The sequence below is a fragment of the Halopseudomonas phragmitis genome (assembly GCF_002056295.1).
In the GTDB taxonomy this organism is placed as follows: domain Bacteria; phylum Pseudomonadota; class Gammaproteobacteria; order Pseudomonadales; family Pseudomonadaceae; genus Halopseudomonas; species Halopseudomonas phragmitis.
Genome location: NZ_CP020100.1, coordinates 2640972 through 2698642 on the forward strand (window position 1 = coordinate 2640972; position 57671 = coordinate 2698642).

Sequence of the window (57671 nt, forward strand, 5' to 3'; positions counted from 1 at the left end):
TCGGCTCGATCAAGAACGTCAGCCGTGACGATCAGCTCGCCGCGCTGCGGGTACCGCCTCAACTGCTCGGCATCGTGCCGGTGAACGCCGGTGGGTTCGGGTCACCCAAGGATGCATCAGAGACCTGGATTCAAAACGAACTGCTGCCGCTGCAAGCGCGCTTCACCGCGCTGAATGACTGGCTCGGCGAAGAGGTGATCCGCTTCGAGTCAGTGGCCCCACCAACCGCGCCGGCCAAGCTGAACAGCTGACCACCACCAACCAAACCAGCCGCCCATCGAGGCGGCTTTTTTGTGCCTGCTGCTGACTGAAATTCGACTCAGGGGAGGGGGCAAATAACTGGCTTGGCGCAGGAAAAAAAAGCCTCTCGCAAGCAAAGAGAACCCCATTGAATCCTATCACTTTGCAGGCCTTGAGGCCAGTCATTGCGCGGCTTTCGGCTGTTTTTGGTCGGCATGAGCTCCGAGGTTTTCAGCGGCCCAGTCACTCTCGGCGGCCCGGCCCGGCCACCCCTGCCAGCACCTGGCGCGGGCAGTCTTCCCCCCACCTCACCTGCGGGCTAAACGTGTCACTTTTTCTTCACTTCGGCGCTCGACTGTAGGTCGCGCAGGTGCTGGGCGGTCTGAGGGGGTGCGGGGGGGCGCTGGTTCTGCGGAATTCTGCGAAGGTGCAGGCTTTGTAAGGCGGGTCATAAGGGCTGATCTGGGGTTTGAAATCGCAAAAGGGTAATTTCGGTTACTTGCCCCGAGTTCTGCTCTGTAGGCCCCGTGGTTGCTGGGCTGGAGTGGTTACTCTACAAGGTAATTTGAGGTAACCGGAAAGGTAATTTTTTTGCAAGTCATTGATTATTAAGATGTTTTATTTTCACAAAAATGACCATTGCAAGGGGTAATGTGGTTACCAGTTGATTACCATATTATTACCTTTAAGTAATCCTAATAACTAATTGTTTATTAATGATTTTTCATGGAATTTAAAACCTAATTACCTTTGTTACCGTTTTTCGCTCTCAAAACCTAAAATCTCAGGACCGCCCCAGGGTCGGCGCTTTCAGGGTCAGGCTTGCGCTCTTTCACACTCACTCTGGGAACACTCTGGGAACACACGCGGCCGATCTTGTCATTAGTGCGCCAGATAGAATGCGGGCTCCAGGCAGGCGGGCGGTGAGTTGGTGGGTTCGAGTCTCTCCGTCCGCACCATCTTTCTCTGGTTTTTCATTCCAGGCCTGCATATTGCCAGGCTTGCGCTGTCTGTCAGGTCTTCAGTTGTTTTTGTTATTCGGCCAATGATGACTTCTCGGTATCAAGCGTCTAGAATGTTGACCCTTTAGAATTTGTCCAAACCACAATCTGTCTGTTCACGAGGACTCTCCATGCAAGTTTCGGTTGAAACCATCTCCGGCCTTGAGCGCCGCATGACTGTAGGCATTCCGGCCGAGCGGATCGAAAACGAGGTCAACAAGCGCCTGCAGCAGACCGCTGGTCGTGCCCGTGTTGATGGTTTCCGTCCTGGCAAGGTGCCGATGAGCGTGATTCGCAAGCGTTTTGGCGCTTCGGCTCGTCAGGAGGTGATCGGCGATGTGATCCAGTCTTCTTTCTACGAAGCCATCATGCAAGAGAAGTTGAACCCGGCTGGCGCTCCGAGCGTTGAGCCCAAGCAGCTTGAAGAAGGCAAGGACTTCGAATACATCGCCACCTTTGAAGTTTATCCGGAAGTTGCTCTGGCCGACTTCGCCGGCATCAGTGTTGAGCGCATCGAGTCCGAAGTGACTGACGCCGATCTGGACAACATGCTGGATATCCTGCGCAAGCAGAACACCCGTTTCGAGGCTGCCGAGCGTGCCGCCGAGAATGGCGATCAGGTCACCATCGACTTCGTTGGCAAGGTCGACGGCGAAGTTTTCGCTGGCGGCAGCGCTACCGACACCAATCTGGTGCTGGGTTCGGGTCGCATGATCCCCGGTTTTGAAGAAGGGCTGGTTGGCGCCGCCGCCGGTGAAACCCGTACCCTGAACGTGACCTTCCCTGAGGACTACCAGAACCTGGATCTGGCCGGCAAGGCCGCTGAGTTCGAAGTCACTGTCAAGGCTGTGGCTGCTGCCGTGCTGCCGGAGCTGGATGATGAGTTCTTCGCCCGTTTCGGGGTCGAAGCTGGTGGTCTCGAGGCGTTCCGTGCCGAGGTTCGCAAGAACATGGAGCGTGAGCTGCGTCAGGCCATCAAGACCAAGGTCAAGAGCCAGGTGATGGATGGTCTGCTCAAGATCAACAGCGTCGAAGTGCCCAAGGCTCTGATCAGCAGCGAAATCGATCGTTTGCGCGTCCAGGCGGTTCAGCAGTTCGGTGGTGGTGCCAGCTTCAAGCCGGAAAACCTGCCGGCCGAGCTGTTCGAAGAGCAGGCCAAGCGTCGTGTCAGCCTGGGTCTGATCGTTGCCGAGATCGTCAAACAGAACGAAATCAAGCCGGACAACGACCGTGTACGTGCAATGATCGAGGACCTGGCTTCGGCATATCAAGAGCCTGAGCAGGTCGTCAACTGGTACTACCAGAATGAGCAACAACTTGGCGAAATTCAGTCGGTTGTGCTGGAAGAACAAGTGGTGGATACTGTGTTGCAGAAGGCTCAGGTGACCGACAAGCAGGTCTCCTACGAAGACGCCGTCAAGCCCGCTCAGCCAGCAGCGGTCGAGGAAGGCGAGGCGGACAGCGACGCTTAATAGGATGCGCCGCTAATCAACGCACCACGAGAGCCAGCCTTCGGGCTGGCTCTCGTGTTTTTGCGACAGGCAAACTGGAGTGACATCGATCCATGATCCATAACAGCAACTTCAATCAACTCCCACCTGAAGTTCAGGCCGCTGGCGGGCTGGTGCCCATCGTTGTTGAGCAGTCGGCGCGCGGCGAGCGCTCCTACGATATCTATTCGCGCCTGCTCAAGGAGCGGGTGATCTTCCTGGTAGGCCAGGTTGAAGACTACATGGCCAACCTGGTTGTGGCTCAGTTGCTGTTCCTTGAGTCGGAAAACCCCGACAAGGACATTCACCTGTACATCAACTCTCCGGGTGGCTCGGTGACCGCTGGTATGGCGATCTACGACACCATGCAGTTCATCAAGCCGAATGTCAGCACTCTGTGCATCGGCCAGGCCTGCAGCATGGGTGCCTTGCTGCTGGCCGGTGGTGCGCCGGGCAAGCGCTTCTGCCTGCCGCATGCACGGATGATGATCCATCAGCCGCTGGGTGGCTTCCAGGGTCAGGCTTCGGATATCGAAATCCATGCCCGTGAGATTCTGTTCATCAAGGAACGGCTGAACAAGGTGCTGGCGCATCACACGGGCCAGTCGCTTGATGTGATCGCCCGTGACACCGACCGTGATCGGTTCATGAGTGGTTCAGAAGCCGTCGAATACGGCCTGATTGATCAGATGCTGGAACGCCGCGACGGCGTGTAATTGGCGCTTTTGCGTCAATGAAATACCGGGGCTCGCCGCCAGGACGGGCCTCAAACACAGGTTTTGCTGGCCGCAGCATGGCTGGCATTGGCCGGGTCGTACTTGCAAAGTGGCGTTGTTGCCTTCATCTTTGTGACATGAGCGATTCGTAAGTAGGGGTTTTAGATGACCGATATGAGTGGGAAGGGTGAAGACAACGGCAAGCTGTTGTACTGCTCCTTCTGTGGCAAGAGCCAGCATGAAGTGCGCAAGCTGATTGCCGGCCCTTCGGTATTCATCTGCGATGAATGCGTTGATCTGTGCAACGACATCATTCGTGAGGAAGTACAGGAAAGCCAGGCTGAGAGCAGTGCTCAGAAATTGCCTGCGCCCAAGGATATCTGTGCGATTCTGGACCAGTATGTGATTGGTCAGCAGCGCGCTAAAAAAGTATTGTCGGTAGCGGTCTACAACCACTACAAGCGGCTCAATCAGCGTGACAGCAAGGATGACGTCGAGTTGGGCAAGAGCAACATTCTGCTCATCGGTCCGACAGGCTCGGGCAAGACCTTGCTGGCCGAGACCTTGGCGCGTCTGCTCAATGTGCCGTTCACTATTGCTGACGCCACCACTCTGACCGAGGCCGGTTACGTGGGTGAGGATGTCGAGAACATCATTCAGAAGCTGCTGCAAAAGTGCGACTACGATGTCGAGAAGGCGCAGATGGGGATCGTCTATATCGACGAGATCGACAAGATTTCGCGTAAATCGGACAACCCCTCGATCACCCGCGATGTCTCTGGTGAGGGTGTGCAGCAGGCACTGCTCAAACTGATCGAAGGCACTGTGGCTTCAGTGCCGCCACAGGGTGGTCGCAAGCATCCGCAGCAGGAGTTTCTGCAGGTTGATACTCGCAATATCCTGTTCATTTGTGGTGGTGCCTTCGCCGGTCTGGAGAAGGTCATTCGTGATCGCTCCGAGAAAAGCGGTATTGGCTTCAACGCCACCGTGCGCAGTCAGGACAATGGCAAGAAAGTTGGCGAGACGCTCAAGGATGTCGAACCGGAAGATCTGGTACGTTTTGGCCTGATTCCCGAGTTCGTTGGCCGTCTGCCGGTTATCGCTACCCTCGACGAACTGGACGAGGATGCGCTGATCCAGATCCTGACCGAGCCGAAGAATGCGCTGACCAAGCAGTATGCGCGCCTGTTCGATATGGAAGGGGTTGAGCTGGAGTTCCGTAGTGATGCGCTCAAGGCCATTGCCAGTCGGGCGCTGGAGCGCAAGACCGGGGCCCGAGGTCTGCGCTCTATCCTCGAGAATGTACTGCTTGAGACCATGTATGAAATCCCCTCCGCCGAGCATGTCAGCAAGGTGGTTATCGATGAAAACGTGATCGGTGGCGACGCCAAGCCGTTGCTGATCTACGAGTCAGTCGAGCAGCCACCCAAGGCAATGCCGGAAGACTGAGTAGCAAAGCAAAAGCACTCGTCCGTTTGCGGACGAGTGCTTTTTTGTTTTTTGTGCGCCTTGCCCGCCAGTCGGCGGATTGTGGGGTGTTGCATCCCTCCCGTGGTTCAGATGTTGTGTTGCAGTATGTGATGCTGCTTGTTTTTTTCTGCGCGAGCCCCCATCTTGGATTCATGAACTATTCATACTCCGGGTCCGTCTCCGAGGCGGTCCCCCTTGCGAGCGAGCTTCAGCCATGACGACTTTCAGCGAATTCCCGCTTCTGCCGCTACGTGACGTGGTGGTCTATCCCCATATGGTCATTCCTCTGTTCGTGGGGCGCGACAAATCGATTCGGGCCCTGGAAGCTGCCATGTCCAGCGACAAGCAGATCCTGCTGGTAGCCCAGCGTGATCCTGGCGAGGACGATCCGGCACAGCAGGGGCTGTATCGCATGGGTACCCTGGCCACCATCCTGCAACTGCTGAAACTGCCTGATGGCACCGTCAAGGTGCTGGTCGAAGGCGAGCAGCGGGTGCGCATCGATCAGATCGACGAGATCGATGGCTATCAACTGGCGTTGGGCGAGCCGCTGGATGAAGTGGCTCTGGATGAGCGCGAATCGGAAATTCTGGTTCGCAGTCTGATGAGCCAGTTCGAACAGTATGTCCAGCTTGGCAAGAAAGTGCCTTCGGAGGTGGTTTCGTCCTTGAGCGGGATTGATGATCCCAGTCGTCTGGTCGATACCATGGCGGCTCATCTGGCCCTGAAGCTGTCGCAGAAGCAGGACATTCTTGAAATCCTGCCCCTGCGCGAGCGGGTGGAGCATGTGCTCGGTGTGCTCGATGCCGAGATCGATCTGCTGCAGGTGGAAAAGCGCATTCGTGGCCGGGTCAAGAAGCAGATGGAGCGCAGCCAGCGCGAGTACTATCTGAACGAACAGATGAAGGCGATCCAGAAAGAAATGGGTGGTCTGGATGAAGGTCATAGTGAGCTGGAAGACCTGAAGAAGAAGATCGATGATGCTGGCATGAGCAAAGAGGCACATGCCAAGGCAACTGCTGAGCTGAACAAGTTGAAGATGATGTCACCGATGTCGGCCGAAGCCACGGTGGTGCGTTCCTATATCGACTGGCTGACTGGTGTGCCGTGGCAAAAGGCGAGCAAGGTCCGGCATGACCTCAAACGTGCCGAAGAGGTGCTGGAGGCAGATCACTACGGCCTGGAAGAGGTCAAGGAGCGGATTCTCGAGTATCTGGCAGTACAGAAGCGGGTGCGTAAGCTCAAAGGCCCTGTGCTGTGTCTGGTGGGGCCTCCGGGGGTGGGTAAGACTTCGTTGGGTGAGTCGCTGGCGCGCGCCACCAATCGCCAGTTCGTGCGCATGGCTCTGGGTGGTGTGCGTGATGAAGCCGAGATCCGCGGCCATCGACGCACCTACATCGGTTCGATGCCGGGCAAGCTGATCCAGAAAATGACCAAGGCCGGGGTCAAGAACCCGCTGTTCCTGCTCGACGAGATCGACAAGATGGGTTCGGACATGCGTGGTGATCCGTCATCGGCCCTGCTCGAGGTGCTCGATCCGGAACAGAATCATGCGTTCAACGATCACTATCTGGAGGTCGATTACGATCTGTCCGATGTGATGTTCATCTGTACCTCCAACTCGATGAATATCCCGGCTCCGCTGCTTGATCGCATGGAAGTGATCCGCATCCCCGGTTATACCGAGGATGAGAAGGTCAATATTGCCCGTCGCTACCTGCTGCCCAAGCAGATCAAGAACAACGGGCTCAAGAAAGACGAGCTGCAGGTCCCGGACCAGACGCTGCGCGACATCATTCGCTACTACACTCGTGAAGCCGGTGTGCGGGGTCTGGAGCGGCAGATTGCCAAGCTCTGCCGCAAGGTGGTCAAGGAACAGGTCGGTGGCAAGGCCAAGCATTCGATCGTGGTCGAAGGTGAGTTGCTGGAAGAGTATCTGGGGGTGCGCCGGTTCAAGTACGGGCTGGCCGAAGAGAAGGACCAGGTCGGTCAGGTGACTGGGCTGGCCTGGACCCAGGTTGGCGGCGAACTGCTGAGTCTGGAGGCCGTGGTGGTGCCGGGCAAGGGCCGGCTGACCAATACCGGCTCACTTGGCGATGTGATGAAAGAGTCGATCAGTGCGGCCCTGACTGTGGTGCGTAGTCGCAGCCACAGCCTGGGACTGGCGCCGGACTTCCATGAAAAGCAGGACATCCATATCCACGTGCCGGAAGGGGCTACGCCCAAGGATGGCCCCAGTGCCGGGATTGGTATGTGTACCGCGCTGGTGTCGTCACTGACCGGGATTCCGGTGCGTGCCGATGTGGCTATGACTGGTGAAATTACCCTGCGGGGCCAGGTGCTGGCGATTGGCGGCTTGAAGGAAAAGTTGCTGGCGGCACACCGTGGCGGGATCAAGACAGTGGTGATTCCGCACGATAATGTCCGGGATTTGAAGGAAATTCCCGATAACATCAAGCAAGATATCGAGATCAAACCAGTAAAATGGATTGACGAGGTGCTGCAGATTGCGCTGCAATACATGCCGGAACCCCTGAAGGAAGGGGTTGAAGAGATGGTTGCAAAGGATGACAATCGTGAGGCTGACGCCAAGGAGCGTATCAGTACTCATTGAGGTACGATGGATCGGATGTCATGTTTGATTCCCCTGGGGGCAGGCTGCAAGTCCGATTGCTGACACCACAAGCATTCCTTGACATGGTTTTTGGCCGCTTGCTATAAAGCGGCTTCGATCCAGCCAAGCTTGCTGACTGGCCAGCTTTGCTTAGACCACAAGTTTTACATAACGACTAACTACTCATTGAAATGGATAAGGGGACTTAGAGTGAACAAGTCTGAACTGATTGATGCTATCGCCGCATCCGCTGATATTCCGAAAGCTGCTGCCGGTCGTGCTCTGGACGCCGTCATCGAGTCCGTAACCGGTGCCCTGAAAGCGGGTGACTCGGTTGTTCTGGTTGGCTTCGGTACTTTTGCGGTCAAAGAGCGTGCTGCCCGTACTGGCCGTAACCCGCAGACTGGTGCCCCGATCGAAATCAGCGCTGCCAAGATCCCCGGCTTCAAAGCTGGCAAGGCTCTGAAAGACGCGGTCAACTGATCGCGTCCGAGACTGACAGGGCCGTTGCATACTGACGGCACGCAGAGCCCGGCAGAATCAGTTCTAGCTCGGTTCGCAGGCCTGACAGTCCGGGCTCCATCAGTCCCGAAAGGCGCATCCCACCCGGTGCGCCTTTTTTGTTGCACAGCAGGTTTTACGGAATGAGCGGGTCTCCGGCATTCCAGGCCAATGCACTGGCCGTACAATAACAGTTTGGGGGCACGATGCTTCAGAGAATGAGGGACAATGCGCAGAGCTGGGTCGCCAAGGTGATCGTCGGCGTCATTGTGCTGATTTTTGCTTTGACGGGCTGGGAATCGATCAGCCGTTTTACTAGCAACGAACAGAAAGCCGCTGAGGTCAACGGCACCGTCATCAGTCGGATGGAGCTGGAGCAGGCAGTCTCCCTGCAACGCCGCCAACTGATTCAGCAAATTCAGCAGATGGGCAACGACGCGTTCGACCCGAGCATGATCGATGAGCAGCGCCTGCGTACTTCGGTACTCGAAGGTCTGATCGAGCGTGCCTTGCTGATCAAGGGCGCAACCGATGCGCGCTTCAACGTATCTGAGGCCATGATCGATCAACTGATTCTGGCTACCCCCGATTTTCAGGTGGGCGGGCAGTTCGACGCGAACCGTTTCGATGTAGTGATCCGCAACATGGGCATGAGCTCGCGTCTGGCGTTTCGCGATATGGTTCGTCAGGAGCTGCTGATCGCCCAGTTGCGCAATGGCTTTGAGGCGACCGCCTTCGCCACTCCGGCTGAGCGTCTGCACCTGGCCCGGCTGGAAAAGCAGACCCGGGATTTTGCCGTTATCGAACTCGAGGCGAATCTGGATGCCGTCGAGATTCAGGACGAGGACATTCAGGCATATTACACCGCCAATCAGGCTCGCTTCATGACTCCCGAGCAGGTGGTTATTGAAAGTCTGACCCTGTCGCGCAGTGGCTTCTTCGACCGCGTCAGCATCGACGAGGCGGCGGTTGAAGGTCTCTACCAGCGTGAAGTTGGCAATCTGGCCGAGCAGCGCCGGGTAGCCCATATCCTGATCGAGTCCACGGGCGAGGAAGGTCGTGTGCGTATTGAGGCCGCGCGTGAGCGCCTTGAGGCTGGCGAAGACTTTGCCACAGTCGCCCGTGAAGTGTCTGAAGATCCGGGCAGTGCCAACGATGGCGGTGACCTTGGCTACGTCGTGCGTGGCAGCTTTGATCAGGCGTTTGACGATGCACTGTTCGCCCTGAACGAGGGCGAAGTCTCAGAGCCGGTCCAGACCAGCTTCGGTTACCATCTGATCAAGCTCACTGCGATCCAGGCGCCGGATGTGCCCAGCCTGGAATCAATGCGTGACAGTCTTGAGCAGGAACTCAAGGCTGAGCAGGCCGAGCGACTGTTTGTGGAGGCCTCTCAGGAATTGGCCAACTTGGCCTATGAGTCGCCTGATCTGGTCGAACCGGCCCGCGCCCTGGGGCTGGATGTAGTCACTACTGGTCCGGTCAGTCGTAATGGCGGCGAGGGCATCACCTCCAGTCCGCGAGTCATGGCTGCGGCCTTCGATGAAGACGTACTGCTCGACAAGCGCAACAGTCCGCTGATCGAGCTGGATGCTGACACTGCGGTTGTGGTACGAGTCAAGGAACATCTGCGCCCAGAGCAACGGCCCCTCGACGAGGTGCGTGATGAGATTGCCGACCTGTTGCGCTACGAGCGTGCTGTGGCTGGGGCCGAGCAACAGGCTGCCGAGCTGGTCGGCGGGTTGCGTAGCCGTGACCTGGATGGCGAGGCCGTGGCTGCACAGGTTGGCTCACAGTGGCAGACCCATGAGGCGGTCAGCCGGGCCAGCACTGAAGTGGCTCAAGGCTTGCTGCGTGAGGTATTTGCACTGGCCAGGCCGTCAGAGGCCGAGCCGAGCTACGGACACTTCCGTCGCCCTGATGGTGGTCAGTGGATCGTTCGTCTGACCGGGGTCGCAACTCCAGAGGCATTGGAGAGCGAAGCTGAGTCGCCGCTGTATCAGCGCTTTATTGCTGGCCAAAGCGGTGAGCAGGATTTCGCCGCGGTGCAGGAGCGTCTGCGTGAGACGGCCGATATCGAGCGTTACATTGGCCGTTGAGCTTTAGTCTCAGCAACAAAAAAACCGCGCCATAAGCGCGGTTTTTTTGTGGGGCAGGCCTGAGCTTATTCGTCGTCCAGTCCAGCCATGGCGGTGATGTTGAAGCCGCCATCCACGTAGGTGATTTCACCGCTGACGCCCGAAGCCAGGTCGGAGCAGAGGAAGGCACCGACGTTGCCGACTTCTTCAATAGTAACGTTGCGACGCAGTGGAGTCTGGCGCTCGTTATGAGCCAGCATCTTACGGAAGCTCTTGATGCCCGAGGCCGCCAGAGTACGGATCGGACCCGCGGAAATGGCGTTGACCCGGGTGCCTTCCGGGCCCAGGCTGGTGGCCAGATAGCGCACGCCGGCTTCCAGGCTGGCCTTGGCCATGCCCATGACGTTGTAGTTAGGCATGGTCCGCTCGGCACCGAGGTAGGATAGGGTCAGCAGGCTGCCGTTGCGACCCTTCATCAGTTCACGGCCTGCTTTGGCCAGGGCTACAAAACTGTAGGCGCTGATATCGTGGGCGATGCGAAAGCCCTCACGGGTGGTGACTTCGGTGAAGTCGCCATCCAACTGATCGCCCGGGGCAAAACCTACCGAGTGGACGATGCAGTCCAGGCCGTCCCACTGTTTAGCCAGGTCCGCGAATACCTGCTCGATCTGGGCATCGTCGGCAACATCGCAGGGGAAGCACAACTCCGGACCGGAGCCCCAGCCCGCGGCGAACTCTTCGACCCGCCCCTTGAGCTTGTCATTCTGGTAGGTGAAGGCCAGTTGCGCGCCTTCACGGTGCATGGCCGCGGCGATGCCTGAGGCAATCGACAGCTTGCTGGCTACGCCAACGATGAGTACGCGCTTTCCGCTGAGAAATCCCATGATGTGCTTTCCTGTATTTACGGGGTCTCTAGGACCCGGTTAACGGTTGCCGGTTGGGCGAAGGCCGCCTCCAGCAGTTGACGAGTGTAGTCATGCTGGGGTGTGGCGAAGACCTGTGCCGCCGGTCCCTGCTCGACGATCTCACCCTGGCGAATGACCATCAGTTGGTGGCTGAGGGCACGAACCACCGCCAGGTCGTGACTGATAAACAGATAACTCAGATTGTGCTTGCGCTGCAGTTCGCGCAGCAGCTCAACCACCTGCCCCTGTACGGTGCGATCCAGCGCTGAGGTTGGCTCATCGAGCAGAATCAGCGAAGGTTTCAACACCAGTGCACGGGCTATGGCAATCCGCTGGCGTTGCCCCCCGGAAAACTCATGGGGATAGCGGTGCCGGCTTTCCGGATCCAGGCCTACTTCTTCCAGTGCCTGGATAACCCATTGCTCGCGCTCCTCAGGGCTGCCCAGACGATGAATCTCCAGTCCCTCGCTGATGATCTGCTCAACCGACATTCGCGGGCTGAGGCTGCCATAAGGGTCCTGGAAGACCACCTGAAACTGCCTGCGCATGGGCCTGACCTGGCGCTGGGACAGGCCGTCCAAGCGCTGGCCGTCACATTCGATCAGGCCCTGGCTCTCGATCAGTCTCAGTAGCGCCAGACCCAGCGTGGTCTTGCCCGATCCGCTTTCACCAACAATCCCCAGCGTTTGCCCGCGTTGCAGGCTGAAGCTGGCGTCGGTGACCGCCTTGATATGGTCCACCGTGCGCTTGAGTACGCCTTTCTTGATTGGGAACCAGACGCGCAGGCGTTCGGTTCGCATGATCACCGGGGCGTGCGGATCGGCCTTGACCGGATCGCCGCTGGGATCAGCCGCCAACAGCTTGCGGGTGTAGTCATGGCGCGGATCGTTGAACAGCGTTACACAATCATTCTCTTCGACGACGCGACCCTGATACATGACACATACCCGATGAGCAATTTTACGCACCAGGTTAAGGTCGTGGCTGATCAGCAGCAGAGCCATACCCAGTTTTGCCTGCAGTGACTTGAGCAGCTCGAGAATCTTCAGCTGAACGGTGACATCCAGAGCAGTGGTCGGCTCGTCGGCGATCAACAGTTCAGGCTCGTTGGCCAGCGCCATTGCGATCATCACCCGTTGGCGCTGGCCGCCGGACAACTCATGTGGGTAGGCCGCCAGGCGTTTCTCCGGCTCGGGAATGCCGACCAGATGCAGCAGCTCCAATGTTCGTTCGCGGGCCTGGAGCTTGTTCAGGCCCTTGTGCAGGAACAGTACCTCGCTGATCTGGCGCTCGACCGAGTGCAGTGGGTTGAGCGAGGTCATCGGCTCCTGGAAGATCATCGAAATGCGATTGCCGCGCACCTGTTGCAGCCGCTTGTCGCCAACCTTGAGCAGGTCTTCACCTTTGTAAAGGACGCGTCCGGAGGGGTGGCGTGCGGCCGGGTAGGGCAGCAGGCGCAGAATCGAGTGAGCGGTTACCGATTTGCCTGAGCCGCTTTCGCCGACCAGTGCCAGGGTCTGGCCCGGCCGGATATCCAGGTTGACCTCGCGCACCGCCAGGGTTTCAGAGTCGCCGTTGGTGAAGGCCACGCTGAGGTTCTCGATACGGATCAGTGGCTGTTCACTCATGTTATTTCCTTGGGTCAAAGGCATCGCGTAGGGCCTCGCCGATGAAGACCAGAAGAGTCAGCATCAGTGACAGCACCACGAAGGCGGTGATGCCCAGCCAGGGGGCTTGCAGATTGGCCTTGCCTTGGGCGATCAACTCGCCCAACGAGGGCGCGCCGGGCGGCAGGCCGAAGCCGAGAAAGTCCAGCGAGGTCAGGGTAATAACACCACCGGTGAGAATGAAGGGGAAGAAGGTTAGGGTGGCCACCATCGCATTGGGTAGGATATGACGGAACATCACAATCCGGTTGCCGGCCCCCAGCGCTCGGGCGGCGCGCACGTATTCCAGGTTGCGGCCACGGAGAAATTCAGCGCGCACCACATCGACCAGCGCCATCCAGGAGAACAGCAGCATGATTCCCAGCAGCCACCAGAAATTCGGCTGCACGAAACTGGCCAGGATGATCAGCAGGTAAAGGACAGGGAGCCCCGACCAGACCTCGATGAAGCGTTGGCCGAACAGGTCGATGCGACCGCCATAGAAACCCTGCAGCGCGCCGGCAATGACACCAACGATTGAGCTGAGAATGGTCAAGGTCAGGGCGAACAGGACCGAGATGCGAAAACCATAGATCACCCGGGCCATGACGTCGCGAGCCTGGTCGTCAGTGCCCAGCCAGTTGTCGGCCGAGGGTGGCGCCGGCGCCGGGACTTCCAGGTCGTAGTTGATAGTGCCGTAGCTATAGGGGATCGGCGGCCAGAGCATCCAGCCGTTGCCTTCGTCTTCGATCAACTGGCGGATATAGGGGCTGCGGTAGTCGGCGCTGATCGGGAATTCGCCACCGAACTCGGTTTCGGCATAGCGCTTGAATACGGGAAAGTAATACTGACTCTCGTACTTGAGCAGCAGCGGCTTATCGTTGGCGATCATCTCGGCGCCAAGGCTGAGAGTGAACAGTACCAGGAAGATATGCAGCGACCACCAGCCGCGACGGTTGGCCTTGAAACGAGCGAAGCGCCGTTGGTTGAGCGGGGACAGTCGGAAGCGGCGCATCTCAACCCTCCCGGCTTTCAAAGTCGATGCGCGGATCGACCAGGGTATAGGTGATATCACCGATCAGCTTCACCACCAGCCCGAGCAGGGTGAAGATATACAGGGTGCCGAACATCACCGGATAGTCGCGGTTGATTGCTGCCTCAAAACCCAGCAGACCAAGCCCGTCGAGCGAGAATATTACCTCGATCAGCAGCGCGCCGGTGAAGAAGACGCTGATCAGCGCGGCGGGAAAGCCAGCGATGATCAACAGCATGGCGTTGCGAAACACATGGCCGTAGAGTACGCGCGAAGCTGACAGGCCCTTGGCCCTGGCGGTGATCACATATTGCTTGCCGATCTCGTCGAGGAAGCAGTTCTTGGTCAACATGGTCAGGGTGGCGAAGCTGCCGATGACCATGGCTGTGATCGGTAGCACCATGTGCCAGGCGTAGTCCTTGACCTTGCCCCAGGTGCTCAGCTCTTCCCAGTTGCTGGAGGTCAGGCCGCGAAGCGGGAACCAGTCGAAATAGCTGCCACCAGCAAACAGCACGATCAGCAGGATGGCCAGCAGGAAGCCGGGAATGGCGTACCCAACAATTATCAGCGAACTGGTCCAGACATCGAAGGTAGAGCCATGCTTGACCGCCTTGCGCACGCCCAGCGGAATTGAAATCAGATAGGTGATCAGGGTGGTCCATAGCCCGAGGGAAATTGACACCGGCATTTTCTCGATAATCAGGTCGACCACGCTGTCGTCACGGAAAAAGCTGTCGCCGAAGTCGAAGGTCAGGTAGCCCTTGATCATCAGCCAGAAGCGCTCATTGGCCGGTTTGTCAAAGCCATACATACGCTCGATTTCGGCAATGATGTCTGGGTCCAGGCCCTGAGCGCCACGATAGCTGCTGCCACTGGCAACCTCGCCATGGATGCTGCCGGAAATCCGGCTGGTTGCCCCTTCAAAACCTTCGAGCTGGGCGATCATCTGTTCGACCGGCCCGCCGGGAGCGGCCTGGATGATCAGGAAGTTGATCAGCAGGATGCCGAACAGGGTCGGGATGATCAGTAATAGGCGGCGAATGATGTAGGCCAGCATGCTCAGTCGTCCTGGGTTTCGATGATAAGCGGGCGACTGCGCAGCGCGGCCGCCTTGGCCGGGTCTTCCCACCAGGTGAACAGCCCCAGGTCATACTTGGGCGGCAGCGCTGGGTGGGCAAAGCGGTTCCAGTAGGCAACCCGGTAGACGGTGGTGTGGAAGTTCGGCACCAGGATGTGCTTGGCCCGCAGTACCCGGTCCAGGGCCCGGGTATGGGTGATCAGCGACTCCCGTGAGTCGGCCTGGATCAGGCCGTCGACCAGAGCGTCCACCGCCGGGTGGCGCAAACCCATCAGGTTACGGCTGCCAGGGTTGTCGGCGCTCGCTGAGTGCCAGTATTCGCGCTGCTCATTGCCTGGTGAGTTGGACTGGCCGAAGCTGGTGACTACCATATCGAAGTCGCGTGAGCGCAGGCGGTTGATGTACTGCGAGGTGTCTACCCGACGCAGGGTCAGCTCGATGCCGAGTGACGCCAGATTGCGCTTGTAGGGTAGCAGCACCCGCTCGAAGTCGGCCTGAACGATCAGAAACTCGAAGCGCAGTGGCTCGCCGTCCTCATTGACCAGAAGGTCGTTCTCGATCCGCCAGCCGGCTTCCTGCAATAGGGCGTAAGCCTCACGCATCTGCTCGCGGATCACGCCGCTGCCATCAGTGCGGGGCGGGCTCCAGGCCGGACCGAATACGCTGTCCGGCAACTGCTCGCGCCAGGGTTCCAGCAGTGCCAGTTCAGCTTCATCAGGCAGGCCGTTGGCGCCCAGCTCGGAGTTGCCGAAATAGCTGTTGCTGCGCTCATAGGCATTATGGAACAGCCGGCCATTGGCCCACTCGAAGTCGAACAGCAGGGTGATGGCCTTGCGGACCCGGCGGTCCTGGAAGTAGGGCCGGCGCATGTTGAAGACGAATCCTTGCATGCCCTGGGTGTTGAGATTGGGGATCTCCTCCTGGATGATCCGACCGTCACGCAGGGCCGGGCTGGCGTAGCCGCCGGCCCAGTTGCGGGCACTGTATTCCTGGTTGAAGTCGAACTGGCCAGCCTTGAAGGCCTCCAGGGCTACCCCTAGATCGCGGTAATAGTCCACCACGACCCGGTCGAAGTTATAAAAGCCACGGTTGACCGGCAGGTCGGCGCCCCAGTAGTCCTCGACCCGGCTGAAGCTGATGCTGCGCCCGGCGTTGACCTGGGCAATCCGGTAGGGACCGCTGCCCAGCGGCGGTTCCAGGGTGGTGCGAGCGAAATCGCGCTCAGCCCAATAATGTGCCGGCAGTACCGGCAATTGGCCCAGTACCAGTGGCAATTCACGGTTGCGGCCATGGTGGAAGTGGAAGGTCACGGTACGCTCGTCATTGGCCACCACTTCCTTCACGTCGGCGTAATAGGCCCGATAGAAGGGCGCGCCTTTTTCCACCAGGGTGTTGAAGGTGAACACCACATCGTTGGCGGTGACCGGTTGTCCATCATGAAAACGCGCCTGGGGCCTCAGGTAAAAACGAACCCAGGTATTGTCTTCGGGGTGCTCGATGCGTTCGGCCAGCAACCCGTATTCGGTGAACGGCTCGTCCAGCGAGTGGAAGGTCAGGGTGTCGTAGATCAGGCCCAATCGGTCAGCGCTGTTGCCGCGGCTGATGAAACCGTTGAGTGAGTCGAAGCTGCCAAAGCCGGACAGGCGCAGGGTACCGCCCTTGGGTGCCTCCGGATTGACGTATTCGAAATGGCTGAAGTCCGCCGGATACTTTGGCGGCTCGCCGTACAGGGTCAGGGCGTGGCTACCGGCTGCACTGGCCAGTGGGGCCAGCGCGAGCATCAGGAAACCGGTGAACATTTTCAACGTGGCGCGCATCGAGTGACCTTGTTTTTCTAATCCGCTTCCATGTCTATCCACCAGCTCCGGATGGCCAGCGAATAGGGTGGTGTCTCCGGGCTCTTGAGCCAGCGACGGTGAGCAATGCGGTGGTAGTTTATATACCAGTTTGGAATTGTGTAGTGCTGCCATAGTAACACCCTGTCCAGAGCCCGGGCAGCGCCAATCTGTTCTTCTCGGGTCGTGGCGGCCAGCAGGTGTTCAAGCAGATCGTCAACCACCGGATGGCTGACTCCGGCATAGTTGCGGCTGCCCTTGACGTCACGCTGACTGGAGTGGAAGTAGCCATGCTGTTCGAGCCCGGGCGACAGGCTCTGCGGCAAGGTGGCCAGGATCATATCGTAATCGAACTGGTCGAGCCGGGCCTTGTATTGGGCCCGGTCCACGGTGCGCACGCGCAACTCGATCCCTAGACGTGACAGGTTGGCCCGGTAGGGCTGGAGGATGCGCTCAAGACTGGGGTTGACCAGCAGGACCTCGAACACCAGCGGCTGATTGTTTTTATTGACCAGGCGACCCTGGCGCAAGGTCCAGCCGGCCTCTGCAAACAACTCCACCACTTGGCGCAAATGCTCGCGGGGGATGCCGCGACCATCGGTGACCGGTAGCCTGAAGGGCTCCAGAAACAGTGCCGAAGGCAGTGCTTCGCGATGTGGGGACAGGTACAGAAACTCCTGTCCGACCGGAATGTCGCTAGCGCTGAAAGGGCTGTTGGGATAGTAACTGAGTGAGCGCTGATACGCGTCGTAGAACAACACCCGATTGGACCACTCGAAATCGAACATCATGCCCAGTGCCTGGCGCACCTGTCGTTGATCGAAGGGCGCGCGGCGGGTATTGAAGAATAGGGCCTGGGTGGCGCTGGGAATCTGGTGTGGCACCGCCCGTTTGCGCACCTGACCGTTGCGCACCGCCGGGAAGTCGTAGGCGTTTTCCCAGTTGCTGGCCTTGTGGTCGAAATAGAAGTCGAACAGCCCGGCCTTGAAGGCCTCGAAGGCGACGTTGTTATCGCGGTAGAACTCAACCTCCAGGCGATCGACGTTGTACTTACCGCGGTTGATCGGCAAATCGCGCCCCCAGTAGTTCTTCACCCGCTCGAACACCAGCCGGCGCCCGGGGCGAACGTCGGTGATCCGGTAGGGTCCGCTGTTGAGCCCGGGTTCGAAGGTGGTGTCAGCAAAGTTGCGGTCGCGCCAGTAGTGCTCCGGCAGCACAGGCAGTTCGCTCAGGCGCAGGATCAGCAGCGGGTTGTCGCTGCGGCCAAAAACGAAGCGGATGCGGTGCTGACCGAGGATGTCGACGCGCTCGACCTCCTGCAGCATCGAGCGGTAATTGGGGTGCCCCTGCTCGCTGAGCAAGCGCCAGGAAAACTCCACATCCCGTGCTGTGATCGGCTGGCCATCGTGGAAGCGGGCCTCGGGGCGCAGGTTGAATACCACCCAGCTACGGTCGTCACTGAATTCCAGGGTTTCGGCGATCAGCCCATAGGCCGAATAGGGTTCATCCCCGGAAGGGTCGTAAACGCCGGTGCCGACCATCAGTGGCTCATTCAGCTCGGTAATGCCGTAGTGCTGGAAGTTGCCGGTGTTGACTGGGCTGGTGCCTTTGAGCGTGTAGGGATTGAGGGTGTCGAAGGTGCCATTGCCCATCACTCGCAGGGTGCCACCCTTGGGTGCATCAGGGTTGACATAGTCCAGATGCTGAAAGTCACTGGTGTAGTGCGGCAGGCCGTACAGGGCATAGCCGTGTTGCTTGTAGACGGCAGCGCTGGCCTGCAGGCTCAGGGCCAGCAACAGCAGTGTTGTCAGTGTCGAGAATAGCCTTGCTGTCATGGACTGCCGCGTCTAAAGGTTCAAGCGCAACGCTACCATTCCTCCTGCATTGGTGAAAGCTCTCAAGCAATCAAGGAATGACGTCATGTGACAGACCATGATGCCCCGGGGACGTTCCCGGGGCTGGTGGCGGGAAGTTTCAGGGCACGAACAGGGTCAGTTGCTGGCCAGGCTGGATGTGCCGGCCAAGCTGGTTCCAGTCGCGGATATTCTGGATCTCGACCTTGAACTGGCGAGCGATGCTGTAGAGCGAGTCGCCACTTTTGACCGTATAAGTCATGCTGCGGTTCTGGCTGGCACTGGCCGCAGCTGGCAGGCGCAGCGTCTGGCCTGCCCTCAATGCCGGGCTTTCGAGTCCGTTGTGCTGCTTGATTTGGCTCACACTCAGGCCATGGTTACGGGCAATGGCCCAGAGGTTGTCGCCGGGCTGGACCTGATAGCGCAGCTCCTGGGGTGTGGTAGCGGCAATTGCGGCGACGCTCTGGGGCGCGGGCTCGCTATCACCCAGGCGAGGCAGCATCAGGGTCTGACCAACACGGATCAGGTTGCCATTGATGCTGTTTACTTCGCGTAGAGCACCTACGCTGACTTGGTAGCGACGGGCAATCTGCGACAGGGTATCGCCACTGCGGACCTGATAGCGCTGGTAGTTAACCCGTTGATCCTCGGGCAGGGCTGCCAGCGCGGCGCTGAACTGTTCGGCGCGATCAACCGGAACCAGCATTTGGTAGGTGCCCTGCGGTGCGGTGATACGTTGCTTGAAGGCCGGGTTCAGGCGCAGCAATTCGTCGGTGCTGATATCGGCCAGTTCGGCAGCCTTGCTCAGCTCCAGTTGGTGCTCGATGGTGATTTCGGCAAAGTAGGGTTCGTCCGGCAGTTCGGGTAGAGCTGCGCCATGTTGAGTCGGGCTGTCAATGATCTGTGCCAGGGCCAGCAGCTTGGGCACGTAGTTCATGGTCTCGCGCGGCAGTTGCAGATTCCAGTAATCGGTCGGCAGGTTCAGCGCCTGGTTGCGTTGAATAGCCCGGCCAACGCAGCCTTCTCCACAGTTGTAAGCAGCCAGAGCCAGTAGCCAGTCGCCATCGAAGCGCTCGTTGAGCTGGGTCAGGTAGTCCATGGCAGCCTGCGTCGAGGCAACCACGTCACGCCGGCCGTCGTACCACCAGTCCTGGCGCAGCGAGAACTGCTGACCGGTGGAGGGAATGAATTGCCAAAGACCAGCGGCATGAGCGCTGGAATAGGCCATCGGGTTGTAGGAGCTTTCAACGAACGGCAGCAGCGCCAGTTCCTGGGGCAGTTCACGGGCCTCCAGTTGCTCGACTACGTAATGCAGGTAACGTTGAGCTCGTTCGCCGCTGACTTCGAAATAACGGGTCTGGTTGAGAAAGGCCAGACGCTGCTGGTCAATGCGCGGGTTGTCGATCAGGGCCGGGTCAAGCAGGAAACCCTGGCGAATGCGTGACCACAGGGTATGGGGTTCTTCAGGGGCGGCCTGGCGGGCGCGGGGTTTGCTGCTGGCGCGAGGCGGGCTCGCGGGTTCGGCGGTTCTGCCGGGTTTGAGGCTAGGCTCATGTTGTTGAAGGCTGGGACTACTTTGGCAACCTGCCAGCACCGCCAGAATCAGTGCAAGGCAGGTTTTGCCATGTGAGATGAGTAACTTCTGATAAAAACGCATGAGCTGGCCCGGTCAAAATTTGACCGATTTTAGGGGGATACCCCACTCGCTGCAAGCCGCAACGCTGCGTCAAATCGCTACAGGGTTGAGAGCTGCCTCACAAATGAGGCAGTTGGTCTCAGAAGTTGTCCTTCCAGGCCCGGACTGCAGCCAGGGTTTCGGCGCCGGGCGCAAGGGTTTTGCCGCAATGGCGGCTAGCGGCGGCAGTGACCTCGGCAACCGAGCTGCGCATGAACGGATTGGTCAGTTTCTCCAGACCGATACTGCTGGGCAGGGTGATGCGACCGTCGCTGCGTAGCTCGTCGACCACTTCCAAGCGCACCTTGATATCGTCGTTGTCCGGTTCTACCGCCCGGGCAAAACGCAGGTTCGACTGAGTATATTCGTGGGCGCAATAGACCCGCGTTTGGTCCGGCAGAGCGGCAAGCTTCTGCAGTGAAGTCTGCATCTGCTCGGCGCTGCCTTCAAAGAGTCGCCCGCAACCGCCAGCAAACAGGGTGTCGCCACTCAGCAGCCAGGGATCGCCGTCGTTGGCGCAATAAAAGGCGATGTGGTCCAGGGTGTGTCCGGGTACGGCTATAACTTCAACCTCTTGACCGAACAGCGCGAACCGAGCACCTTCGGCCAGTGGCCGGTCAATACCCCTGATCGCCGGATTGTCTGGGCCATAGACTCGGCACTCGGTTGCTGCCTTGAGGGTGGCCAGGCCGCCGGTATGATCCGGGTGGTGGTGGGTGATCAGAATTCGGGTCAGGCTGTAGTCGGGGCGTCGGCCCAACCAGTTGATGACCGGCTTGGCGTCGCCAGGGTCGACAGCCGCGACCTGACGGCTGGCTTCGTCGACGATCAGCCAGATATAGTTGTCATTGAACGCTGGCAGGGCAATGATGTCAGGCATATTAAGGGCTACGCTATGTGTTCTGTTAAGGTTAATTCTAGGGGTTGTGCCTGACCAAGGCCACCCCGTGGAGGTTTCATGTCGACTCCGGATGCGTCCGGCTCCATCAGTCAGGCCGATCTGATCCGGCTGCTTGAGGTGGCCAGGGCCTGGCTGGATTCGCCGCCCGGGCAGATGCTGCTGGCCGCTGAACGGCAGGTCATGCGTGACACACTGCCGACATGTTTTGGTCAGCATCTGGTGCAGTATGGTTTGGCTCCTGGGCTGCTGGATGAAGAGCGTGTCGTGCTGCGCAATCACTGGCAGGTTGATCTGATAAACGGCAGTCAGGCGATTCCGGTCGAGGAGGGGCATTGGCCGTTTGCGCCGCAGTCGCTGGATGTTGTGGTGCTGCACCATGGGCTGGATTTCTGTCTGGCGCCGCGCACCTTGCTGCGTGAGGCCTGTCAGGCGGTCCGGGCTGGCGGGCACATGCTGATTTTCGGCTTCAACCCCTGGAGTGCTTGGGGGCTCAGTCATTTCGCCGGGCGTGACTGGTTCAGCGAGGCAGGTTTTGTCAGCCCGTCGCGCTTGATCGACTGGCTGGAACTGTTGGGTTTTGTGGTGGAGAAACGGGTGGATGGGTGTTATCGTCCGCCGCTCAGATCGCAGCGCTGGCTCGATCGCCTGCAACGGCTTGAACGGCTGAGCGGGCGCCATCGAATACCGGGCGGCGGCTTCTACTTTCTCGTTGCGCGACGCCAGATGTTGGGGGCTACCCCAAGCCGCGAGCGCAGCATGGCATTCCCGGCACTGAATCTGCCACCGCTGGTAGCTGGCAGCCGACGTGCGCAGAAACGGAACAGTCGATGACTCAGGCGATAGAAATCTTCACCGACGGAGCCTGCAAGGGCAATCCCGGTCCCGGTGGCTGGGGGGTATTGCTGCGTTGGGGCGAACATGAAAAGGCCCTATGCGGTGGCGAGCCCGATACCACCAACAACCGCATGGAGCTTATGGCGGCGATTCAGGGCCTGCAGGCGCTGAAAAAATCCTCGCAGGTCATTCTGACTACAGATTCCGAGTATGTAATGAAGGGCATCCGCGAGTGGATGCCCAACTGGAAAAAGCGCGGCTGGAAAACCTCCAGTCGCCAGCCGGTCAAGAATGCCGATCTGTGGCAGCAGCTTGACGAACTGGTGGCTCAGCATCAGGTTGAGTGGCGCTGGGTGCGCGGCCACAGCGGTCACCGGGAAAATGAAATAGCCGATGCCCTGGCCAATCAGGGTGTAGAACAGGTATTGAAAGCGCGAGGGCGTTCACATGCGTGAAGTGGTACTGGATACCGAAACCACGGGTATCGAGCCCAAGGAAGGTCACCGGATCATCGAAATCGGCTGTGTCGAACTGATCGGCCGGCGTTTAACCGGGCGTCATTACCATGTCTATATCAACCCTCAGCGCGAGGTTGATGAAGGCGCTATCGCGGTTCACGGTATTACCAACGAATTTCTGGTCGATAAGCCGCTGTTCGCCGACGTGGTCGAGGACTTCATGCGCTTTATCAGCGGTGCTCGGCTGGTTATTCATAACGCGGCGTTCGACGTCGGCTTTATCGACAGCGAGCTTGACCGTCTCAATGCTGGTCATGGTCGGGTAATCGATCATTGCAGCGTGCTCGATACCCTGGCCATGGCTCGGGAAAAGCATCCAGGCCAGCGCAACAGCTTGGATGCCTTGTGCAAACGCTACGGGGTCGACAACTCCCAGCGTGACCTGCACGGCGCCTTGCTGGATGCGGAAATTCTCGCCGATGTCTATCTGATCATGACTGGCGGCCAGACCGCCCTGAGCCTGGCCGGCAATGGCCAGGACTCGGGTGAAGGCGGTCAGCATGGCAGTGTGATCCGGCGTCTGAGTGAGCAGGATCGTGCCGGTTTGCGGGTGCTGCGTGCCAGCGAAGCCGAACTGGCAGCCCATGCCAAATGCCTGGCTGCCGTGGAAAAGTCAGCCGGCTTTACCCTGTGGCAGGGCAAGCCGAGCGAATAGGTTTTAAAGCCAGTTGCTGACGGCAAATAGCCCCACCCCACCCAACACCAGCGTATATGGCAGCGCCATCACCACCATACGGCCATAGGACAGGCGCACCAGCGGCGCAATGGCCGAGGTCAGCAGGAACAAGAACGCCGCCTGGCCGTTGGGGGTGGCAACGCTGGGCAGATTGGTACCGGTGTTGATGGCGATGGCCAGCAACTCGAACTGATCGCGAGTAATATTGCCTTCATCCAAGGCTTTCTTGATCTCGCTGATGTAGACCGTGGCAACGAACACGTTGTCACTGATCATCGACAACAAGCCGTTGGCCAGGAAAAACATGCTTGGCTGAGACTCCGGTGGCAGGGCCAGTACGGCTTCAATGATCGGGCTGAACAGGTGCTGCTCATGGATCACCGCAACGATGGCGAAGAACACCACCAGCAGTGACGTGAAGGGCAGGGCCTCCTGAAACGCCTTGCCGATCTGGTGCTCGTCGATCACCCCGTTGAATGAGGTGATCAGGATGATAACCATCAGACCAATGAATCCGACCTCTGCTACATGCAGCGCCAAGCCCAGAACCAGCAGCACGGCGACGATGGCCTGCACCGTCAGCGCTGCCTTCTGGCCTCCCTTGCGCTTTGCCTGCTCTGCCTGGGAAAACTCTTCCAGCACCCGGCGTACCGAACGTGGCAGCTTGGCCCCGTAGCCGAACCAGCCGGTTTTCTCCAGCAGCAGGCAGGTTGTCAGACCCGCAGCCAATACCGGCATGCTTACCGGTGCCATCAGTGTGAAGAATTCGATGAAATCCCAGTCGGCGACTCGGGCGATCAGCAGGTTCTGTGGCTCGCCGACCAGGGTGCAGACCCCGCCCAGTGCGGTCCCGACTGCGCCGTGCATGAGAAGGCTGCGTAGAAACGCACGGAATTCTTCCAGGTGCTCACGGTGCAAACCTTCTTCACCTTCCGGGTCACTGGCCGGGTCGGTACTGCCGGCGGAGGCAACCTTGTGATAGACCCCGTAAAAGCCTACCGCCACACTGATGATCACCGCAGTTACGGTCAGGGCGTCGAGAAATGCAGAAAGTACTGCAGCTACAAAACAAAAAAGTAGCCCCATCAGTGACTTGGAGCGTATTCCCAGAATCAGCTTGGTAAAGGTTACCAGTAGCAGATCCTTCATAAAGTAAATCCCGGCAACCATGAACATCAGCAGCAGGATCACCGGCAGGTTGCCCATCACCTCCTGATACAGGGCGTCGGCACTGGTCATGCCAATGGCCAGCGCCTCGATTGCCAGCAAACCACCGGGTAGCAGGGGGTAGCACTTGAGCGCCATGGCCAGGGTGAAGATGAACTCGAGCACCAGTATCCAGCCGGTCAGGTAAGGCCCGATCAGCCAGAACAGCAGAGGGTTGAGAATAAGGAAGGCGACTATGGTGCGCTTATACCAGCCTGGGGCTTGGCCCAGAAAATTGCCAGCTAGCGCGGGCAGCAGAGCTTGTGACATGGGAAGGTCCTTCAAAGGTTTGGAAGAAAACTCTGAATGACGCCTCGTACCGGGCTGCGGCCGGTACGAGGCATCATTCAGGGATCGCCTCTGAGAACCTTTGAACGGGATGTGCGACGGTAGAACCTGCGCACGGCGTGCCATCATACTCCTGCCAGTTATCGGGCGCTGTAGCGAATGCGACAGCAATAGTTGTCAATGAGCCGGAAGTCGCTCACAGAATTGCTGTTGGCTGCATTCAGGAGGTATGCCGATACAGAGCAGGCTTGTTATAGTCACGCCTTTGTCACGGCCGTTATTGCAGCAGCTGGCACCAGCGCCGGCAATGCCACCTAAGGAGTAGTTGAGCCATGCCCGAGTATCAGACCCTACTGGTAGAGCAGCACGACAAGGTTGCCCATGTGCTGATCAACCGGCCGGAAAAGGTCAATGCCATGAATGCGGCGTTCTGGGACGAGATCGTGCAAGTGTTTGGCTGGGTCGACCAGACCGACAGCGTGCGCGTGGTAGTGATTTCCGGGGCTGGCAAACACTTTTCCGCAGGTATCGACCTGGCGATGCTGGCCCAGGCCGCCGCTGGCATGACTACTGACATCGGCCGCAATGCCGAGCGAATTCGCCGTAACATCCTGCGTCTGCAAGCGTCCTTCAACGCCATTGATCAGTGCCGTAAACCGGTCATTGCCGCGGTGCATGGCTATTGCCTGGGTGGCGCAATCGATCTGATTTCCGCCTGCGATATGCGTTACAGCACCCCCGATGCCCAGTTCTCGATCAAGGAAATCGACATGGGCATGGCCGCCGATGTTGGCACCCTCCAGCGATTGCCGCACCTGATCGGCGATGGCATGATGCGTGAGTTGGCCTACACCGGGCGCATGGTCGATGGCCATGAAGCAGCCCGGATCGGGCTGGTCAACCGGACCTGGGATAGCCACGCCGAACTGCTTGAGGGGGTGTTGGCGCTGGCCGCGGAGATCGCCTCGAAATCACCCCTGGCGATCCGTGGGACCAAGGAAATGATTCGCTACAGCCGCGATCACAGTGTCGAGGATGGACTGAACTATATCGCTAGCTGGAATGCAGCCATGCTGCAATCCGAAGATCTCAAGTTGGCCATGACGGCGCACATGAGCAAAAAGTCGGCCGACTTTGCTGATTGATTCAGGCCTTTGACTGCAGGGATGGTGGGGAGATAACACGATGCTAACCGGTGCCACATCACTTGATCTTGTCAGGGATGAACTGTTCGCCACGATTGGCGATGTCGAAGATGTACTGCAGCAATTCCTTGAAGATCGGCGCAATGGCAGCTTGCTGCAGCGAGCGATCGAAGGCATGCAGCAGGTTCGGGGTACGCTATCGCTGATCGAATTGCGAGGCGGCTCGTTACTGGTGGCGGAAATGGTCGCGCTGGCCACCGATATACCCGTACACGATGGTGAGGGTCGCAACGAACCGCTGACCGCACTGTGTGACAGCTTGTTCCTGCTGGGCCGCTATCTGCATCTGAGTCGTCAACAGGGTACTGAGCGGCCTGAGCTGCTGCTGCCGGCCATCAACCGGCTGCGCGCTTTGCAGGCTGGCCAAGCCCCGTTGCCTGACAGCTACTTCTACCAATTGCCCGTCGACCTGCCGCTGACCGCTGCCGGCAGTTCGACCGCGTTGGGTGCCAAGACCTTTGCCCGGTTACGGCAAATGTATCAGGTCGGTCTGCTTGGCCTGCTGCGCGATGACAGCCTGGCCACCGCCGCACCGCTGATGCAGCGTGCCTTGCAGCGCTGGGAAACCAGCCTGAATCAGGCTGGAGCATCACTGTGCCAGGCTGCTTCGGCCGCGCTCGAAGGGATTGAGCAGACGCCGTTGACACTGACCACCGAGCGTAAGCGGCTATTCGCCCGTCTCGACCGGGAAGTCCGGCGTCTGGGCAACGCTATTGACGCGCCGGCTACGGCCTCGCCGTTATTACCCGAGTTTCTTTATCTGGTAGCTCTCTCTGCTGACACCAGCAGCCGCTGCCAGAGCCTGCGTCAGGCTCTGAACCTGCCGGCTCCGGGCTTTACCGATGCCGAACTGGAGCAAGGTCGGCAGCGTCTGAATGGCCCCGGCGCAGACGTCATGCGCTCGGTTGCCGAAGCGCTGCACGAGGAAGTCACCGGCATCAAGGACCTGCTCGACCTGCTGGCGCGTAATGCCGGTGACGCCGAGCAGTCCCTGGAAAGCCTCAAGGCCGGGCTCGAGCGGCTGTGGAAAACGCTCAGCATGCTTGATCTGGCCGAGGTCTCTGACGGCATTCGTCAGGCGGTAAGCCAGCTTGAAGGCTGGCAGCCAGGCAAAACCCAGGTGCTGGAGCAGGTGGCTGATGCCGTGTTGCAGGCCGAAACCGCCGTCAACCGACTCGATAATCCGAGCGAGGCTGGTTTGTTGGGCGGGCAGGGCGGCTTGCCTGAGCCGGTCGAACTGAAAGAAGCACGGATTGTACTGATCGAAGAGTCACAGGCCGGGCTAGCATTGGCCAAGCGGGCGATCACGGCCTATACCGAATCCAGCAATGACGCGATGCACCTGCTTAATGTACCCAGCACCCTGGATACCGTCCGTGGTGGGTTGGTATTTCTGGGCATGAGCAGAGCGGCCAAGGTCATTCACCTGGCTTCACGATTCATCAAGGAAAGCATGCTAGAGCGTCAACAGGTGCCTCAGGCATCGCAGCTGGAAATACTGGCTGACGCCCTGACCAGCATTGAGTTCTATCTGGAATCGGCCGAACGCTCGAGTGTAACCACCAGCGATGTGCTGGCGCTGGCCGAGGACAGCCTGGCTGAACTGGGCTACAAGATTTCCGAGGTCTGATCCTGATGCATTCGCCCTTCGGTCGTTTTGTTCCTGCCAATGACCCAAGTCAGAGTCCTGATGATGGATGGGTAGTGGTCTATTATCAGGAACGCTTTGCCTTGTACGAAGGGCGCTTTCTGGTTGATATTGACACGGCCCGATTCCTTGGCCGGACAGAACAGCGCCTGCTGCTCGGATACCTGGACGGCAAACCGTGCCAGTTGTTTCGGTTGGCCGAGCCCTGTGATTTGCCCGGTATCAGCTGGCACGGGCTGCGAGCACTGATTGGCCAGGTTGATGATCAGACCTTCCGTTTGCTTGGGCTGGCCCAGCAACTGGATGCCTGGGCCGAAACCCACCGATTCTGTGGCCGCTGTGGCACCGCCATGTTGCCGCGCCCGGCTGAACGGGCCATGGAGTGCCCAGGCTGCGGCTTGCGCCAATACCCCAAACTCTCGCCTTGCATTATCGTTCTGGTAACCCGCGGCGATGAAATTCTCCTGGCCCGTGCCCCGCATTTTCGTCCCGGATTTTTCAGTACGCTGGCCGGTTTTATCGAGCCGGGTGAGTCAGCTGAAGAGTGCCTGCATCGAGAAGTGATGGAGGAGGTCGGCCTGGAGGTTGAGCAATTGGAATATTTGGGTAGTCAGAACTGGCCGTTCCCCAATTCCCTGATGTTGGGCTTTCACGCCCGTTATGTCGGTGGCGAGATCCGCCCACAACCCGAAGAGATTGAAGAGGCCCAGTGGTGGCCGCTGGACCAGCTCCCGGGCATCCCGCCCCAGGGTACTATCTCGCGCTGGTTGATCGACTGTTACCTGGCCCGCCGCAGCGGTCGTCAGGACCCACCCATGCCAGCCTGATTCCAAGGAGAACAGATGCAATACCTGGGTTTAGCCGTGCTGGTGGGTGTAGTTGCACTTCTGATGCTATTGATTGTGTTGCGTTTGGGCTGGCGTCCGGGCTGGTGGCTGGCCTGGCTAAAGGGCAATCTGCTGGTATTGGGGTTGGCTGCTAGCCTGGCAATCGGTCTGGCAGCCTGGGATCTGCATTATTACCGTCCGCTGGAAGGCGATGGTACGGTCGCGACTCTGGAACTGCGCCAGCTTGGACCGCAACGTTACGAGGTGCTGGTCAATGAAGCAGGTAAAACCCGCCGCCTGACTTTGGATGGCGACCAGTGGGAACTGGATGCTCAGGTATTGCGCTGGGCTGGGCTGCCCCATGTACTGGGGTTGCAGGACGGCTATCGGCTGCACCGCCTGCGCGGCCGTTACCTGGCGCTGGAACAACAGCGTCAGCAGGACGCCCAACTCAACAGCCAATTGCATGCCACCCCCACCTGGCGTGACCTGTGGCAATGGCTGGATCAGCTCAATGCCGACCTATGGCTGCGCGCCGACGCCTTCACCGTGCGCTTCATGCCCCTGGCCGATGGCGCCCGCTTTGCCATCGAGTCTGGAGTGACCGGGCTGACTCCGGTACCGCTTAATCCAGCTGCGGTTGAGGCTTTACAGCGGTTTGAGTGAAATGGGAGTGCAGTTGTAGGGGCATAAAAAACCGGCGCTGGGCGCCGGTTTTTTGTTGCTAGGCTTGCCTCAGGCGAGCATGCCGCCGTCGACGTTGATAGCAGTGCCGGTGGTGTAGCTGGAAGCGTCGCTGACCAGATACAGGACGGTGCCGGCCATTTCACTGGGATCGGCGGCGCGGCGCAGGGGGATGCGCTGCAGGGCATTCTTGAGGATACTGTCGTTGCTGGTCAGGGCTGAGGCGAACTTGGTGTCGGTCAGGCCGGGCAGCAGGGCGTTGCAGCGGATGCCGAACTGGGCGCATTCCTTGGCGAACACCTTGGTCATGTTGATCACGGCGGCCTTGGTGATCGAGTAGATGCCTTGCAGGTCGCCCGGTACTACGCCGTTGACCGAGGCGACGTTGAGGATGGCACCGCCGCCGTTTTCGCGCATCAGTTTGCCGGCTTCGACCGACATGAAGAAATAGCCGCGGATGTTGACGTCTACGGTCTTTTGGAAGGCGCCCAGGTCAGTATCCAGCACGTTGCCGAAGTAGGGGTTGGCAGCGGCGTTATTGACCAGGATGTCGAGTTTGCCGAACTGTTCGCGGATGGCGCCGATGGTCTGGCTGATCTGGTCCATGTCGCCGATGTGGCAGGCCATGGCTACGGCTTTGCCACCAGCAGCGTTGATGGCGTCGGCCACTTGCTGGCAATCGTCGATCTTGCGGCTGGAGATGATGACCTGGGCACCCTGTTGGGCCAGCAGTTTGGCGATCGCCTCACCAATACCACGACTGGCGCCAGTGACCAGCGCGACCTTGCCGTCGAGGTCAAACAGTTGAGTCTTTTGCATGATTGTTGTCCTTTGGTTACAGGGCTGATTGCTGAATGACGGCCAGACTGCGCTGCTCCAGCTGTTTGTTCATGACAATGAAGCCAGCGAAACGCGGGTTGCTGGTCTGGCCATGGTAGTAGCGGTAGTAGATCTGCTGGGTAATGCCGGCCAGACGGAACATGCCGAACACATAGTAGTAGTCCAGGTTGTCGATCTGGATACCGGCGCGCTCGGCGTAGTAGTCGGCAAACTCCTGACGGGTCAGCATGCCAGGGGCGTTGCTCGGCTGCAGTCGGGTGGCCTGGTGGTCGGCCGGGTCGTTGGCTTCGATCCAGTAGGCCAGGGTGTTGCCCAGCTCCATCAGCGGGTCGCCAAGGGTGGTCAGCTCCCAGTCCAGTACGCCGATGATGCGCATCGGGTCGTTCGGGTCGAGGATCACATTGTCCAGCCGGTAGTCGTTGTGCACGATGCCGGGTTTGGGATGGTCAGCCGGCATATGCTCACGCAGCCAGGCAATCACCGGCTCCCAGCCGGGAGCATCGGGAGTGGCGGCTTTCTGGTAGCGGTCAATCCAGCCTTCAACCTGGCGTTTCACATAACCTTCGGGTTTGCCCAGATCACCCAGACCGCAGGCTACGTAGTCGACGTTGTGCAGTTCAACCAGTTTGTCGATGAAGCTTTTGCACAGTTCCCGGGTCTTGCTCTCGTCCAGCCCCAGTTCGGTAGGGATATCGGCGCGCAGAATGGTGCCTTCGACCTTTTCCATCACGTAGAACTCACAGCCTGTGACCGACTCGTCGGTGCAGTGCACGTAGGCTTTGGGGCAGTAGGGGAAACCGGCGTTTAGCTGGTTGAGAATACGGAATTCGCGGCCCATGTCATGTGCCGACTTGGCTTTCTTGCCGAACGGCGGGCGGCGCAGTACCAGATCCTTGCCAGGATAGCTGAGCAGGTAGGTCAGGTTGGACGCACCACCCTGGAACTGACGAACTTGCGGTGTGCCTTCAAGTTCCTCGATATGCTGCTTGAGGTATTGATCGACAGCTTGTACATCCAGTTCTTCGCCCTGGCGAACGCTGGTAGTCTGATCGGTAGCGGACATGGTTTTCCTTACTTGATAGGTACTAGGCATGAACGGATTAGCATGAATAGTCAGCTAATCTAATGCAGTGACCTGAGGGCAGCAAGGTTAAACGGCCGTTTGAATCGGCTTATCAGGTAGGGTGTTGTTGAAGGATTGGTGAGGGTTATGACCCGTCACCACAAAGTGGTGACGGGTGAAGCTACTTAAGCCGGGAACAGCTCGCCCAGCTTCAGCGCCAGCATCATGTCGCCTTCGGCGCGCAGTTTTCCGGCCATGAAGGCCTGCATGCCGTCGGTTTCACCAGTCATCACGCCGACCAGAGTGGCGCTGTCCATGATCAGGGTCACGTTCGGATCGGCAGCGTCGCCCTGATTGACGGCACAGGTGCCATCCTTGACGGCTACGTTGAAGTTTTCGCCATCTTCGATGTTGAACTGGAACACCAGATCCAGGCCGGCAGCGGCAGAGGCGTTGAACTTGGTTTCCATCTTGCTGATGATGTCTGCGACGGTAGTCATTTGCCTGTCCTATTCATGCTGTTGTTGTGGTGACGGCTGTGGCCGCTCACCCAATATGGTGGGTCACCCATCAAGCTTCAGGGTACGGATCGCACTGGAAGCTTGAGCATGAGGTTAGGCGGGGGGCGGGGGGCTGTCAATAAAAAATCATACGTTTGTTTGAATTTGCTTTTTAACTGGAAATGTCAGTTTGGCACAGGTTTGTTGTTATGCTTGAAACCCTCTCATTAGCTGGAGTGCTTACGTGGAATGGTTAGCTGATTATGGGTTATTCATGGCCAAGGCGGTTACCGTCCTGGTGGTGTTGCTGGTGCTGGTAGCGGCGATAGCCGGGGCCAAGACTCGGCAGCGGCGCGGGGAAGGCAGTCTGACGGTGACCAAGGTCAACGAACAACTGGCCAGAATGACGGACAAGCTGGCTCAAACCGTGCTGGAGAAAGCCGATTACAAGGCCATGCTCAAGGCCCGCAAGGCAGAGGATAAAGCACGAAGCAAGTCCGAGGAAAAGCGTGCGCGGGTATTCGTGTTGAATTTTCATGGCGACATCAAGGCCAGTGCCTTGGAAAATCTGCGCCATGAGGTCACGGCAGTATTGGAGCTGGCGGATGCTGATGATGAGGTGGTGGTCAAGCTCGAAAGCGGTGGCGGCATGGTGCATGCTTATGGCCTGGCCGCATCCCAGCTTTGCCGGGTCCGTGAAGCCGGAGTGCCGCTTACGGTTTGTGTCGACAAGATCGCCGCCAGCGGTGGCTACATGATGGCTTGTATCGCTGACCGCATTCTGGCCGCGCCCTTTGCCATGCTTGGTTCGATTGGCGTGGTAGCACAGTTGCCCAACTTCAATCGGCTACTGAAAAAGCATGACATTGATTACGAGATGCTGACCGCCGGTGAATACAAGCGGACCCTGACTCTGTTCGGCGAGAACACTGACAAGGGTCGGGAAAAATTTCAGGAAGACCTGGAAAACATCCATCGCCTGTTCAAGGGCTTTGTCGGTCGTTACCGCCCGCAACTGGATATCGATGCGGTAGCCACGGGTGAGGTATGGTTCGGCAGCGAGGCGCTGGAGCGGACCCTGGCTGATGAACTGACCACCAGCGATCAGTATCTGAGTCAGCGGGTCCGTCAGGCCGATGTGTTCGAGGTGCACTATTCGATGCGCAAGCGCATCCAGGAAAAACTCTCCGGGACCCTGTCGGCAACGCTGGATCGGCTGCTGCTGACCTGGGCTTCACGGTTCAACAATCAACGATTCTGGTAGGAGCTGAGCATGTCGGAATTCAAGGCTCTGGTGGTGACAGAGGAGCAGGGCAACTATGTTTCCCAGGTGAGTCTGCGCCATATTGACGAACTGCCGCCGGGTGAAGTGCTGATCCGGGTGGCCTATTCTTCGCTGAACTTCAAGGATGCCCTGTCGGCTAGCGGCAACAAGGGCGTGACCCGCAATTTCCCCCATACTCCGGGCATCGACGCCGCCGGGGTAGTGGAGGCCAGCTCGGTGGCCGAGCTCGAGGTGGGTGATGAGGTGATTGTCACCGGTTACGACCTTGGCATGAACACTGCTGGCGGTTTCGGTCAGTATATCCGGGTACCGGCTGCCTGGGTTCTGAAACGGCCTGAAGGGCTGAGCCTGCGCGACAGCATGGTGCTGGGTACAGCGGGTCTGACCGCGGCACTGTGTATCGACAAGCTGGAACAGGCCGGTCTGGCGCCGGGGCAGGGTCCGGTTCTGGTGACCGGGGCGACTGGCGGTGTCGGCAGTATCGCCGTGGCGATTCTGGCCGGGCTAGGTTATGAGGTGGCAGCGGCCACCGGCAAGGCGCTGCAGGCTGATTTTCTCAAGCGCCTGGGCGCCAGCCTGATTGTTGACCGCTCGGCGCTGGAAGCTGGCAAGGACAAGATGCTGCTCAAGGAGCAGTGGGCCGGGGCGGTCGATACCGTCGGCGGCGACATTCTGTTCAACGTGGTCAAGTCACTGCGCTATGGCGCCAGTGTCGCCTGCTGTGGACTGACCGCAGGCGGTCAGTTCCAGGCCAGCGTATTCCCCTTCATTCTGCGCAACGTCAACCTGCTGGGGATCGACTCGGTCGAGCAGCCACTGGTCGTCAAGGCCTCGATGTGGGATCGCCTGTCGCTGCAGTGGAAGACCGACCTGCACAGCCTCTGCCACGAAGTGAGCCTTGAGGAGCTGCCGGAGCAGATCGAGAAAATCCTGGCCGGCAAGATGATCGGGCGGGTGCTGGTCAACCTCGGTTGACCAGTACGCTACTGGATGCTGGAAGCAAGCTCGAAGATCGGGATATACATCAGCACTACGATGGTCCCGATCAGCAGGCCGATAAAAGCCATTAGCAGTGGTTCGAACAGTCGTACAAACCATTCGATCCAGCGGCTGGTCTGGGCCTCATGGAAGTCGGCGGTCCGCTCCAGCATTACCCCCAGGTTGCCTGAGCGCTCTCCGGCCCGGAGCATGCGCAGGGCAACCGGTGTCGACAGGCCATAGGTCTCCAGGGCCATGGATAGGGAAGAGCCTTCACGCACCCGGTTCTGGGCCTGTAGCAGGTGCTGGCGTGACTGCTCGCCGAGCAGGCCGCTGGCCATCGATAGTGCGTCTATCACCGGAATCCCGCCTTGCAATAGGATGCCGAGAGAGCGGTAGAAACGGGCCAGTTCAAAGGTCAACAGCGCTTTATGCAGGCGTGGAATACGCTGAATTTGCCGACCAAGAAGCCGACGCAAGGTATGGCTGCGCGCCGCCAACAGGCCCAGGGCAATGATTCCCAACAATCCGGGCAACAGTAGTATTTGATGTTGCTGCAAAAAATTTCCCAGATCGATCAGCACCTGCGACAGCCAGGGCAACTGATGCTCCATACCCTCGAATACCAGGCTGAAGCGCGGCACTACATAGCCGATCAGAAACAGCAGGACCAGGCCACCGACGCCGAGCAGCAGTACCGGATAGACTGAGGCGCTGATGACCTTCTGGCGCATGGCGTCAAGGCTGGCGCGATAGCCAACATAACGGTTAAGTGCCGGGCCCAGTTCGCCGGTGCGTTCACTGGCCTTGATCAGGGCAATGAACAGGGGCGGGAAGATCCACGGGTAGCCGGTTAGCGCCCCGGACAGGGATTTGCCTTCATACAGGGCCTGAATCAGGCCAGCGAGTATCTTGCGGACCTGCGGGTCGCTTTCCTTGTTTTCCAGGCTCTCCAGGGCATCGGTCAGGACCAGGCCAGCGTTAAGCAGAATAGCCAGTTCCTGGCTGAACAGCGCCAGCGGGAAACGTTCGCGGCTGAACCAGCGGCTGACGTTCCAGTCGAGCTGGCGCTGAATCCCAAGCACCCTCAAACCTTGTTCCTCGGCCCGGCGCCCGGCCTCTTCGGCGCTGGCCGCTTCATATTCGAGCTGGACGACATGATCGGGCAGGCGCAGGGCCTTGATCAGGAAGCGCATGGACGACCCTCCACTACCAACTGGTGATTTCAGCGTTGTCGCCTTCGCCGCCGGGGCGGCCATCGCGGCCCAGGCTGAGCAGGTCGAACTCGCCGTGCTCGCCGGGCGAGCGATAGATGTAGTCACGCCCCCAGGGATCCTGGGGAACCCCTTTGCGCAGATACGGGCCACCCCAGTTGGTCACGCCACCCGGCGGACTGACCAGGGCTTGCAGGCCCTGCTCGGTGGTGGGGTAGTCGCCGTTTTCCAATCGATAGATATCCAGGGCCTTTACCAGAGTTTCGATCTGGGCATGGGCGATCCGGGCTTCCGAACGCCCGAGCTGGTTGAAGTAGCGCGGCCCGACAATACCGGCCAGCATGCCCAGCACGACCAGAACCACCAGCAGTTCGAGCAGGGTGAAGCCACGATGGCGTCTGTGTGAACGAGTGCGGAACATGGGGAAATCTCCTGGGGGACAAAGGTACGTCAGTCACCATGCAAGAGCTGTGCACGATTGTTGTGTTTTCTGGGGGGCAGTCGCGAACGATCAACGGCACGCCCCTTGCTTGGCTACCCGAGTCGATCGGGAGGACGGCCTATGCGTCGCATCTGCTGCACTGCGCTGTTATCACTGGGTTGCTTGGCTCTGGAAAGCGGGGCCGGTGAAACGTTCTACCGTGGTGAGTCCTCCACCGGCACTTTGATCCTGACCAATGTTCACCGCCCGGGACAGGGGCTTGAACCTGTTGTGCTGCATGCCCGGACCGGGCCGTCAGCCTCCGCTCGGGTAGCCCCCATCCCCTCACATGAGCTGGCCGAACTGGTCCGCCAGACCGCCGCCGAGCATGACCTGCCGGAAGGCCTGCTGCATGCGGTAATCCAGACCGAATCGGGCTACAACCCCCTGGCTCTCTCGCCCAAGGGCGCGGCTGGGCTGATGCAGCTGATGCCGGCAACCGCGCGTGAACTGGAGGTTGAGGATGTCTGGGACCCAGGCCAGAACCTGGCCGGTGGAGCGCGTTATCTCAAACAGATGATGGAGTTGTTCGAGGGTGACCTGGAGCTTGGTCTGGCGGCGTACAACGCCGGGCCAGGGCGGGTCAGCCGCGCCGGTGGAATTCCTGACATCGGTGAAACCCAGCGTTATGTACCGTTGGTCATGCAGCGTTATCTGGCCTGGCGCGGCACCGACTGAGGGGCTGAGTCGAGCCCCAAATGGGTGGGGAATCCCCGGTGCTGGGTAGGGTTTTACCCGAGCTGAAGCGTTTCCGTGGTCGGCAGAATCGGGCTGGCTATGAGCATCCGCAATTCGCGCCTGCAAGGCGCTGCCGGCAACCCGCACAGCGGCCCGCAGCCGCGAAGCAGACCCGCCAGGCACTGGCATAAGTATTGCTGCCAGTATTGTTACGGGCACAGTCATGCATAACAGGAGGCCTCACAATGAACCGGGCCAAGGTGTTATCCGACAGGAGCGTTCTCGCTCCGACATTTTTCTTCTCTTCGGGCCCCCTGGCCTTGCTGTTGTGGGCTCTGCTGGCCCTGGCACTGTCGCCAGGGGCCCAGGCTGCGGCCAGTTGCCAGCGACACCTCGAAGCCCATGTAGTGGCGCTCGACCAGCCGCTGATGTTCAACCGGCTGGGTGCGCAGAATATCAACGGCATGATGTTCGCGTTGCGCTCGGATGTGGTCGATGAAAACCACCAGCTTCTGAGCCAGGGCGGCGCGGCGATTCCCGGTCGGGTTCTGCTGCGACCGGATAAGCGTCCACGGCCCTTGATTCTCCGGGTCGCCGCTGGCGACTGTCTGACCATCCATTTGCAGAATCTGCTGGATCCGCAGGACAACCCGCGGCGCGGTCAGGTTGAGCCTGAGCTGCAGATCGATGATCAGGTTGCCGACCGTCATGTCGGCTTTCTGGTCAACGGCCTGCAGGCGGTTAACAGCATAGAAGATCTGTCAGCCAATACCGGGGCCAATGACAATATGCTGCTGGCCCCGGGCATGAGCCGCAGCTATACCCTTTACGCCGAGCGTGAAGGCACCTTTCTGGCCACCAGTTATGGGGCCACCTTCGGTGGTCAGGGCAATGGCGGCAACATCGGCAATGGCCTGTTTGGCCAGGTTATCGTGCTGCCACCGGGTGCGCGGATGTATCGCAACACCCTGACCGAAGAGGAAATGCGGCTGGCTACCACTGGCCGGACGCCTGCAGGTCATCCGGTCGTTGATTACGAGGCTCGTTATCCGCAGGCAGAGCCCTGGATCAGTGAAGGCAAGGCCGGGCGGCCAATCCTAAGCATGCTCGATGGCAACCAGATTCAGATCAGTGAGCCTGATGCTGTGGTGATGGGGCCCAACTCTGATGGCAGCTTCCCGCCTTCGACCTACCCACTGGAAAGCATCGGTAAGCGCAATCCATCGATCCCCAACCGGCTTGAGCCGTTCCGTGATTTTGCTTCGGCCTGGCACGATGAAGTGGCTGCTGCCCAAGCGTTTCCGGGCTACTGGGAAGACGAGGTGTTTGGTCACGTTCTCGAGCCAACCCGCGACGCCTTCATGATCAACTATGGATCGGGTGGGATTGGCGCGGAAATCATCGCCAACCGGCTGGGTGTGGGTCCTATGCATGACTGCCTCAGTTGCTCCTATGAGGAATTCTTCCTCAGCTCGCATACCGTTGGCGATGTTGCCATGTTGGTCGATGTGCCAGCCAACGTCGGGCTGGAAAACCTCAAGCCAGGCCAGACGCCACATCCGGACAATGTCGGGATCAAGGCTAGCATGGCGCTGTATCCGGCCGATCCGTCCAGCGTCAACCACAGCTACATCGGCGACTTCGTCAAGTTCCGCAATACCCATGCCGGGCATGAACATCACATTTTTCACTTGCATGCCCACCAATGGATCTTCAATCCCAATGATGACAATTCCGATTATGTCGATGCCCAGGGGATTGGCCCAGGTTCCGGGCAGACCTATGAAATTGCCTTTGGCGGTTCGGGCAATCGCAACCGGGTAGCCGGCGATGCCATCTACCATTGCCATTTCTATCCGCATTTTGCCCAGGGCATGTGGAACCTGTGGCGGATTCATGATGTGTTTGAAGAGGGCACCCGGCTGGCGGTTTCCGAGCAGGGTGACGATGGCTTCCACCAGGAGCCCTTTGCCCTGCGCGAAGGCTTACCGGCACCAGGAGCCCGGGCTCTGCCCGATGGCGAGATTGTTGCCGGCACGCCGATCCCAGCTGTGGTACCGCTGCCGGGCAAGGCGCTGCCGCCGATGCCGGGCCGGGTCAGCGTAGTACCGAAGCTGGCCGACAGTGAAGCTCTGGCTGATCACGGCTACAACAGCAGCAGCTATCCGCCGGGCAATGATGGCGGCTCGCAACGCATAGTTGGTTCGGTTGCTTTGGTTGATCGTAGTGATGACAACCGACTGCCCGATGGCACGCTGCGCAACCCCGGCTTCCCGTTCTGGATCGGAGGGATTGAGCACAGTGTCGGTCAGCGTCCGCCGACCCCGCCGCTGGATATGCTTGGGCCGCAGCAGGCCGAGGCGCTGCGTGATTCCGGCAACGCACTATGGGCTGCACTGGATCCGAAGCAGGTCGACGGCTGGGACGGCGGGCTGCCGCGCCATGCGCTGGATGGCTGGGCCAACGGCGGAGTGGCCGAGGTAGCCACCAGCGCTCTGGACTTCTCCAAGGTGATCAGCCGGGCCAAACCGGTTTACTTCCCGGAAGAGGGCACTGACGTCGAGCAGGCAGCCATGCTGTTCCACGCCCAGGACAAGCACTCCAGCTATGCCGTGTTGCCTGATGGCAATGTCAAGAGCGCGGTATTTCGTACCAATGGCGGCTTGCCGATGGCTGGAGCGCCATTCTTTGAGCCGTGCATGGATGACCGCCAGCGAACCATGACCAAGGACTACGGCGAGGGCCGGTTCTACAGCGGCGAGAAACTCGATGGCTTGTCGTTCAAGGGCTCATCGCCATTCACCGCCGACCGCCCACGGATCTACAAAGCGGCCAATATCCAGTTCAACGCAGTATTCAACAAGGCCGGTTATCACTATCCGCAACAACGGATCGTGACTCTGTGGGAGGATGCCTGGCCGGTCATAACCAAGCAGCAGCCACCGGAACCGCTGGTTATGCGCTTGAACAGCCTGGATTGCGCGATGTATCAGCAGACCAATCTGATCCCGGAATACTTTGAGCTGGACGACTATCAGGTACGTACCCCGACTGATGTGATAGGTCAGCATATCCATTTGCCCAAGTGGGACCTAGTGGCTGCCGATGGTTCGGCCAATGGCTGGAACTACGAGGATGGTGCCCTGTCGCCGAGCGCAGTGGTCGAACGGATCAAGGCCATCCGTGCCTATCATGGTTGCCAGGCCGGTGACCCGCGTGACGGTCAATTGGAATGCCCGCTGGCGGCTGAGCATCCGTTCTTCGGGCGTTATAACCGCAGCGACTGGATTGGTGCCAGAACCTTGCAGCAACGCTGGTTCGCCGACCCGATCGTCAATGTCTACAACATCGACCGGGGGCTGGGCAACATCTTCACCCACGACCACCTCGGGCCCTCGACCCACCAGCAAATGGGGCTGTACGCCACTGTACTGATCGAGCCGGCCGGCTCCAGCTGGTTCCACTCTGAAACCGGCGAGCCGCTATACACCAGGCATGACGGCGGACCGACATCCTGGCAGGCAGTGATTGCTGCCGGTGACCTGAATGGCGATGGCAAAAACGACAGCTATAGGGAGTTCTTCCTGGCCTTCAGCGACTTCCAGCATGCCTACGAGGCTGGGGTCTATGTCGGTGCCGGGCCCGATGGTATCCCAAATCCGGTTGCCTATCCGGTAACCAGCGAAACCTTCCGTTATGCGATCAACCCGCCGGTACGCAAGAGCGCGGCCTCACTGCTGGAGTCGGTGGTCGAGGCTGCCGGTGGCGAGCTGGAAGGTTGCCCGAACCGTCCGTGTCCGCAGGCAATTTCCGCTGAGGACCCGGGTATTTATGTGGTCAACTACCGGCATGAGCCGCTGGCCATGCGGATCTATGATCCCGAGCGAATTGCCCCTGATGGCAAGCCCGGCATGCAGGCCGCTGGCTTGGCTGGCGACCTGGCTTTCGCTATGCAGAGTCGCACTGACCGGGCCATTGCGGCGCTGAATCTGGCACCCAGCCAGGTTCTCAACGCCTTGGGCCCGACCGGGGCCAATACCAGCTTGCCGCCGCATATCAACCGGGCTGGCGACCAGCCGGGTGATCCCTTCACCCCGATGCTGCGCACCTACACCGGTGACAATGTGCGGCTGCGGGTGATCGCTGGCGGGCATGAGGAAGAGCACATCGTCGGTCTGCATGGCATCAAGTGGCTGCACCGTGGTACCGGTTACCAGAACAGTTCGACGTCCGGCTGGCGCGCGGCGCAGATGGTCGGGATCTCCGAACAGTTCGGCTTCGTCAGTCCGGTAGCCTTGATGTCCGGTGCCGCCAGCGATACCGGCGATCACCTCTACACCATGGATGCGGCGATGGAGGGTTACTGGAGCGGTATCTGGGGCATCCTGCGCAACTATGGCAGTAGCCGCAACGATCTGATGCCGCTGCCTAACAACCCGTTGCCAGTGGCAGCGCGCAATACCGTGTCGTTTAACGGGGTGTGCCCGCGCTTCAGCCCGAACCCGAGCGGGATCGGCACAAGGACTACGCCGCAGCGCAACTACGAGGTGGTTGCGGTACTGGCCAATGATGTGCTCGACAACCCGCTGAACCTGAGCCTGGTCGACCCCGAGGGCGAGGGCCTGCATGTCGGCGCCACGCCACGGGCCGATGGCGGCACCCTGGTACTCAATCCGCGCTTGGTGAATATTCCAGAAATGTCCGGTTATGACCCGGAGCATGGGACTTCCTTCACCGTTGGCGGGCAAAGCGGGCCGCTGCATGACCCGACGGCAATCCTGTATGTCCGCAAGTCAGATCTGGACCCGGTTACTGGCAAGCTCAAGCCCGGCGTTCCGGTCGAGCCGCTGGTACTGCGTGCCGCCGCTGGCGACTGCCTGCAGATCACGCTGGAAAACCGCCTGCCAACGGACATGCTCGACCTGCCCAACTACACCATTATGCAGGGTACTGTGAAGCGTGACCGGTTTGGTGACCAGGGCTCGACCACCTTCAACAACAATCTGATGAAGCCATCGGCGCATGTCGGTATTCATGCCCAGTTGCTGGCCTACGATGTCACCACCTCGGACGGCTTCAACGTTGGCCTCAACCCGGTCCAGACCGTGCCGCCGCGGGTGGGCAACAGCGGTAACTGGCCAACCCGGCAGTACCAGTTCTACGTCGGCCATCATGAACGTGAGGGGCGGCCACTGGCGCGGCTGGGCCGCAATATCGACAACATCAACGCCACGCCGATCGAATTCGGAGCCCTTAACCTGCTGCCTGCCGATGTGATCAAGCAGCCGCAGAAAGGGCTGGTCGGGGCCATGTCGATCCTGGGCATGGGCGCAACCTGGACCGAAGACGCCAACAGCCGTGCTGCTGCGACCGTAAAGCCGCATTCCGGGCCGAGCTTCCGCGACTTCTCGCTGATCTGGCAAAAGGGCATGAATCCGCGCTGGGCCGATGGCCGACCGGTGGAAAACATCGCAGTGGAAGGGATTGGCGTACCGAACGATCCCAAGGACAACTCGGGCATGGCGGTCAACTACCGTACCGAGCCGCTCTGGTATCGCTTCAAAGTGCCACCGGATGCGCCCTTCGGTCGGGCCGGTGGGGCAGGCTGGGGTGACATTCCCAACGCCCACATGGCCTACAGCAATGCGGTGGTTGGCGGTGACCCGGTAACCCCGATCCTGCGGGTACGCAAGGGCCAGCCGTTCCGTATCAACCTGACCATGCCTGCTGGTGGCAGCCGTGGCTCGATCTTCCAGTTGGCCGGTCACCTGTGGCCGAAGGATCCCTTCGTGCCGGAGTTCACCGACAGCCTGGGCTTCCCGCAGAAATATCCGGGGATCGGCTCGGTGCGCTATGGCCACAACCCGATGGCGCAGTACACCGGTGCTCAGGAAAGCGTGTTACCGGCGGCTCACTTCAGCTTCCCGTTCCCCTCGGCCGGTGGCGTCAACGCGATTCCCGGCGACTACCTGTATCGCGACTATGGCGCCTTCGGCAACTCCTCGGGGCTCTGGGGATTGCTGCGCGTGACCGAGGAAGAACCCTGAGCAATGAGGTGCCGTGATGAGCAGGCTAGGGTATGCAGTAGCGGTGGTGGTTGTGGCGGGGCTGGCCGGGACACTGGGCTGGCTGACGCAAAGTGACGAGGAGCCGGCGCTGCTGCCGGCTCCAGCCCCAGAACTACGAGGTCAGGTGCTGGGGCAGGCCCAGCGCGATGGTGTGGATATAACCCTGGAAGTAGTTTCATCCGGCACTGCTGCGGTCCTGACTGAAGGCGTGTTTGCCGACTTCCGGATCCATCTGCGCGATGCCGGCAGTGGCCAGCCGCTGGTCGGTCTGGCACCGGGTGCCTGGATTGATCAGCAGGTGTTGCATGGCGCCGGGTCGGACGACCCGGCCATGGCCTGCCGTCAGCGGATTGCCCATTACCTCAAGGGCACCCTGGGCGTACGGCCGGTGGTGGATCTGAACAGCTACTACATGTTGGTACTCAATCAGGATCCGAGTATCAGTGTGATTGACCCCTCGGTCTCGCTGGGCGGGCTGACCAGTACCCTGGCCCGGATAGTGCTCAAGCGCTCACCCATGGACTGGGTCGAGAGCCGCCGGCAAAAACGCCTGTATGTGTCAATGCCCAGCGCCGATGAAGTTGCGGTGATCGATACCGAAAGTTTCAACGTACTGGCCAGTGTACCGGCCGGGGCGCAACCCGTGCGGGTAGCGTTGCAACCCGACGAGCGCTACCTATGGGTCGGCAACAATGCCAGTGATCCCGCGCTGAGCGGCGTCACCGTGCTTGATACCGTAACGCTGGAGCCGGTACTTCAGGTGGCGACAGGGGCCGGACATCACGAGATTGCCTTCACCAGCGATTCAACCCGAGCCTTCGTCAGCAACCGCGACTCCGGCACGGTCAGCGTATTTGACACCGCTACACTCAAGCAACTGGCCGAACTCAAGCCTGGTGGCCAGTTGTTGGCGCTGGCGTATGCTGAACTGTCTGGTGCGCTCTATGTGGTCGATGGTGCCAGCGGGCGGGTCAGCGTGTTCGACGCCCGCAGTCTCAAGCCCCGCGCCGAGATTCTCAGCCAGCCAGGATTGGGGCCGTTGCAGCTCAGCCCGGATGGTCGCCATGCCTTGGTACTCAACCCCCGTGAAGACCGGGTATTGGTACTGGATACTGCCAGCGACAGGCTTATTCACGAGTTGCAAATCAGCGGTGAACCCTATCAACTGACGTTCAGCAAGACCTACGCCTATGTCCGCACGCTCGGATCGAACCGGGTCAGCATGATCGCCCTGGGCTCGCTCGGGACGGGCCGTACTCCGGTATTTCAGGACTTCGAAGCCGGTGTCCCGGCTCCGGGTCTGGCCGGCAACCTGCCGCTGGCATCCGGGATGGGGTTGGCGGTGGATGACAATGCGGTGTTCGTGGTCAACCCGGTGGACAACAGCATCTATTTCTACATGGAAGGTATGAACGCGCCGTCGTCGGCCTATATCAATCGAGGCCACACCTCACGGGCGGTGCGAGTCGTCGACCGGACCCTTCAGGAGGTTGAACCGGGGGTTTATCAGGGCCGTGTGCGTGTGCCATCGGCTGGTGAACTGGATCTGGCCATGGTGCTGGCGCAGCCGGACATGACCCAGTGCTTCAGCTTTCAGGTTGCCGCCGACCCGGAACTGGCCTCGCGACGCATGAGCCCTCGGGTCGAATACCTGCTGGAGACCGGCGTGGTGCGCGGCGAACCCAACCAGCCGGTACGTTTCCGGCTATGGCGCGGTGACAGCCAGGAGCCCTGGAGTGGGGTGGACGATCTGCGTCTGCGCTACTTCCTGGCCCCGGCCTCACGTAGCAGGGAGCAGCCGGTTCGGGAACTGGGAGACGGCCTCTACGAGGCGACCCTTAGCCTGGAACAGCCCGGTGCCTATTACCTGCATCTGGCATCGGAATCCCTGGGCCTGACTTGGGGGGATCTGCCTTACGCCAGTGTGCGCAAATTGCTGAATGGTGATTGACCGTCTGGAGGTCGATATGAAACTCGGATATCCGTTGAGACTGCTGTGCGCGCTCGGCCTGCTCGGTTATGCCAGCCTGAGCCTGGCGCACTCGGAGCATCATCACCAACCGCCAGCCAGCAGTGAGGAAACAGCTCAGGGCGTGCGGCTGGTGGATCGGCCGCTGATCGACCAGCATCAGCGGGAGCGGCGCTTGCCTGACGATCTGCTGGGCGATGAGCCGGTGGTAGTCGGCTTTGTTTACACCACCTGCACCACGGTGTGCCCGGTCATTTCGGCGATCATGGCCAAGGTCCGTGACCGCCTTGCCAGCGATGGCATCGATGCTCGGCTGCTGTCGATTACCGTTGACCCGCTGCGTGATACCCCCCAACGCATGGCCGAGATGGCCAGCCGGTATGAGGCCGGTGAACACTGGAACTGGGTGACTGGCGCGCCGGACGATATCGAGGCGGTGCTGCGTGGTTTCCGGGTCTACAGCACCAACGTCGAGGAGCATCAGCCGGTCATCATGGTTGGGTTCAAGGGCCACTGGCTGCGTTTCTATGGGTTTGCCGATCCGCTGCAGATCGTTGCTGGCGTCAAACGCCTGCAGCGAGAACCAGAGGCCAAACTGGCGGTGCTGCCGGTTGGTCGTTGGGAGAGCCAGCCATGAGATCATTATTGCTCGTGAGCCTGTTGCTGCTGAGCCTGCCGCTGGCGGCTCACCCTGGGCATGGGCACGATGCCGAGCTGGAGAGTCAGCCCGAGGTGCTGAGCCCTGGCATGATTCCCGATGCCCGCAGTTATTTCACCGATACCGTGCTGATCGATCAGCACGGTCAGGAGCGGCGGTTCTACAGTGATCTGCTGGAAAACCGGGTGGTGCTGCTCAATGTGATCTTCACCCGCTGCGAGGATGCCTGCCCGGTGATCACCAGCAAGCTCAAGCAGGTTCGCCGGCAACTGGGCGAGCGGGCCGAGGGTATCGACTTCATTTCGCTAAGCAGTGATCCACAGAACGATACGCCAGAAGATCTGAAGGTCTATGCGAAAAAACACGGTGTCGAAGACGCCAACTGGCATTTCGTGACCGGTGATCCGGCCGATATGGCCCGGCTACTGGGCCGGTTAGGTCAGTTCACCGGCTCGGTGGAGAACCACTCGACCCTGCTGATCGCCGGGGATGTGGCCAACAAGCGCTGGAGCAAGATCCGCCCGGATGCGCCGGTCACAGCAATCGCTGAACGTCTTCTACTGTTACATCAACCACCGGCTGCCGCGCGTCCATGTGCGCTCGACTCTGCACACTGCTGAGCCTGGCACTGTTGCCGGCACTGGCCTGGGGCCTGAGCGACAACGAAAAGGCCGGGCAGCAGCTGTACCGTTATGGCCAGGCCAATACCGATAGCCCGGTGCAGGCTCGACTGGAAGCGGCTGACACCGTGGTCGATGCCAGCCTGTTGCCCTGTGCTGGCTGTCATGGTCGCGATGGTCGGGGACGGGCCGAAGGCGGGCTCAACCCGCCGGATATCACCTGGGCGCGGCTGAGCAAACCCTATGGCGAACGCTTGCCCGGCGCCCGTCAACATCCGCCTTATACCGAAGCCAGCCTGGCCAGGGCGATACGCGAAGGCGTTGACCCCGGGGGCAACAGGCTGTCGCCAGCGATGCCACGCTACAGCCTGAGCCAACGTCAGGTGCGTGATCTGATCGCCTATCTGCAGCGGATCGAAGAAGACTTCGACCCCGGTATCAGCGATCAGAGCCTGGTGCTGGGTACCTGGCAGCCCTTGAGCGGAGCGCAGGCCGATGGCGGTCAGGCCGTCAGTCTGAGCCTGCGTGAAGCGATTGCCCAAATCAATCTGGATGGCGGCATCCATGGCAGGCGGCTGACGCTGGTGGTGGTTGACAGTGCCGAGCGGGATGAGCAGGCGGTGCTGGATGAGCTGCTGGATCAGCATGAAGTCTTCGCCCTGGTCGCTGTGCAGACCAGCAGCGCCGCGCAGCAGGAGCAGTTGCGCCAGGCCGGAGTGCCGCTGGTTGGCACCTTGCTGCGTAATGATCCGGGACCGGGTAGCGCATGGACGTTCGAGCCGCTGGCCGGTATTCAGGATCAGATGAAAGCCCTGGGGCTGTTCGCCGAACAGGCGCTGTCCGCCAGGGGGGCGGCGCTGATTCTGGTTGGGCCGGAGCCGGCCCATCAGGCCCAGGCCGAGTCGCTGAGCCGCTGGCTGGTGCAGCGGGGCTGGCCAGCACCAGCTATTCAGGGCGCCGAGGCACCGCTGGTGTTGGGTGATGGACTGTCAGCGCTGTTTTTACTGGGTAGCGGATTGTCTTCATCGCAGGTCAGCCTGCTGGCGTCGCATAGCCCGCCGCCTTATCTGCTGTTGGCGGGCGAACAGGCTCAGGCTGAACTGTTCGAGCTACCGATGGCCTTTTCCGCCCGGGTATTCGTTGCCTATCCGTTTTTACCCGATGACTGGACTCCGGCTTTTCGTGAGCGGCTGGCCCGCCAGCGGGCAATACTTGGCAACGGTTATCTGAATCGCAGGGTCTCGGCCAGTGTGGCGCTGGCGATACTCGAAGAGGGGTTGCGTCGGGCTGGCCGCCAGCTCAGCCGCGAGGCGCTGATACGTGCGCTGGAGGAGCTGTATGATCATCCTACCGGGATGTCCCCAAGGGTGGGCTTCAGTGGCGGGCGTCGGGTGGGGGCCGGGGCGCATATCGTACGATTGGATCTTGAAAATCGTGAACTGCATCACACCGGCTATTACATTCCCCCGGAACAGCGCTAGACTGCAAATATGCCCCCCATAACTGGGTGCTGAGCGAGCCGATTCCCCGGGGAAAACGCTCCCTCTGGCACCGGGTTTTCAGCCTCAAAGCTGCACTACCCAGACAGCTCGGGCCTCCCGGCAGGACGCCAAAACTGGCATGAAGTATGCGAGACCCCAAGTGGGAGCGTACTCCTGCTGTAGTTGTCAGTAGCACACTCTGAATGGAGTTCGCCTTGTCATACAGAATCTTGATAGTCGAGGATGAGCCGGTCCTGGCGGAGAACCTCAAGGCTTTCATGGAAAAGCTTCCATGCAAGGCCATGCTGGCTACCGATGGTGCACGCGCCATCGATTTGGCCGGCAAGTTTCCCCCGGATCTGATCATTCTGGATTATCGACTGCCTGACATGGTCGGCTTCGATGTGTTGGATGCGGTACAGAACACCTGGCACGGCCAGTGTGTTCTGATCACCGGTCACCCGACCAACGAAGTCTGCGAGGAGGCGGGGAAACGGGGCATTACCCATATCATGTTTAAGCCCTTTCCCCTGGGTGAGCTGCGCAGCCTGGTGGCCAAGATGCTGAGCGTCGAGGCCCGGTCCGACGGCAACGGTCAAGTGCCGGTCGAACGGCGACGACAGGATAGCGGCACAGAGACGTTCCCAATGCGGCTGTATGACGGTACCTGGCTTCTGGCCGATCGGCGTCACGGTGGCAAACGCCCCGAAGATGATGACCAATCCCCGCCAAAGCCGGATGCCCCAGGGAGCAAGGCCGGCAAAGCCTGAGTTTCCAGGGCAGGGTCACCGTCTTCAGCTACAGGCACATGTTGACTGTGGCATTGGGGAGGACGGCTCATGGGTACTTCGGCACTGGTGGAGGCACACCCGCCAGCTTGGTTGACGGCCGAGTTGATGCAGCAGGCCAGCCAGGAAGCGGCCAGTCAGGGGCAACGGCTTATCAGCGCGCTGGAGCGGCATAGCGGCCTGCCTGCCGACGCCTTCGTTCAAGCCCTTGGCAGTTTGCTGCGCTACCCGGTGCTCGAACGCGAGCAATTGTTTCAGGCCACTCCCGATTTCGACCGGCTGTCTCTGGCCGGGATGCTCAAACACGAATGCGCACTGATCGAGCTGGACGGCCAACTGGCTGGAGTGCTGGCCGATCCCTTCGACGATGTTCGTCTGGCCCGGCTCGATCAGTTGGTCGACGGTGGAACCCTCTACCTGGTGCATCTCGACTGCCTGAACGCCTTTCTTGCGACCCACGAGGAGGGGTTTCACGCCGTGGCCGGGATGCAGGGGCAGGGCGGTAGTCTGGAAGTCGAGCAGGATGCCGAGCAACTGTCGCTGGCGCGGATCAGCGAAGACGCCAGTGTGGTGGTCAAGCTGGTCAATGCCACCCTCTATGATGCCCTCAAGGCCCATGCCAGTGATATTCATCTGGGTATGAGCCCTGGTGGGCTGAGTATCAAGTACCGAATCGACGGAGTGCTCAACAACATCAGCAGCGTCGCCGGCAATGAGCTGGCAGAGCAGGTGATCTCGCGGATCAAGATCATGGCCGAGCTGGATATCAGCGAGCGTCGGGTACCGCAGGACGGCCGCTTCAAGGTCAGTATCAAGGGTCGGCAGATCGATTTCCGGGTCTCGATCATGCCCAGCATTTTCGGCGAAGACGCGGTGCTGCGGGTGCTCGATAAGCAGGATCTGGCCGACCGCATGCAAGGCGTCTGTCTTGATGCCCTGGGTTTTGAACCCGAGGTCATGCGGCAGATGCGCGAACTGGCGACTGACCCCTACGGCATGGTGCTGGTTACCGGTCCGACTGGTAGCGGCAAGACCACCACCCTGTACGCCATGATCAGCGAGATCAACCACGGCCTGGACAAGATCATCACCATTGAAGATCCGGTCGAGTACCAGTTGCCCGGCGTTCTGCAGATTCCGGTCAACGAGAAAAAGGGCCTGACCTTTGCCCGGGGGTTGCGCTCGATCCTGCGCCATGACCCGGACAAGATCATGGTTGGTGAGATTCGCGATGCCGAAACTGCCCAGATCGCGGTGCAATCGGCTCTGACAGGTCACCTGGTATTCACCACCCTGCATGCCAACAACGTGTTCGACGTGATTGGCCGGCTGGCCCAGATGGAGGTTGACCCCTACAACTTGGTTGCCGCGCTCAACGCGGTGCTGGCGCAGCGGCTGGTACGGCTGGTCTGCCCGCACTGCCGGGTTGCGGCCAGCCCGGACGATGCTGAACTGCTGCGCTCGGGAATTGGCCTGGAGCAGCGCGAGCATTATCGCTTTACCCAAGGCAAGGGCTGCCACCATTGTCGTGGTACCGGTTATCGCGGGCGTACCGCCATTGCCGAACTGCTGCGTCTGGACGATGAGTTGCGGCAGATGATCGTTGAACGTCAGCCCATCAGCCGTATTCGCCAATATGCCAGTGTCCACGGTTTGCAGTTGCTGCGCCAAAGCGCCTTGCAGCTGGTTGCCTGTGGTCGCACCTCGCTGGAGGAGATCAACCGTGTCACCTTTGCTGCCTGATCAAAGGACCATAGTGCTGACCGGATCGGAAGCCGGATTGTTCCGTGCCAGTCAGGGGCGGGCTCAATGCCTGGCGCGGGTTGATTTCAACCTGGGTGACGAGGCTGGCTTACTGCAGGCCATGGCGCAGTTGCTTGAACAGGTGCGGCGTGGCACCTGCTTGCGCCTGCTGTTGGCCAGCCATTACGTGCGTTACGCGCTGGTGCCCTGGAGCGATGACATCCACAGCCCGGCTGAACTGGCCGCTTATGTTCGCCTGCGTTACGAACTGATCTATGGCGAACATGTGCGCAACTGGCGTTTCTCGCTGTCCAGCGAGTCGGCTGGCAAGCCTCGGCTGTCGGCCGCGCTGCCGGACGAGCTGTTGAAATCCTGGTGTGAACTGGTGAGCCAGAGCGGTAATCAGTTGGGCTCGGTACAACCCTATCTGGCGGTGGCTTTCAACCGCTTTCGTAACCGTCTGGAGCCGGACGATTTCCTGTTCATCCTGGCTGAGCCAGGGCGTGGCAGTCTGCTGCAGGTCAGTAATGGTGCCTGGGTTGGGGTGTACTCCCAGGGGTGCGCCGAACGCCGCGAGGCGCTGGCCGATCTGGTGGTGCGGCAAAGCACCCTGCTGGGGCTGGCAGCTGGCAGCAAGCGCCAGGCCTTCCTGCATGCTCCCGGGCAAACCCTTGATGATCTGGCATTACCTGAAGAACTGCACTGCCAGCGGCTGCAACTGGGCAGCCCGGCTGACAGCGTTGACCCTCTGACCGACATGGCGCGGGTGGGCTGCTGACATGCGATCGCTGACTCTTGAATTCAACCAGACCCGCAAGCCGGGCTGGCAAAGCTGGATGACACTGGGCGTTGGCGGGCTGGCCTGCCTGATCAGCCTGTCGTTCTACACCTGGCGCGATGAGCAGCCGGCGATGCTGCCGCGCGCGCCGTCCTCGACCAGTACCGAGCTGGTGCGCAGTCCGGCACAAATGCGCCTGCAAGCCCAGATGCTGAATGAAATGCGCCGGGTCTCGGCGCAGATGAACCGCCCCTGGGAGCGCCTGTTCGTGACCCTGGAAACTCTGCCGATGGAGGACATCGGCCTGCTCGGTCTGGCTACCGACGCGCGCAAGGGGCAACTGCGGATCCAGGCCGAAGCCCGTGATCTGGAGGCTATGCTGGCCTTCCACCGGCGTCTGGAAGAGGGTGAGGCGCTTAGCGATGTCTACCTGCTCAACCACGAAGTGCTTGAGCGCAACCCCGGCCGCCCCGTGCGTTTCAGCCTGCTGCTTACCTGGAGGCTCGACGACGATGCTGTACTCTAGACTGATAGTGCTCGAACAGTTTCAACGCATCGGCTGGCCCGGTTTGTGTGGTGCGCTGTTGCTACTGCTGGCGTTGTTGTTGATGCTGCCGCTGGTGCTACCCGGCAGCCGGGTGGTGTTGCCGAGTCAGCATGACGCTCTGGTGGTGGCGCCAGTGACCGACAACGGCGCCCAGGAGCTGGAGCGCTTCCACCTGGCCTTGCCGGGCCAGCAGGATGCCGCTCTGGTGATCCAGCGTATCTATGACCTGGCCGGACACCAGAGCATTGCCCTGGCCAGTGGTGAATACGCTCTGGCCAGCGAGCCCGGCAGTCGCCTGGCCCGCTATCAGATCATGCTGCCGGTGCGTGGCAGTTATCCGCAGATTCGCCGCTTCATTCATGCCATCCTCGCTGATATTCCCGCTCTGGCACTGGAGGACGTTGACTTGCAACGCCGCCAGGTCAACGACAGCCAGTTAGATGGGCGTATCCGCATGACCTTGTATCTTGCGAGGTAGCCATCATGAGCCGCAAACGCATGCTGTTCTGGTCCGGGTTCTTCGGTGTGGCGCTGGTGATTGCCTTGATCCCCGAGTGGCTGTTCGATGATACCGACCGGTCGTCGCCTGAACTCGAACGCAGCGCCTCGGGGGATGTGGCCGAAGCCCTGGCTGACTTCGCCTTGCCGGTCTTGTCACCAGAGAACCAGCAGAGCGGCCAGCCGGACCTGAGTCAGGTGCCGCTGCGTGACCTGTTCGCCAGCCGTAGCTGGTATGTGGCCCCGGCCCCGGTTGCCGCGCCGGTAGTGCGCCCGCAAGTCGCTGCGCCGGTCCAGATGGCCGCGCCACCGATGCCGTATCGGTTTATCGGCCGGATGGTTGATGACGGCCAGCTCAAAGTCTTTCTCCTGCGTGACGACACTCTCTACGTGGTCAGCCCCGGCGATGTGATCGACGGTCTGTACCGGGTCGAAGGGCTGGTTGGTGATCAGTTGCAACTGCTGTACCTACCCATGGACCTGAGCCAGTCGTTGACTGTAGGGAGCCGGTTATGAGCCTGCGGATGCCGTATATCCTGCTGCTGTTGCTTGTATTGAGTGCCTGCGCCAGTGTCAGTCCTCAGCGCGAGGCGATTGCCCTGATCGACGAGGGCAACTATGAAGCCGGTCTGGCGCAACTGGAGGAAGCTGCGCGCCAGTCGCCACGCAATACTCACCTGCAAATCGCCCTGACCACCCAGCGCAGCCGGGTGGTTACTCTGTTGCTGACCCAGGCTGAACAGGCCAGGCTGATGCGAGACCCGGCCATGACCCGGGCACTGCTTGATCGGGTGCTGGCGATTGAGCCTGACAATGCCAGAGCCCATGAAGGGCTGCGTCAACTCGAGCGCCAGGCCCATCTGGCGGATTATCATCGCCAGGGTCTGACGGCGCTGCGCCGCGGTGATCTGCTCAATGCCGAACGCCAGGGCAGGGCGATGCTGGCAATCGACAGTCAAAGCCCGGAAGGCCAGGCGCTGATGCGCTCGATCGAGCAACTCAGGGTTCGTGAACAGCCGATCAGCCAGCAATTGCTGACCCGATTGGGGCGTCCGGTGACCCTGGAGTTTCGGGATGCCGACCTGAAGGTGATTTTCGAAGTGCTGGCCCAGACCTCGGGCCTGAACTTCATCTTCGATAAGGATATCCGCCAGGACCTCAAGGCCACCCTGTTCGTGCGCGAGGTCACTATTGCCGAAGCAGTTGAATTGTTGCTGCAGCAGAACCAGTTGCACCAGAAAGTGGTGAACGACAATACCATCCTGATCTATCCCGATTCGCCGCAGAAACTCAAGGAGTATCAGGAGCTGGTGCTGCGGACTTTTTACCTGACCCATATCGATGCCAACTCGGCACTGAACCTGATCAAGAACATGCTCAAGACCCGCGACGTCCATGTCGATGAGCGGCTCAACACCCTGACCATGCGTGATACCCAGGATGCCGTGCGGATGGCCGAGAAACTGCTGCAGTTGCAGGATCAGGCCGACCCTGAAGTGGTGCTGGAAGTCGAGGTTATGGAGGTCTCGCGCCAGCGGATTCTCGACCTGGGGTTGCAGTGGCCCAATACCTTCGGGGTGGTCAACTCCGACGGCAGTGCTGTCACCATCCTCAACCAGTTGCGCGGGATCAACTCCGGGCGGATCAGCATCAGCCCGTCGCCGCAACTGCGGATCAATGCCCAAGACAACGATATCAACACTCTGGCTAGTCCGGTGATCCGGGTGCGCAACCGGGAGCAGGCACGGATTCATATCGGCCAGCGGGTGCCGATTATCAGCGCTACGTCGGTGCCCTCGACCCAGGGGCCGGTGATCACTGAAAGCATCACCTACCTCGATGTCGGCCTGAAACTGGAAGTTCAGCCGACTGTGTACCTCAACGATGTGGTCGCCATCCGGATTTCCCTGGAAGTGAGCAACGCCACGCCGCTGGAGGCCACCCGCCAGGGCACCATTCCGGTTCAGGTCGATACCCGCAACGCCACCACCACCCTGAGCCTGAATAACGGTGAAACCCAGTTGCTGGCTGGCCTGGTGCGCAATGATCACAGCGCTGCCGGCAACAAGATCCCGGGGCTGGGCGATATCCCGACCGTCGGCCGGCTGTTCGGCAGCAACCGCGACACCACCGGAAAGTCCGAACTGGTGTTGTCGATCACGCCCAGGGTAGTGCGCAACCTGCCATACCAGAGCCCGGTCGACATGGAGTTCCCGATGGGTACTGAAAGCTTCATGCGCAGCCGGCCGGTCCAATTGGGTGAGGGTGGCCTTGACGGCCTCGGGATGATTCAGGACCCGGGAGGTGAGGCACCATGAACAGGCGTCGCGGCTCAGGCTTTACCCTGATCGAGCTGGTGGTGACCTTGGCGATTCTGGCCCTGCTGGCCGGGATGGCCGCACCGCTGGCTGAGACCCTGGTACGCCGCGACAAGGAACGTGAACTCAAGCGGGCACTGTATGAAATGCGCGATGCGATCGACCGCTACAAGCTCTACGCCGATGCTGGCTATATCGACAAACCGGCCGGCAGCTCGGGCTATCCGCCCAATCTGACGGTGCTGGTCGAGGGCGTGCGTGACAAGCGTAGCGCCCGTGGCGAGGCGTTCTATTTCCTGCGCCGCATTCCCCGTGACCCCTTCGCGGCGGAACTTGATGTTCAGCGCCACTGGGGGCTGCGTGCCTCAACCAGTTCCGTTGAGGATCCGCGTGAAGGTGATGACGTGTTCGACGTCTACTCGCTGGCACGCGGGGTCGGCCTCAACGGCATCGCCTACCGGGAGTGGTGAGCATGAAAACTCAAAGCGGTTTTACCCTGATCGAACTGCTGGTGGTAATGGTCATAGTCGCGACCCTGCTGAGCATCGCCACGCCGCGCTACTTCAACAGCCTGGAGGAGTCGAAGGAAACCACCCTCAAGCAGAGTCTGGCGGTGATGCGCGACATGCTGGATCAGTACTACGGCGACACCGGGCGCTACCCCGAATCGATCGAAGCGCTGGTTGAACAACGTTACCTGCGCCAGTTGCCCGAAGACCCCTTCACCGGCAGCCGGGTGACCTGGATCGAGGTGCCGCCGCCTGATGGCGTGGTCGGGCGGGTAGCCGATATTCACAGTGCCGCGACCGGTCAGGCCCGGGACGGGAGCTGGTATGCACACTGGTAAAGCCCAACGGGGCTTCAGCTACCTGGGGACACTGTTTCTGGTGACCCTGCTGGGTGCTGCTCTGGCGGGTACCGGACAGCTCTGGTCGGTCACCAGTCAGCGGGCCAAGGAGCAGGATCTGCTCTGGACCGGCACCCAGTATGCCCGTGCCTTGCGCAGTTACTACTACAGCTCGCCAGGGGTGGCGGTGTATCCCCGGGAACTGGCCGAGTTGTTGGAAGACAACCGCCACCCGCAACCACGTCGGCACCTGCGCCGGTTGTATCCAGACCCCATAAGCGGCAAGGCCGACTGGGGACTGATTCGCAGTGTCGACGGCGGCATCGCCGGAGTCTACAGCCGTTCCCAGACCCAGCCGTTCAAGCGGGCGGGGTTTGTTCCCCAATGGCAGGGCTTCACCGGTATGCAGCACTACTCGGACTGGCATTTCGTCGCCGAGAACGCCTTTGCGGCACAGGCTGGGCAGCCCAATGTGCCGCGCAGCAACAGCGGGAGGCAGCCATGACTCGTGCACTGCTTAAGCGTCTGGGCCTGGCGGTGCTGCTTGGCCTGGCTCCGCTGCCGGCCAGTCAGGCGCTGGAAGAGCATATCGGTGGCTTCATCATCGATCAGAGCATTTCCCATATCGGTCATCAGTTCTACCGCTATTTTGCCGAGCGCATCCGTGATGGCGGTGAACTGGAGTTCAATCTGGTGATACGTGAACGGCCGTCAGCCCGCTGGGGCAGCCTGATCTGGGTCGAGCGCGATGGCCGGGTGCTCTATCACCGAATGCTGGCGCCGAACACCGCCCAACTGCAGTTGGTGGCCCACGACGCGGCTGACAGTGTGCTGGAACTACTACTACGCGAAGACCTGGAAAGCCTGCTGTACGACACCTTCGACATGGAGAGGGACGAGCTATGAAACGCTACATGATGCTGTTTGCCGGAGCCTGCCTGAGCAGCGGGCTGTCGGCTACCGAACTGGTCTATACCCCGGTCAATCCGGCGTTCGGCGGCAATCCGCTGAACGGGACCTGGATGCTCAACAATGCCCAGGCACAGAATCGTCACAGATCCTCGAGCCTGAGCCGCACATCACCCAGTAGCCTGACCGCGCTGCAGCGCTTTACCAGCCAGCTCGAGTCGCGCCTGCTGTCGCAGTTGTTGAGCGACATTCAGGCCGGCAACACCGGCAGCCTGACTACCGACGCTTTCATCATCAACATCATCGATGACTCCGGGCAACTGAGTATCTTGATCACCGACCGGCAGACCGGTGAGGTGTCGGAAATCATCGTTAACGGCCTGACCAATCCCTGAGACGCCGAGATGAAAAGGACAACAGCCATGAACAAGCTAGCGGCAGTATTGATTGTGGCAGCAGTGGCAAGCGGCTGCGCCGTGCGAGAACCGATGCCGGCCAATCAGGAAGTCGAAAGCCCGACCCTGACCCCGCGGGCATCCACTTACTATGACCTGCTCGAGCTGCCCCGGCCGCGTGGCCGGCTGATGGTAGCGGTTTATGGCTTCCGCGATCAGACCGGACAGTACAAGCCGACCCCGGCCAGCTCCTTTTCCACCAGCGTCACCCAGGGTGCCGCGAGCATGCTGGTCGACGCTTTGCAGGCCAGTGGCTGGTTCATGGTGCTTGAGCGTGAAGGGCTGCAGAATATTCTGACCGAGCGCAAGATCATTCGTGCCTCGCAGAACAAGCCCGATACCCCGGTCAATATTATTGACGACCTGCCATCCCTGCACGCAGCCAACCTGCTGCTTGAGGGTGGCGTAACCGCCTACGACACCAATGTGCGTACCGGCGGAGTCGGGGCGCGGTATCTCGGCATCGGGCTGTCGCAGGAATATCGGGTCGATCAGGTAACGGTCAACCTGCGGGCGGTGGATGTACGCACCGGTCAGGTCCTGGCTAATGTCATGACCACCAAGACCATCTACTCGATAGCCCGCAGCGCCGGGGTGTTCAAGTTCGTTGAGTTCGAGAAATTGCTGGAAGCCGAGGCAGGCTATACCAGCAATGAGCCTGCCCAACTCTGCGTGCTGTCGGCCATCGAGTCGGCGGTGGCCCACCTGATTGCCCAGGGTATCGAACGGCGGCTGTGGCAGGTGGCTGACAGCCAAAGCCTGGATAACCCCACCCTCAATCGCTATATGCCGTCCGCTGCCTTGTTGCAGCGCTGATGTTGTCCTGAGCTGCCTGGCCTGTAGCCCTGTGGGGAACAGGCCTGGTCAGTAGGGGCCTTATGGCGGGACATCGGCTGGCGAGTACTATCCCCCAAGCGAAGCTAGCCGTGCGTATATCGAAGCCCACGGCATCCCCTACGACAGCTGGTAAACCATCAACAGTTCAGTAGAAACGAGGTTTGTTCGCTTACCATTCTGCCGCCCAATCGGGCGGCAGAATGGTTGGTGGGGCAGGGGGTTATTGTTGGTTGACTACTGCCTGGTTGCCGGTGCCGTACTGGCTGATGTAGGCGCTGTGTGACATGCCGGCCTGGTTGACGTAAGCCTCGTTGTACATCCCGCCCTGGATGACATTGGCATAGTTGAACATGTCAGTCTGGGTGGCCTGGATCAGGTTGCCTTCACCATACAACTGGCTGACCAACAACTGATTGTCGTTGCCAGACTGATCGATATCCACGCTGTTGTTGCTGCCCTTGCTGGAGCCGCTGGCGTAGTTGTCCATGCCGCTTTGCAGCGATACCAGTTCGTTGCCTGGGCCGCTCTGGCTGAAGTTGATGACGTTGTAGTCATCCAATTGTTGAACATCCCAGGTGTTGCCATCACCGTTGGCGCTGAGCTGCATGACATGGCCAACCCCTTCCTGGTAGACCTCACCGTAGTTGCCGACACCCGATTGGCTCAGGTTCATAACTGCGTCATCAACCTGGAATTGCAACGCTTCCAGGGCGTTTTCGCTGCCGCTTTGCCAGACAGTGACCTGGTTGTTGCTACCAAAGGACTGGTCGACGATCAGCTCGTTGAAGTCACCGTTCTGCTGCAGGTTGCTGGTGCTCTGGGATTGGCTGTCCTGCCAGGATTCCATGTAGTTGTACATGCCGGCCTGGTTCAGGCTGGTGTTGCTGTTGTCGGCGAAGAACTGATCGCCGAAGGCTTCGTTGCCCATGCCCAGTTGAGTGATATCGATCTGGCTGTCCATCGAGCTGTCTTGCCAGGCTGCGGCGAAGTTGTCGTCGCCATCCTGGGTAATGTCGATCTGGGTGTTTTCACTGTAGAGCTGATCGGCGTAGGCGGTATTGCCGATACCGCTCTGGTCGATGGTGGTCTCGCCCTGGATCATGCCTTCCTGCCAGATTGCCGAGAAATTGCCTACCCCGGACTGGGTCTGGGTGGCGGTGGTGTCCATATTGAAGATCTGTAGCGCGGCGGCATCGT

Annotated in this window: 50 protein-coding genes (2 of these 50 cut by a window edge); 35 read left to right on the forward strand and 15 right to left on the reverse strand. The window is 60.0% G+C overall.

The genetic code is table 11. The annotated features are described in order from the left end of the window. The 7 genes from BVH74_RS12260 to BVH74_RS12290 all read left to right on the forward strand — a co-directional run. On the forward strand, window positions 1-251 hold the final stretch of the coding sequence (locus BVH74_RS12260) for a phage portal protein (protein WP_080050343.1). It extends 790 nt beyond the left edge of the window; only the last 251 of its 1041 coding nucleotides appear in the window; its start codon lies off the left edge, out of view; its stop codon occupies window positions 249-251. A gap of 1121 nt (window positions 252-1372) precedes the next feature. Further along, window positions 1373-2713, forward strand: a complete 1341-nt coding sequence (gene tig, locus BVH74_RS12265; RefSeq protein WP_080050344.1) for a trigger factor — start codon at window positions 1373-1375, stop codon at window positions 2711-2713. A 92-nt stretch (window positions 2714-2805) separates the two neighbouring features. Next, complete coding sequence (gene clpP / locus BVH74_RS12270) at window positions 2806-3447, forward strand: ATP-dependent Clp endopeptidase proteolytic subunit ClpP (protein ID WP_080050345.1); 642 nt, start codon at window positions 2806-2808, stop codon at window positions 3445-3447. A gap of 165 nt (window positions 3448-3612) precedes the next feature. Further along, entirely contained in the window at window positions 3613-4896 is a 1284-nt protein-coding gene (gene clpX, locus BVH74_RS12275; RefSeq protein WP_080050346.1) for an ATP-dependent Clp protease ATP-binding subunit ClpX, read from the forward strand. Window positions 4897-5131: 235 nt separating this feature from the next. After that, a complete protein-coding gene (gene lon, locus BVH74_RS12280; protein ID WP_080050347.1) occupies window positions 5132-7531 on the forward strand; it encodes an endopeptidase La in 2400 nt (799 codons plus the stop codon). A 210-nt stretch (window positions 7532-7741) separates the two neighbouring features. After that, window positions 7742-8014 carry an HU family DNA-binding protein gene (locus BVH74_RS12285; protein ID WP_080050348.1) on the forward strand — a complete coding sequence of 91 codons (273 nt, stop codon included), beginning with the start codon at window positions 7742-7744 and terminating at the stop codon, window positions 8012-8014. Window positions 8015-8250: 236 nt separating this feature from the next. Further along, on the forward strand, window positions 8251-10128 hold the full coding sequence (locus BVH74_RS12290) for a SurA N-terminal domain-containing protein (RefSeq protein WP_231705510.1): 1878 nt from the start codon (window positions 8251-8253) through the stop codon (window positions 10126-10128). Window positions 10129-10193: 65 nt separating this feature from the next. Here BVH74_RS12290 and fabI read toward each other — a convergent pair whose 3' ends face one another. From fabI to gloB, 8 genes are all read right to left on the reverse strand, one after another. Beyond that, complete coding sequence (gene fabI / locus BVH74_RS12295; RefSeq protein ID WP_080050350.1) at window positions 10194-10991, reverse strand: enoyl-ACP reductase FabI; 798 nt, start codon at window positions 10989-10991, stop codon at window positions 10194-10196. A gap of 17 nt (window positions 10992-11008) precedes the next feature. Next, window positions 11009-12640: an ABC transporter ATP-binding protein gene (locus tag BVH74_RS12300; protein WP_080050351.1), complete on the reverse strand. Its 1632-nt coding sequence runs from the start codon at window positions 12638-12640 to the stop codon at window positions 11009-11011. A 1-nt stretch (window position 12641) separates the two neighbouring features. Continuing rightward, complete coding sequence (locus BVH74_RS12305; RefSeq protein ID WP_080050352.1) at window positions 12642-13673, reverse strand: ABC transporter permease; 1032 nt, start codon at window positions 13671-13673, stop codon at window positions 12642-12644. A gap of 1 nt (window position 13674) precedes the next feature. After that, window positions 13675-14748, reverse strand: a complete 1074-nt coding sequence (locus BVH74_RS12310; protein ID WP_080050353.1) for a microcin C ABC transporter permease YejB — start codon at window positions 14746-14748, stop codon at window positions 13675-13677. Between the two features lie 2 nt (window positions 14749-14750). Next, a complete protein-coding gene (locus BVH74_RS12315; RefSeq protein WP_080050354.1) occupies window positions 14751-16586 on the reverse strand; it encodes an extracellular solute-binding protein in 1836 nt (611 codons plus the stop codon). 17 nt (window positions 16587-16603) lie between these two features. Further along, complete coding sequence (locus tag BVH74_RS12320; protein WP_080050355.1) at window positions 16604-18439, reverse strand: extracellular solute-binding protein; 1836 nt, start codon at window positions 18437-18439, stop codon at window positions 16604-16606. A 139-nt stretch (window positions 18440-18578) separates the two neighbouring features. Then, the gene (locus BVH74_RS12325) at window positions 18579-20114 is read right to left on the reverse strand and encodes a lytic transglycosylase (protein ID WP_080050356.1); all 1536 of its coding nucleotides are present in this window, start codon (window positions 20112-20114) and stop codon (window positions 18579-18581) included. Window positions 20115-20232: 118 nt separating this feature from the next. Further along, on the reverse strand, window positions 20233-21012 hold the full coding sequence (gene gloB / locus BVH74_RS12330) for a hydroxyacylglutathione hydrolase (RefSeq protein WP_080050357.1): 780 nt from the start codon (window positions 21010-21012) through the stop codon (window positions 20233-20235). A 78-nt stretch (window positions 21013-21090) separates the two neighbouring features. Here gloB and BVH74_RS12335 point away from each other — a divergent pair, with 78 nt between their 5' ends. The 3 genes from BVH74_RS12335 to dnaQ are packed head-to-tail and all read left to right on the forward strand — an operon-like array spanning window position 21091 to window position 23040. Then, window positions 21091-21864: a class I SAM-dependent methyltransferase gene (locus BVH74_RS12335; protein ID WP_080050358.1), complete on the forward strand. Its 774-nt coding sequence runs from the start codon at window positions 21091-21093 to the stop codon at window positions 21862-21864. Further along, complete coding sequence (gene rnhA / locus BVH74_RS12340; protein ID WP_080050359.1) at window positions 21861-22322, forward strand: ribonuclease HI; 462 nt, start codon at window positions 21861-21863, stop codon at window positions 22320-22322. Before BVH74_RS12335 ends, rnhA begins: the two co-directional genes overlap by 4 nt. Further along, window positions 22315-23040: a DNA polymerase III subunit epsilon gene (gene dnaQ, locus BVH74_RS12345; protein WP_080050360.1), complete on the forward strand. Its 726-nt coding sequence runs from the start codon at window positions 22315-22317 to the stop codon at window positions 23038-23040. Before rnhA ends, dnaQ begins: the two co-directional genes overlap by 8 nt. A 3-nt stretch (window positions 23041-23043) precedes the next feature. On the opposite strand, the gene nhaB is transcribed toward dnaQ, so the two are convergent. Continuing rightward, the gene (gene nhaB / locus BVH74_RS12350) at window positions 23044-24537 is read right to left on the reverse strand and encodes a sodium/proton antiporter NhaB (RefSeq protein ID WP_080050361.1); all 1494 of its coding nucleotides are present in this window, start codon (window positions 24535-24537) and stop codon (window positions 23044-23046) included. Between the two features lie 350 nt (window positions 24538-24887). Here nhaB and BVH74_RS12355 point away from each other — a divergent pair, with 350 nt between their 5' ends. The 4 genes from BVH74_RS12355 to BVH74_RS12370 are packed head-to-tail and all read left to right on the forward strand — an operon-like array spanning window position 24888 to window position 28901. Beyond that, the gene (locus BVH74_RS12355; protein ID WP_080050362.1) at window positions 24888-25700 is read left to right on the forward strand and encodes a crotonase/enoyl-CoA hydratase family protein; all 813 of its coding nucleotides are present in this window, start codon (window positions 24888-24890) and stop codon (window positions 25698-25700) included. A 40-nt stretch (window positions 25701-25740) separates the two neighbouring features. After that, window positions 25741-27390, forward strand: a complete 1650-nt coding sequence (locus BVH74_RS12360; RefSeq protein WP_080050363.1) for a FimL-related protein — start codon at window positions 25741-25743, stop codon at window positions 27388-27390. Window positions 27391-27395: 5 nt separating this feature from the next. Beyond that, entirely contained in the window at window positions 27396-28235 is an 840-nt protein-coding gene (nudC, locus tag BVH74_RS12365; RefSeq protein ID WP_080050364.1) for an NAD(+) diphosphatase, read from the forward strand. A gap of 15 nt (window positions 28236-28250) precedes the next feature. Next, on the forward strand, window positions 28251-28901 hold the full coding sequence (locus tag BVH74_RS12370; RefSeq protein WP_080050365.1) for a hypothetical protein: 651 nt from the start codon (window positions 28251-28253) through the stop codon (window positions 28899-28901). A 69-nt stretch (window positions 28902-28970) separates the two neighbouring features. Here BVH74_RS12370 and BVH74_RS12375 read toward each other — a convergent pair whose 3' ends face one another. The 3 genes from BVH74_RS12375 to BVH74_RS12385 all read right to left on the reverse strand — a co-directional run bounded on the left by BVH74_RS12375 (window position 28971) and on the right by BVH74_RS12385 (window position 31322). Further along, window positions 28971-29738, reverse strand: a complete 768-nt coding sequence (locus BVH74_RS12375; protein ID WP_080050366.1) for an SDR family oxidoreductase — start codon at window positions 29736-29738, stop codon at window positions 28971-28973. A gap of 16 nt (window positions 29739-29754) precedes the next feature. Further along, complete coding sequence (locus tag BVH74_RS12380) at window positions 29755-30822, reverse strand: phosphotransferase family protein (RefSeq protein WP_080050367.1); 1068 nt, start codon at window positions 30820-30822, stop codon at window positions 29755-29757. A gap of 185 nt (window positions 30823-31007) precedes the next feature. Beyond that, a complete protein-coding gene (locus BVH74_RS12385) occupies window positions 31008-31322 on the reverse strand; it encodes an SCP2 sterol-binding domain-containing protein (RefSeq protein ID WP_080050368.1) in 315 nt (104 codons plus the stop codon). Between the two features lie 244 nt (window positions 31323-31566). On the opposite strand from BVH74_RS12385, the gene sohB reads away from it, so the two are divergent. Continuing rightward, window positions 31567-32586: a protease SohB gene (gene sohB, locus BVH74_RS12390; RefSeq protein ID WP_080050369.1), complete on the forward strand. Its 1020-nt coding sequence runs from the start codon at window positions 31567-31569 to the stop codon at window positions 32584-32586. Between the two features lie 9 nt (window positions 32587-32595). Then, window positions 32596-33582, forward strand: coding sequence for a YhdH/YhfP family quinone oxidoreductase (locus tag BVH74_RS12395; RefSeq protein WP_080050370.1), 987 nt, complete (start codon window positions 32596-32598; stop codon window positions 33580-33582). Between the two features lie 8 nt (window positions 33583-33590). Here the strand turns inward: BVH74_RS12395 and BVH74_RS12400 are convergent, their stop codons facing one another. Both BVH74_RS12400 and gspG read right to left on the reverse strand, forming a co-directional pair. Beyond that, window positions 33591-34781 (reverse strand): type II secretion system F family protein, encoded by a 1191-nt coding sequence (locus BVH74_RS12400; protein WP_080050371.1) that lies wholly within the window; start codon window positions 34779-34781, stop codon window positions 33591-33593. A gap of 13 nt (window positions 34782-34794) precedes the next feature. After that, a complete protein-coding gene (gene gspG, locus BVH74_RS12405) occupies window positions 34795-35220 on the reverse strand; it encodes a type II secretion system major pseudopilin GspG (RefSeq protein ID WP_080050372.1) in 426 nt (141 codons plus the stop codon). Window positions 35221-35361: 141 nt separating this feature from the next. On the opposite strand from gspG, the gene BVH74_RS12410 reads away from it, so the two are divergent. The 19 genes from BVH74_RS12410 to BVH74_RS12500 all read left to right on the forward strand — a co-directional run bounded on the left by BVH74_RS12410 (window position 35362) and on the right by BVH74_RS12500 (window position 56453). Continuing rightward, window positions 35362-35958, forward strand: coding sequence for a lytic transglycosylase domain-containing protein (locus tag BVH74_RS12410; protein ID WP_080050373.1), 597 nt, complete (start codon window positions 35362-35364; stop codon window positions 35956-35958). Between the two features lie 245 nt (window positions 35959-36203). Further along, complete coding sequence (gene mnxG, locus BVH74_RS12415; RefSeq protein WP_231705511.1) at window positions 36204-42005, forward strand: manganese-oxidizing multicopper oxidase MnxG; 5802 nt, start codon at window positions 36204-36206, stop codon at window positions 42003-42005. A gap of 16 nt (window positions 42006-42021) precedes the next feature. After that, on the forward strand, window positions 42022-43977 hold the full coding sequence (locus BVH74_RS12420; protein WP_080050374.1) for a YncE family protein: 1956 nt from the start codon (window positions 42022-42024) through the stop codon (window positions 43975-43977). A 16-nt stretch (window positions 43978-43993) separates the two neighbouring features. Then, entirely contained in the window at window positions 43994-44632 is a 639-nt protein-coding gene (locus tag BVH74_RS12425; protein WP_165443744.1) for an SCO family protein, read from the forward strand. Continuing rightward, entirely contained in the window at window positions 44629-45273 is a 645-nt protein-coding gene (locus BVH74_RS12430) for an SCO family protein (RefSeq protein WP_080050376.1), read from the forward strand. Before BVH74_RS12425 ends, BVH74_RS12430 begins: the two co-directional genes overlap by 4 nt. Then, window positions 45246-46754, forward strand: coding sequence for a cytochrome c/ABC transporter substrate-binding protein (locus BVH74_RS12435; RefSeq protein ID WP_080050377.1), 1509 nt, complete (start codon window positions 45246-45248; stop codon window positions 46752-46754). The genes BVH74_RS12430 and BVH74_RS12435 overlap by 28 nt, the downstream gene beginning before the upstream one ends. Before the next feature lie 215 nt (window positions 46755-46969). Beyond that, entirely contained in the window at window positions 46970-47524 is a 555-nt protein-coding gene (locus BVH74_RS12440; protein WP_119700595.1) for a response regulator, read from the forward strand. Window positions 47525-47593: 69 nt separating this feature from the next. After that, window positions 47594-49285, forward strand: coding sequence for a GspE/PulE family protein (locus BVH74_RS12445; RefSeq protein ID WP_231705512.1), 1692 nt, complete (start codon window positions 47594-47596; stop codon window positions 49283-49285). Further along, entirely contained in the window at window positions 49266-50063 is a 798-nt protein-coding gene (locus BVH74_RS12450; RefSeq protein ID WP_131038197.1) for a hypothetical protein, read from the forward strand. The genes BVH74_RS12445 and BVH74_RS12450 overlap by 20 nt, the downstream gene beginning before the upstream one ends. Window position 50064: 1 nt before the next feature. Beyond that, on the forward strand, window positions 50065-50589 hold the full coding sequence (locus tag BVH74_RS12455; protein ID WP_080050380.1) for a hypothetical protein: 525 nt from the start codon (window positions 50065-50067) through the stop codon (window positions 50587-50589). Beyond that, window positions 50576-51088, forward strand: a complete 513-nt coding sequence (locus BVH74_RS12460; RefSeq protein WP_080050381.1) for a GspMb/PilO family protein — start codon at window positions 50576-50578, stop codon at window positions 51086-51088. Before BVH74_RS12455 ends, BVH74_RS12460 begins: the two co-directional genes overlap by 14 nt. 5 nt (window positions 51089-51093) lie before the next feature. Further along, on the forward strand, window positions 51094-51624 hold the full coding sequence (locus BVH74_RS12465; protein WP_155121720.1) for a hypothetical protein: 531 nt from the start codon (window positions 51094-51096) through the stop codon (window positions 51622-51624). Further along, window positions 51621-53426, forward strand: a complete 1806-nt coding sequence (locus tag BVH74_RS12470; RefSeq protein WP_155121721.1) for a secretin GspD/PilQ domain-containing protein — start codon at window positions 51621-51623, stop codon at window positions 53424-53426. The genes BVH74_RS12465 and BVH74_RS12470 overlap by 4 nt, the downstream gene beginning before the upstream one ends. Then, on the forward strand, window positions 53423-53896 hold the full coding sequence (locus BVH74_RS12475) for a type II secretion system protein (RefSeq protein WP_080050383.1): 474 nt from the start codon (window positions 53423-53425) through the stop codon (window positions 53894-53896). The genes BVH74_RS12470 and BVH74_RS12475 overlap by 4 nt, the downstream gene beginning before the upstream one ends. 2 nt (window positions 53897-53898) lie before the next feature. Further along, on the forward strand, window positions 53899-54273 hold the full coding sequence (locus BVH74_RS12480; protein ID WP_080050384.1) for a type II secretion system protein: 375 nt from the start codon (window positions 53899-53901) through the stop codon (window positions 54271-54273). After that, window positions 54260-54778, forward strand: coding sequence for a type II secretion system protein (locus BVH74_RS12485; protein ID WP_080050385.1), 519 nt, complete (start codon window positions 54260-54262; stop codon window positions 54776-54778). The genes BVH74_RS12480 and BVH74_RS12485 overlap by 14 nt, the downstream gene beginning before the upstream one ends. After that, entirely contained in the window at window positions 54775-55179 is a 405-nt protein-coding gene (locus BVH74_RS12490; protein WP_080050386.1) for a CsgE family curli-type amyloid fiber assembly protein, read from the forward strand. The genes BVH74_RS12485 and BVH74_RS12490 overlap by 4 nt, the downstream gene beginning before the upstream one ends. Next, on the forward strand, window positions 55176-55577 hold the full coding sequence (locus BVH74_RS12495; RefSeq protein WP_080050387.1) for a curli assembly protein CsgF: 402 nt from the start codon (window positions 55176-55178) through the stop codon (window positions 55575-55577). Before BVH74_RS12490 ends, BVH74_RS12495 begins: the two co-directional genes overlap by 4 nt. A gap of 27 nt (window positions 55578-55604) precedes the next feature. Then, window positions 55605-56453 (forward strand): CsgG/HfaB family protein, encoded by an 849-nt coding sequence (locus BVH74_RS12500; RefSeq protein ID WP_080050388.1) that lies wholly within the window; start codon window positions 55605-55607, stop codon window positions 56451-56453. 241 nt (window positions 56454-56694) lie between these two features. Here BVH74_RS12500 and BVH74_RS12505 read toward each other — a convergent pair whose 3' ends face one another. Further along, on the reverse strand, window positions 56695-57671 hold the 3' portion of the coding sequence (locus tag BVH74_RS12505; protein WP_165443745.1) for a hypothetical protein. Its footprint extends 307 nt past the window's final position; only the last 977 of its 1284 coding nucleotides appear in the window; its start codon lies off the right edge, out of view; it ends in the stop codon at window positions 56695-56697.

Coding starts and splice junctions, on each gene's coding strand:
- tig (WP_080050344.1), top strand. CDS start 1,373: ATGCAAGTTTCGGTTGAAACCATCTCCGGCCTTGAGCGCCGCATGACT.
- clpP (WP_080050345.1), top strand. CDS start 2,806: ATGATCCATAACAGCAACTTCAATCAACTCCCACCTGAAGTTCAGGCC.
- clpX (WP_080050346.1), top strand. CDS start 3,613: ATGACCGATATGAGTGGGAAGGGTGAAGACAACGGCAAGCTGTTGTAC.
- lon (WP_080050347.1), top strand. CDS start 5,132: ATGACGACTTTCAGCGAATTCCCGCTTCTGCCGCTACGTGACGTGGTG.
- BVH74_RS12290 (WP_231705510.1), top strand. CDS start 8,251: ATGAGGGACAATGCGCAGAGCTGGGTCGCCAAGGTGATCGTCGGCGTC.
- fabI (WP_080050350.1), bottom strand. CDS start 10,991: ATGGGATTTCTCAGCGGAAAGCGCGTACTCATCGTTGGCGTAGCCAGC.
- BVH74_RS12300 (WP_080050351.1), bottom strand. CDS start 12,640: ATGAGTGAACAGCCACTGATCCGTATCGAGAACCTCAGCGTGGCCTTC.
- BVH74_RS12305 (WP_080050352.1), bottom strand. CDS start 13,673: ATGCGCCGCTTCCGACTGTCCCCGCTCAACCAACGGCGCTTCGCTCGT.
- BVH74_RS12310 (WP_080050353.1), bottom strand. CDS start 14,748: ATGCTGGCCTACATCATTCGCCGCCTATTACTGATCATCCCGACCCTG.
- BVH74_RS12315 (WP_080050354.1), bottom strand. CDS start 16,586: ATGCGCGCCACGTTGAAAATGTTCACCGGTTTCCTGATGCTCGCGCTG.
- BVH74_RS12320 (WP_080050355.1), bottom strand. CDS start 18,439: ATGACAGCAAGGCTATTCTCGACACTGACAACACTGCTGTTGCTGGCC.
- BVH74_RS12325 (WP_080050356.1), bottom strand. CDS start 20,114: ATGCGTTTTTATCAGAAGTTACTCATCTCACATGGCAAAACCTGCCTT.
- gloB (WP_080050357.1), bottom strand. CDS start 21,012: ATGCCTGACATCATTGCCCTGCCAGCGTTCAATGACAACTATATCTGG.
- BVH74_RS12335 (WP_080050358.1), top strand. CDS start 21,091: ATGTCGACTCCGGATGCGTCCGGCTCCATCAGTCAGGCCGATCTGATC.
- rnhA (WP_080050359.1), top strand. CDS start 21,861: ATGACTCAGGCGATAGAAATCTTCACCGACGGAGCCTGCAAGGGCAAT.
- dnaQ (WP_080050360.1), top strand. CDS start 22,315: ATGCGTGAAGTGGTACTGGATACCGAAACCACGGGTATCGAGCCCAAG.
- nhaB (WP_080050361.1), bottom strand. CDS start 24,537: ATGTCACAAGCTCTGCTGCCCGCGCTAGCTGGCAATTTTCTGGGCCAA.
- BVH74_RS12355 (WP_080050362.1), top strand. CDS start 24,888: ATGCCCGAGTATCAGACCCTACTGGTAGAGCAGCACGACAAGGTTGCC.
- BVH74_RS12360 (WP_080050363.1), top strand. CDS start 25,741: ATGCTAACCGGTGCCACATCACTTGATCTTGTCAGGGATGAACTGTTC.
- nudC (WP_080050364.1), top strand. CDS start 27,396: ATGCATTCGCCCTTCGGTCGTTTTGTTCCTGCCAATGACCCAAGTCAG.
- BVH74_RS12370 (WP_080050365.1), top strand. CDS start 28,251: ATGCAATACCTGGGTTTAGCCGTGCTGGTGGGTGTAGTTGCACTTCTG.
- BVH74_RS12375 (WP_080050366.1), bottom strand. CDS start 29,738: ATGCAAAAGACTCAACTGTTTGACCTCGACGGCAAGGTCGCGCTGGTC.
- BVH74_RS12380 (WP_080050367.1), bottom strand. CDS start 30,822: ATGTCCGCTACCGATCAGACTACCAGCGTTCGCCAGGGCGAAGAACTG.
- BVH74_RS12385 (WP_080050368.1), bottom strand. CDS start 31,322: ATGACTACCGTCGCAGACATCATCAGCAAGATGGAAACCAAGTTCAAC.
- BVH74_RS12395 (WP_080050370.1), top strand. CDS start 32,596: ATGTCGGAATTCAAGGCTCTGGTGGTGACAGAGGAGCAGGGCAACTAT.
- BVH74_RS12400 (WP_080050371.1), bottom strand. CDS start 34,781: ATGCGCTTCCTGATCAAGGCCCTGCGCCTGCCCGATCATGTCGTCCAG.
- gspG (WP_080050372.1), bottom strand. CDS start 35,220: ATGTTCCGCACTCGTTCACACAGACGCCATCGTGGCTTCACCCTGCTC.
- BVH74_RS12410 (WP_080050373.1), top strand. CDS start 35,362: ATGCGTCGCATCTGCTGCACTGCGCTGTTATCACTGGGTTGCTTGGCT.
- mnxG (WP_231705511.1), top strand. CDS start 36,204: ATGAACCGGGCCAAGGTGTTATCCGACAGGAGCGTTCTCGCTCCGACA.
- BVH74_RS12420 (WP_080050374.1), top strand. CDS start 42,022: ATGAGCAGGCTAGGGTATGCAGTAGCGGTGGTGGTTGTGGCGGGGCTG.
- BVH74_RS12425 (WP_165443744.1), top strand. CDS start 43,994: ATGAAACTCGGATATCCGTTGAGACTGCTGTGCGCGCTCGGCCTGCTC.
- BVH74_RS12430 (WP_080050376.1), top strand. CDS start 44,629: ATGAGATCATTATTGCTCGTGAGCCTGTTGCTGCTGAGCCTGCCGCTG.
- BVH74_RS12435 (WP_080050377.1), top strand. CDS start 45,246: ATGTGCGCTCGACTCTGCACACTGCTGAGCCTGGCACTGTTGCCGGCA.
- BVH74_RS12445 (WP_231705512.1), top strand. CDS start 47,594: ATGGGTACTTCGGCACTGGTGGAGGCACACCCGCCAGCTTGGTTGACG.
- BVH74_RS12455 (WP_080050380.1), top strand. CDS start 50,065: ATGCGATCGCTGACTCTTGAATTCAACCAGACCCGCAAGCCGGGCTGG.
- BVH74_RS12460 (WP_080050381.1), top strand. CDS start 50,576: ATGCTGTACTCTAGACTGATAGTGCTCGAACAGTTTCAACGCATCGGC.
- BVH74_RS12465 (WP_155121720.1), top strand. CDS start 51,094: ATGAGCCGCAAACGCATGCTGTTCTGGTCCGGGTTCTTCGGTGTGGCG.
- BVH74_RS12470 (WP_155121721.1), top strand. CDS start 51,621: ATGAGCCTGCGGATGCCGTATATCCTGCTGCTGTTGCTTGTATTGAGT.
- BVH74_RS12475 (WP_080050383.1), top strand. CDS start 53,423: ATGAACAGGCGTCGCGGCTCAGGCTTTACCCTGATCGAGCTGGTGGTG.
- BVH74_RS12480 (WP_080050384.1), top strand. CDS start 53,899: ATGAAAACTCAAAGCGGTTTTACCCTGATCGAACTGCTGGTGGTAATG.
- BVH74_RS12485 (WP_080050385.1), top strand. CDS start 54,260: ATGCACACTGGTAAAGCCCAACGGGGCTTCAGCTACCTGGGGACACTG.
- BVH74_RS12490 (WP_080050386.1), top strand. CDS start 54,775: ATGACTCGTGCACTGCTTAAGCGTCTGGGCCTGGCGGTGCTGCTTGGC.
- BVH74_RS12495 (WP_080050387.1), top strand. CDS start 55,176: ATGAAACGCTACATGATGCTGTTTGCCGGAGCCTGCCTGAGCAGCGGG.
- BVH74_RS12500 (WP_080050388.1), top strand. CDS start 55,605: ATGAACAAGCTAGCGGCAGTATTGATTGTGGCAGCAGTGGCAAGCGGC.